Origin of the sequence: Blautia sp. An81 (assembly GCF_002161285.1) — a bacterium.
GTDB classification, from domain to species: Bacteria; Bacillota; Clostridia; order Lachnospirales; family Lachnospiraceae; genus Blautia; species Blautia ornithocaccae.
On sequence record NZ_NFHH01000005.1, the window covers coordinates 1 to 57671 of the forward strand.

Here is a 57671-nt window from a genome sequence, read left to right on the forward strand (position 1 = left end):
AGGTCTTTCCAATGGAAGTGGATAAAACCAATGGAAAAGCCGGAGAATGTAGATAACCCGTTTTTTTAGAAAACTCTCCATCCTAAAGCAGGCAGATATATTTTTACCTTTCAAAACTGCCGAAACAATTCCACAGTTGCATGTTTTTTCCAACTCTGATAAAATGGTTCCAGGCTTATGACGCCTGGGATTTCGTTTTTGCTTTACACTTTCGGGATCCTGAAAACTTTACAGATCAGTGTCAGGAGAAAAAACATGGGTTTTAAAAAAGCAAAGGTTCTCCTGGGGGGCATGGTACTGGGACTCTGTCTTCTGACCGGATGCACCTCCAAAAGCCAACGGGCTGCCAAAGAATCAGTGGAAGAGGAGCTAAAAAAACTGCAAAGCTCTGACATCCAGACAATCCAGAACACCATAGATACTCAGGAACTGCTGCCTTCTTCTCAATACACCGAAGAAGCGGCAGAAGAAATCGGAAATATTTTTTCGCTATTTTATAAAGATTTTTCTTTTAAAGTAAAAAACGTAAAGACAGATGAGGAAAAAGGTACTGGAACGGCAAAGACAGCCATAACTACCATTGATGCCTACAGCCTGGCAAAAGACTACTCTCTTGTTCTTCTGAAAAAGCAGATAGAGCTGGATGCCAGTCCTCAGGAAGTAGAATTTTCACTTAACGACTCCTGCCTGCTTCTGAAAGAGCTTCTTGAAGAAAAAGATTACGATATGGAAACATCTGAAGCTGATATTTCTCTGGAAAAAGAAGGGGATACCTGGAAAGTTGTCCACACTGCAGAGTTGGACAGCCTGCTAACTGGCAACTTTGCCTCTTATATGTCAGATGCTCAGCTCCTCTCTCCCTCTGAAATCGTAGATGCCCATTTTGGTACGATTAAAGACTTTGACAGCGAACAGCTGAAAATTTATCTGTCTCTTGACCATCTGGTAGAAACAGACGATTCCTACAATAATTCTCTGTCCATGGCTATTGCACAACAGATTGATAAGGCTTTCGACTATGAAATTACAGAAGAAGAACAGGAGGGCAGTACCGCTGCTGTTCAGGTCTCTGTCACAAGCCCTGACTTTGAAAGTATTCTGACTTCTTACAAAGAGCGGCTGACCCAATGGCTGAAAACTTCCGAATCCCTCTCTGCTGGAGCTCAGGGAAGGCGGGAGAAAGAAAGGGAACTTCTTCTTTCCTGTATTGAAGATAATGAAACTGTTACTTCCAAAAATATTGCCGTAACTCTTTATAATGATGGCATAAACTGGAAGATTCAGATGGATTCCAATATAGCAGAAGCTGTATTTGGAGATATTCCTTCTGCAATATCTTCCGTTTCAGAAGATATACAGTGAACAATGATAAAAGACCGGGAATATGGCAGCCGCCTCTCCCGGTCTCTTTTATCATTTTACATATCTTTCTTTTCTTCTGTCTCCTGCTCTTTTTTTTCCACTACCGCAATGCCCAGCTCTTCAAGCTGCTTGGGGTCTACCACGTCAGGAGCCTCTGACATCAGACAGGAGGCGTCTTTCACCTTCGGGAAAGCGATAACGTCCCGGATAGAATCCTCCTTTGCCATGAGCATTACCAGACGGTCCAGACCATAGGCCAGTCCTGCGTGAGGAGGCACACCGTATTTGAAAGCATCCAGAAGGAAGCCGAAACGGTTATAAGCCTCTTCCTTAGTGAATCCCAGAACCTCGAACATCTTTTCCTGGATATCATCCTGGAAAATACGGACAGAGCCGCCGCCGATCTCATTTCCGTTTAACACGATATCATAGGCTTTTGCCCGGACTCTTCCCGGATCAGAATCAAGATACTGCAGATCCTCTTCCATAGGCATAGTGAAAGGATGATGCATAGCCGCAAAACGATTCTCCTCCTCAGACCACTCCAGAAGAGGGAACTCTGTGATCCATACAAACTTAAACTCATTCTTGTCCAGAAGCTCCATCTGTTTTGCCAGCTCCAGACGAAGAGCGCCCAGCACATCCCAGACCAGTTTGGTCTTATCTGCCGCAAAGAGCAGAAGGTCACCGTTCTCTCCCTTCATGGCCTGGATAAGAGCGGTCATCTCCTCTTCTTTCATAAACTTAGCGAAAGAAGATTTCACTGTGCCGTCCTGGCCGATGGCAATATAAGCCAGTCCCTTGGCGCCGTAGCCCTTGGCAAACTCTACCAGCTTGTCGATCTTCTTTCTTGGCATAGCTCCCTGTCCCTTGGCATTGATACCACGAACACTGCCGCCATTTTCCAGAGCACCTTTAAATACTGCAAATTCACAGTCCTTCACCACTTCGGACACATCGGTAAGCTCCATGCCAAAGCGGATATCCGGCTTGTCGGAACCGAAGCGGTCCATAGCTTCCTGCCAGGTCATTCTCTGGATAGGAAGAGGAACCTCCACGTTCAGAACTTCCTTAAAGAGGAAGGCCAGCATTCTCTCGTTTACATCAATTACATCATCTACGTCTACAAAGGACAACTCCATGTCGATCTGGGTAAACTCAGGCTGACGGTCTGCTCTTAAGTCCTCGTCTCTGTAGCATCTTGCAAGCTGGAAATACCGGTCATAGCCAGAGCACATCAAGAGCTGCTTGAAAATCTGCGGTGACTGAGGAAGGGCATAAAAACTTCCAGGATGCACACGGCTGGGCACCAGATAATCCCTGGCTCCCTCAGGGGTGCTCTTAATAAGTGTAGGTGTCTCAATCTCCAGAAATCCCTCATTGGCCAGGAACTGACGTACCAGAGTAGAAACTCTGGAACGAAGGATCATATTCTTCTGAAGATCCGGTCTCCTCAGGTCCAGGTAACGATATTTCAGTCTTACTTCCTCTCTGGTCTTACTGTTCTCTTCAATAGGGAAGGGAGGTGTCTGTGCTTCGGAAAGAATACGGAGCTCTCTGGCCCGTACCTCAATCTCTCCTGTAGGAAGGTTGGGATTCACTGCGCCGGAACGGGCCTCTACCCGTCCTACAACGGCAACCACAAACTCGCTTCTCAGCTTTCCTGCCTTTTCAAATACTTCCTGATCAATTTCTCCATTTTCAAAGATCACCTGCATGATACCGGAACGGTCTCTTAAGTCTACAAAGACAATCCCGCCTTTGTTCCTGCTTTTCTGCACCCATCCCATTAAAGTAACGGTGCTGCCGATATCTGCCTTTGTCACCTCTGCACATCTATGGCTTCTTTTCAGCCCCTTCATTGATTCTGCCATGGCATAAAATCTCCTTCTTTGTTCCTTTTAGTCGTTATATACTTCCTCGATCACAGAATAGCCTTCATTGGCAAGCTGCTCTTTCTGGAATTTTTTGTTCTTCTTAGCATATACGATATTTACGCTCTGGCCTTCTTTCCGCTCCTTGGCAGCTTTCTTCATAACTTCCAGAAGTTTTTCCTGGGAAAGTTTTTTGTCCAGAAGATAAGCCTTCTTTTCCTTTGTTCCAGGAACTTTAAAGCCCTTCTCCATAAGAAGCATAACAATACGCTCAAATCCAATAGAGAATCCTGTAGCCGGAGTAGGCGTGCCTGTAAATTTGCCGATCATCTCATCATAACGGCCACCGCCTCCTACGCTTCCGGAAAATCCATCAATAGAAATTTCAAAAATCGGTCCTGTATAGTAAGACATACCTCTTACCAGAGTAGGATCAAATTCCAGTGTAAAGTTCGCAGTTTTTGCCTCCATTACACACTCGATGATCGTAGTCAGGTCATCTGCCACTTTCGGGTCCAGAAATCCCTCCAGTTTTTCTTTGCAGTATTTTACTCCATCTATTCCGGCTCCCATGGTCTTAAAGAGCTCCAGATATTTTTCCACGCTCTCCTTTGCAAAGCCAGACTCTTCCAATTCCGCTGCAACGCCTTCCATACCGTTCTTGTCCATCTTATCCAGGATAATAAACACCTGAGTAAAGGAATCCTCCGGGAATCCGCTGTAGGCAGCCATAGCCTTCAGGATCCTTCTGTCGTTGATGCGGATGGTGAAGCTGTCAAAATCCAGTTTTCCTACAAGAGTAGAAGTTGCCAGGATCACATCGATCTCAGCCAGGAAAGTAGGGTCACCCAGAATATCAATATCACACTGCATAAACTGACGGAACCGGCCTCTCTGGGGGCGGTCTGCACGAAATACATTTCCAATGTGCAGAGCTTTGAAAGGCTGAGGCAGCTCATTGGCATTGTTAGAATAGAAACGGCACAGAGGCACAGTAAGGTCATAGCGAAGTCCGCTGTCTACCAGATCATCCTGGGATTTTGCCTCTTCAATTCTTAATTTTTCTCCTCTTTTCAGGATACGGAAGATGAGCTTTTCGTTATCTCCCCCCTGTTTGCTGGTCAGGTTCTCGATGTGTTCCACACAGGGAGCCTCCATGGAAGTAAATCCAAACTGTTTGTAGGTCTCCTTGATCAATCCGATTACATAGTCACGGATTTCCATCTCCTGAGGCAGGATATCTTTCATGCCTGTTACTGGTTTTTTCTTTAACTGCATTGTTCTATTCTCCTCTCTTTTTCCTGGTCATCTTTGTGGACCGCTTTCATAAACGCAAGAAACACCTGCATATCAAAATTTTTGATCTCATCTATCATCAGCCGTATGGCTGTCTCCGGGTCAAAAGCCTCCCGGTAAGGTCTTTTCTCTGTAAGAGCTGCGTAGGTGTCGCAAACTCTCAGGATCCGGCTTCCCAAAGGAATTTCTTCTCCCCGAAGATTCTGGGGATAGCCGCTGCCGTCATAGTTCTCATGATGATAATAAATACTCTCCAGCACAAAACTGGAATATCCCCGATTCTGAAGAGCCTCGCAGCCAAGCTGAGGGTGACGGCGGACATATTTGATCTCTTCCACCACTAAAGGATCTTCTGTGCCGGACACGTACCTGGAAAGCCTAAGTTTCCCGATATCGTGAAGGATTCCCGCCAGAGCCAGCTCGTAGCACTGGTCCTTGGGAAGCGCCATGGCTTCTCCTACCTCATAAGCCAGATTGCTCACTGTAATGCCATGGCTGATCACCGACATCAGATCATAATCAATCATTTTTATATTTCTTTCAGCCATGTGTCAATCCCGACCTTTTTTCGTTGAATCATCTCGTCGATGCGGTTTATGTAATTAGTAACATCTTTTACATTCTCCGCTCTCTCTATCCGTTCCCCGTTCCGGAACACAAATTTAGTAGAGGCCCCGGCTCCTGCCGCCATGATAGACTGTTTCTCCTCCATCATTAGTATATTGTAAATTCCCGCTTTGTCAACTTTTGCAAAGCCTGTATTTTCCAGATTTCCGCACATATTTTTCTGCCGATAGAGATAATAGGGGCCCATGTCCATCTCATAGGCATATTTCATGGCCATATCCATGATCTCCTGGTTATTTTCAAACTCCATCTCCTGGTACTGGTCCCGGAAAATATTCAGTCTGGCCGCCCTCTTCACGGCAAGGGAATGGACCGTAAGGCTGTCTGGCTGGAGTTTTTTTACTTCTTCCAGGGTGTGTTCCACATCTTCCTTATGTTCTCCCGGCAGTCCCACGATCAGGTCCATGTTGATGTTGTCAAATCCACAGTCCCTGGCCAGTAAAAAGGCTTTTATGGTATCCTCCACACTATGCTTTCTTCCAATAAGCTCCAACGTTTTCTGGTTCATAGTCTGAGGATTTACGGAAATCCTGGTCACAGGAAATTCCCGAATAGCCAAAAGTTTCTCTCTGGTAATGCTGTCCGGTCTTCCCGCCTCAATGGTATATTCTGAAACTTCCTCTACAGGAAATTTCTCCTGTATGTGGCCCAGAAGCCGCCGGAGCTGATCCGGTTCCAGTGTAGTTGGCGTTCCCCCGCCTATATAGATGGTGTTTAAAGGCCTGCCCTTCATAGCCTGGGCGATAAAGTCCAGTTCCTTCAGCAAAGCTGTCAGATAGTCATCTACCCGGTCTCTCCACTTCTCCAGTGGAGAAGAACTGAAAGAGCAGTAAAGACATATACTGGGGCAGAAGGGAATTCCCACATACAGGCTGTATCCTTTCTGATAGTCTATATCCTTCAGGATATCCCTTTCTCTGTTGGCAATGGCGATGGCCAGCGCCGTTTTCTCATTGCTTGTAAAATAAGTGTTCCTCATATAATCTGCGGCCTGGGCATTGGTCATTCCCTCTTCGATCAGTCCCATGGCGATCTTCACAGGACGGATCCCTGTCAGATTTCCCCAGGGGAGGGTATGTCCTGTTTCCTGTACCAGCAGCTTATAAAGAATCTGTTTCAAGATGTTTTTTCTTTTTTTTCTGTCTTCCCCCTCATCATAGGGAGCTGCATCTTCCAGGGTCTGATCCCTGGTATGGACTCCTATGACTACCTGGTCCCCATAAGAAATAGAAACCAGCTTTTCATAATCTTTGGGCTTTTCTTCCTCTAAGGTACAGTACATCTTAACTTCCTCTTTGGGATAAAAGGCCTTTACAAGAGTATAAGCGTCGTATTCAAACTCTTTTTTATTAAAAGAAATTCCTATCATTTCCTACTGTCTCTTCTCATATTTTCTTTCTATAAGTATGGATTATGAGCCTTCTCAAAAGCAGCATCCGTCTCTTCTCCGTGTCCAGGGAAAATCTGGGTTTCCTCTGGAAGGATTTCAAAAAGCCGGTGAAGGCTGTCTCTCATCTGGCTCATACTGCCTGTGGGCAGATCTGTTCTGCCGCAGGAACCGCAGAAAACAGTATCCCCTGACATACACACCCCTTCTTCCTTCAGCCAGTAACAGCAGGAACCGGAAGTGTGACCAGGGGTATGAAGAACTGTGACAGAAAAGCCTGCCAGGATCTCTTCCTGCCCGTCTTCCAGCCACTGATCCGCTTTCACGGTATAAGGCGTTCCTGACCAGGCTCCGGAAAGATTTCCCATAGGATCTTCCATAAGCTTTTCTTCTGCTTTCGGGGCATAGACAGGTATTTTATAATATTCCCGCAGCTCATTAGCTGCACAGATATGATCATAATGGCCATGGGTCAGAAGGATTCCCACGGGCTTTCCTTCTAATTTTGCAAGGGCCGCCTGGATCCGTTCCTCCTGTGCTCCCGGATCTATGATCAGTATCTCTCCTGTTGTTTTGTTCCTGAGAAAATAGCAGTTGGTCTGTACCGGACCAACTACAATTCCTCTCAATATGAGATTTTTCATAATTTCTGTCTCCCTTAGTTATCCTGCAGTACGTTCGATATCTTTCACACTTTCAATCTGGCGGATTTTCTCGATAATACCATTTAATTCCTCTTTGCTGGCTACTTCAAAGGAGATATCAATAGTCGCCACTCCCTGCTTGCTGGTTCTTGTATTCAGGGCAGAGATATCGATCTTTCTTTCTGTGAAGATTTTTGAAATGTCTACAATAAGACCTGTACGGTTGTAGGCATATACATTCAGCTCTGCCATATACCGTTCCCCTGCTGTGCTATCCGGTGCCTGCCACTCAGCATCGATAAGGCGGTGTCTGTCATCTTCAGACATATTGATCACATTGATGCAGTCTGTCCGATGAATGGTCACGCCTCTTCCACGGGTCACATATCCTACGATTTCATCTCCCGGAATCGGATTGCAGCATTTAGAAAATCGCACGGCTACATCATGGATTCCTTTTACTACAATTCCGCCTTTTACTTTGCCAATGTGAAGTTTTTCCTTATTGTCTGCTGCAGCCTCCAGAACCTTCTCGTCTGTAAGCTCTGCTTTATGGTCTTTGTTGTAGGCCTCCTGGAGCTTGTTGATGATCTGCCCTTCCTTCAGACCTCCGTGGCCTAAAGCTGCCAGAACAGAATCCCAGTCCCGGAAACCATATTTTTTCATAACTGCTTCCTGATATTTGGGTTTCAGGATATTGCTCAGAGTAACTGCCTTAATCTTGGCATATTGAACCAGCATTTCCTTCCCCTTCAGGATATTGTCTTCTTTTAATTCCTGTTTGAACCACTGGTTAATCTTATTTTTGGCCTGGGTGCTCTTCACCACTTTCAGCCAGTCGCGGCTGGGGCCTTTGGAGTTCTGGGAAGTAATGATCTCCACCTGATCTCCGTTTTTGATCACATATTCGATGGGTACAAGTTTTCCGTTTACTCTGGCTCCAACCATCTTGTTGCCCACAGCACTGTGTACATTGTAAGCAAAATCAATGGGAGTAGAGCCGTTCGGCAGGGTTTTTACATCTCCCGCCGGTGTGAAACAATACACGCTTTCTGAAAACAGATCCAGATCGCTTTTTAAAAGACTTAAAAATTCTTTGTTATCTGACATGTCTCTCTGCCATTCCAGGATCTGGCGGAGCCAGTTCATTTTTTCCTCTTCTGACTGAGTGACAGTAGCTTTGCCATTATTGGATACTTCTTTGTACTTCCAGTGGGCGGCAATACCATATTCCGCCGTCCTGTGCATTTCAAAGGTACGGATCTGTATTTCAAAAGGCTGCCCGTTAGGACCGATCAGCGTGGTGTGCAATGACTGGTACATATTGGGCTTGGGCATGGCGATGTAATCCTTAAACCGTCCTGGAATAGGCTTATACATTTCATGAATGATTCCCAGCGACGCATAACAGTCTTTCACTGTGTCTACGATAATCCGTACGGCAAACAGATCGTATATCTGATCCAGGGTCTTATCCTGATTCACCATTTTCTTATAGATACTGAAGAAATGTTTGATCCTGCCGTCAATCTGTGCATGGATACCGGCATTGTCGATGTGCTGCCGGACCTCATTTACAATCTGGTCGATAAAGGCCTGACGTTCACTTTTTTTCAGGTTGATTTTATCCACCAGATCATAATAAACTTCCGGCTTCAGATATTTTAAGGAAAGGTCATCCAGCTCGATCTTGACCTTGGAAATACCCAGCCGCTGGGCAATGGGCGCGTAAATGTCCATGGTCTCTCTGGCCTTTTCTTTCTGTTTCGCCGGCGGCATATATTTCAAAGTCCGCATATTGTGGAGCCGGTCTGCCAGCTTGATAAGGATAACCCGGATATCCTTAGCCATAGCCAAAAACATCTTCCTCAAGTTTTCTGCCTGAACTTCTACCTTATCTGCAGAATAGCTTAACTGTCCCAATTTGGTAACACCGTCCACCAGCAGCTCTACCTCGTCTCCGAACTCCTGCCGGATTTCCTCTGAAGTCATCACCGTATCCTCCACTACATCATGGAGGAGCCCGGCCACAATGGTCTCTTTATCCAACTCCAGGTCTGCCAGGATAATACCCACGCAAAGGGGATGTATGATGTAAGGTTCCCCGGATTTTCTCACCTGTCCCTTATGGGCGTTGTTGGCAATGTTAAAAGCCTTCTCGATCATGGTGATATCCGTGGAAGGATGATACTTTTTCACACTGGATATCAATTCATCATATAAGACATCCGGACTGGTGAAGTCCTCCATTGCTTTTACGCTGGCATCTGCCTTTTTAATCTTCTCTATTTCATCTTTCTGCAGTGTTGATTCTCTTCTTTCTTCCATATGATTATCACCTGATTTCTATTTGCCTTCATAACGGATTACAGATGCCACGTCATATTCTGCCAGTCTATCCCTTCCTTTCAGTCCTGCCAGTTCCATGAGGAAAATCATCTTTACCACTTTTCCTCCTAATCTCTCTATCATTTTGGCAGCTGCTTCCACCGTGCCCCCTGTAGCCATAAGATCATCAATGATCACAACCTTCTGTCCCGGCTTAACGGAATCCTTATGCATTTCCAGAACCGCGCTGCCATATTCCAGTTCATAACTCTGTTCTATAGTTTCTCTTGGAAGCTTGCCTTTTTTGCGGATCAATACTAATGGCTTATGTAAATTGTATGCGATAGGCGCTCCAAAAATAAATCCTCTGGACTCCGCCGCAGCGATCACATCTACATCTACTCCCTCCAAAAGTTTCTGAAGAGAATCTATCGCCAGCTTAAACCCCTCCTGGTCCTGAAGAACGCTGGTCACGTCTCTGAAAATAATCCCTTTCTCTGGAAAGTCGGGAATACTGACAATATAGTCTTCAATACTTTTCTTTTCACAACTGCCCATCTTATCTCCATCCTTTTATATCGAATAATGTCTTTTACTAAATTAATATGTAGATTTTAGTATAACATCTTTTTTTCCCATACGCAAATTATTTATCGGATATTCTGTATGATCATCTCTATACTGTCCCTTCCCATATAGGAATTTACAGAAGGATAATAGATCATATCCCATTTTTCTTTCTCCTGAAGCCGCTTTGCAAACTCATCCCCGTCTCCAAACCAGACTCCCTCTGCCCGAAACCCATAATCATCAGAAAGGTTCATCTTTACCACATTCCGGTTTTTACCCAGGATCCGAAAATTCAGCACCTTCATATCCTTCTGAGCAAATACAGGTTTTGTATTTCCTTTTCCAAAGGGCTCCAGAAGGGAAAGCTGCCGGATCAGGGGAATAGTCACATAGGACATAGGCATAGGCACGTCAATGACAATTTTTTCCGTCATGTCTTCCTGGGTCAGGGTACAGTTCTCATTCAGCTTTCTCCGAAAAGCCTCCACATTTGCCTCAGGAAGGGACAGGCCCGCTGCCATGGGATGTCCCCCGAATTTTGTGAGAAGTTCCTTACATTTCACCAGCTCCTGGAACATATGATAAGCCTCTATGGAACGGCCTGAGCCTTTCACCCCTTCCTCGCCTTTTGTAAGAACAAATGTGGGGCGTACATACCGCTCCCTCACCCGGCCTGCAATAATTCCTGCCAGGCTTTCGTGACAGTGAGGAAGATAGATTACTAATACCCGGTCATTTTTCAGGTCCGTATGCTCTACCATCTCTACTGCCTCTTCCACTCCTTTGGCCGTCATATCTTTTCTGCTGTCATTTAAGGATTTCAGGTCTTCTGCTAATGTAGCTGCCTCTTTTGGATCTTCTGCCAAAAGAAGTCTCAAGGCCCGTTTGGCTGTGCTCAGCCTTCCGCTGGCGTTCATACAGGGGCCAATGATAAATCCAATATGGTAGGCGGAAATTTCCCTGTTTTCCAGATTATTGACACGGATCAGGGCTTTTAATCCTTCATTCTCAGGATTCTGCAGCCTTCTCAGTCCTTCTCTTACAATAATCCGGTTCTCATCTGTCAGATCCATCACGTCTCCCACTGTGGCAATGGCAGCAAATGGAATCAACTCCTCTATCTCCTTTTCCGGTATTCCCATTCTCTCATAAAGCCCCTGGATGACCTTGAAAGCTACCATACCGCCGCAGATTCCCTTAAAGGGATAGGTACAGTCCGGCTGCTTGGGATTTACAATGGCATCTGCCGGGGGAAGGATGCTGCGGACAGTTTGGCCCTCCTCTTCCTCATAGGGCACCTCGTGATGGTCTATAACCAGCACTGTCATCCCCAGTTCTTTTGCATAGCCAATCTGCTCTATGGCACTGATGCCGTTGTCACAGGTAATAATAGTATCCACTTCTGCTTCTTCTGACAGATCAATAAGCTCCCGGCTGATCCCGTAACCATCCTTGATCCTGTCTGGAATATCCACATCTGCCAGGGCCCCGGCTCTGGTAAGTCCCTTCAGCAGTATATAGGTGGAGCACACTCCGTCAATGTCGTAATCTCCGATGATCCGTATCTTTTTCTTTTCCCGGATCTTTTCTGTCAGTTTATCCAGGAGTTCTTCCATTCCTTTCAACAGTTTCCAGGAATGGAGACCGGACAGTTTTCCATGAAGGTATGTATCGATTTCCTGATCTGTAATCTGGTCACGGTTCCGGATCAGCCTGGCAATTACCGGGTCAACGCCGAATTTTTTCCCGATTTCCTGAAAATCCGCCTTTTTAGCAGATACAACCCACTTTTCCATAACAAATTCTCCTCTGTCTCTTATTATCCTTTTGTAAATAAGAAGAAGCTGTCCCATAGAACACATATCAGGAATATTCCATGGGGCAGCTCCCGCATTTTATCTATTTTGCTTTTTTGATTTTCGTTTTCATCACATACCACATAGCGCCTGTCAGGCAGACAGAAGAATATCCGCCGCAGACAATGCCTACCATAAGAGGCAGAGCAAATTCCCGGATGGAAGATACTCCCAGCAGGAACAACATAAAGATGCTGATAAAAGTGGTCAGTGAAGTATAGATACTTCTTGTCAGGGTCTGAGTAATGCTGGCATTTACCAGTGTTTCCAGCTCCTTATCATTTTTCACTTTGTTTGTCTTCAGATTCTCCCGGATACGGTCAAAGATAACTATGGTAGCATTGATAGAATATCCCAGAATCGTCAGCATACAGGCGATAAAGGTATTGCCCACAGAGACTCTTGCCAGTACATAAAAAGCAAACACGATCAATACGTCATGAAGCAGGGCAAGGACCGCGCTGCTGGCAAAGCGGATATCTTTAAACCGGAACCAGATATAAAAAAGCATCATAACTGCGGCCACAGCTACAGCCAGGACTGCATCTCTGCGCATTTCACTGCTGACTGTGGAGGAAATGCTTTCTGAAGTAATGGTAGATGCATCTACCCCGAAGTCGTCCACCAGAGCCTGCTCCAGAGCCTCTCTCTGATCCACGTCCAGGGTCACAGTCTTAATGATGACCTGATTGCTGTCTACTACCTTAGTAGCCTGGACATTGGCATCACCTGTGATCTCTTCCACCACCGGCACTACCTGGGAATCAATCTCGTCCATGGAAAGTTCTTCGTTAAAGGTTACGTTTGTAGAAGTACCTCCCTGGAACTCCAGACTGTAATTAAGAGGACTTCCTGTAGCAGCATTGTAGGCGACCATTCCCACAGGTCCTGAAATGATCAGAACAGCAGAGACGATAAAGAAAATCTTTCTCTTCTGAAGGAAGGGAATAGGTTTTCTCTCTTTACGTTTTCCATAGAACTTCTCATTGCGAACACCTACGGCATAAATGGCATTGATCAGCAGTCTGGAAATCACCAGGGCTGTGAACATAGATAAAACAATACCAAGGGCCAGGGTCTGAGCAAAGCCTTTAATGGTACCGGATCCCAGCCAGTTCAATACAAAAGCAGCGATCAGTGTCGTAACGTTTCCGTCAAAAATAGCAGAAAAGGCTTTGCTGAAACCATTCTTCAAAGCAGTCCGGACACTTCTTCCTGCTGCGATCTCCTCCTGGATACGGGCGTAAATAATAACGTTTGCGTCTACGGCCATACCGATAGACAGGATAATACCTGCGATTCCCTGAAGGGTAAGTGTCAGGTCAAAGGCATTTAACGCAATAAGGTCCAGGCATACATAGATGACCAGGGCTATGCCGGCAACAAATCCCGGAATCCTGTAAACAAAGATCATAAATAAAATGATCAGCGCCAGACCGATGGCTGCTGCCAGCAGGCTGGTAGAGATGGCCTCCTGGCCCAGCTGTGCAGCTACCACGCTGGAACGGAGTTCAGAAAGCTCCAGGTTCAGGCCGCCGATACGGATGGTAGATGCCAGCTCTTCTGCCTCCTGGGCATCTTCCATACCCTCGATCATAGCCTGTCCATCTGTAATTTCCGCATTTACACTTGGTACGCTTACAAAATGTCCGTCATAATAAATACCGATGCTCTCATTATTCTCATAAGCTTTTGCTGTAGCATCTGCAAATTTTTTGGTTCCTTCTTCTGTCAGAGACAGGTTGACCACATTTTGTGTATTGTTTCCCAGATCATCCTGACCTACCACAGCTCTGGCGTCGCTAACATCAGTTCCAGTAAGGACGATACTTCCGTCTTCCTGAAGTTCTTCAATAGTTTTGTTCAGCTCAAATTCGCCTGTCTGGCTATTCTGAGTATAATTCTGATTTCCATCTGCATCAGTCTGTGCGATAAAATACAGAGAGCCTGGCTTACCCAGCTCTTCCAAAATAGCGTTAGCATCGGTTACCCCGGGAATCTCCACGACGATACGGTTATTTCCCTCCTGGTAAACCTGAGATTCTGTGCTGTACTGCTCCACTCTTTGCTGGAGCTTATAGATGGTATCTGACATGTCGTCTGCACTTGGATTCTCTTCGGAAGCTTCATAAGTAATACTTACGCCTCCTGCCAGGTCCAGACCTGTGTTAATATTCTTTGCAGCTCCTGTTCCTGTCGGACCCCAGCCCACTGCTGACGTAAAAATCAAAAGTGCTGTAACGATCACTGTCAGCACCAGGACCAGTACGCCTCTGCTTTTCTTCATGATTTTTCCCTTCTTTACTGATTATTTTCTTCTGCATCTTCCGCTTCTGCTGCTTTTAGCATAATGGCGCATTCTACTCTTTTTCTCTGAAGCTCACAGCCAATGTCATAAACATCATTGATAGAGCCATGGAAATTGTAGGAATTAGCAGCACAGCCGCCGCTGCAGTAAAATTTTGCAAAGCACTTCTGACATTTTTCCTTTGCATAGACATTACAGTCTTTGAATTCTTCCCGTATGTCATCCCGTTTCACGCCGTCCCATACATTGCCCATAAGGAACTTTTCTTCCCCTACGAACTGGTGGCAGGGATATAAGTCTCCCCAGGGCGTCACGGCCAGATATTCGGTACCTGAACCGCAGCCGGAAAGCCGCTTATACACACAGGGACCTCCTGTAAGGTCTATCATAAAATGGAAAAAGTTAAAACCTTTTCCTTCTCTCTTTCTCTTGATCATCTCCTGGGCCAGTTTATCATATTCTTCACAGATTCTTGGCACATCTTCCCACCTCAGGGCATACTCTTCTTTCTCATCTGCCACTACAGGCTCTACTGAAATCTGGTCAAAGCCCAAATCTGCCAGATGAAGGACATCCTGTGAAAAATCCAGGTTATGACGGGTAAAGGTTCCTCTGGCATAGTAACTCTTTTCCCCTCTGCTTTTGGCAAATTTCTGGAATTTCGGCACTACCAGATCGTAGCTGCCGGCCCCTTTACGGAAAGGACGCATAAAGTCATGTACTTCTTTTCGCCCGTCAATGCTCAGCACCACATTTGCCATTTCTTTATTGGCAAACTCCATGATCTCGTCATTTAAGAGAACTCCATTGGTGGTAAGTGTAAAACGGAACTTCTTATTATGAAGCTTTTCCTGTTCTCTTCCATATTCTACCAGACGTTTTACCACGTCCCAATTCATGAGAGGCTCACCGCCGAAGAAATCTACTTCCAGATTTACCCGGTTTCCGGAATTGGCGATAAGAAAATCCAGAGCCTGTTTTCCCACCTCATAGGACATCAGAGCTCTTCTGCCGTGGTACTCTCCCTCCTCTGCAAAGCAGTACCGGCAGGCAAGATTACAGTCATGGGCAATGTGAAGACACAATGCTTTTACTACTGTCTCTCTTTCTTTAAAATGGTCGATTGCCTTTCTATAAATATCTTCTGTAAAGAGCATTCCCTGATTTTTCAGCTCCTGGATCTCATTAAGAGCCTGACTGATTTCTTCTCTTTTATAATCTGCCTCCATCGTCTGGCAGATTTCTTCCTGGGCTTTACCCTCATCTAAAAGTCCAATAATGTCATACACCAGTTCATCCACCACATGTACAGAACCGCTGTTTACATCCAGCACAATGTTATAGCCATTATTTTTATAACGATGAATCACCGTGCTTCCCCTTTCTCTTTTCTCTTATGCACTAAAGTATGGGGCTGCTGCATGAAACAGATTTCTCCGTCTCACACAACAGCCCCACTCCTCGTATGCCGTTTTTCTTATTTATTCTCGCAGCTCTGATTTCCTACTGTGCAGGATGTCTTGCAGGCTGACTGGCAGGATGTCTGACATTCACCGCATCCGCCTTTTTTCACTGTATTCTGTAAACTTTTTGTATTCAATGTTTTAATATGTTCCATGATACCTTTCCTCCTTATGTCTTTTAACATCTATGCGGTATTATAGCATAGCTCTTTGTACCAGGCAAGTATTTCTTTTGTCTGGATCTTTCTAAGACAACATTCCTCCCAGGGCTCCTCCCAGAATGCAGATAAAAAACATCAGGATTGTCTCTTTTAAATCCCCTCCAGAATGTTCTGTAAGATAGGTCACCGCCCATAGAAGAGCTGCATATCCTAATCCCAGCCCCATCCCCCACAAAAAACGCCGGTTTTTTCCCTTTCTGCCCATATAAAATCCACCAGCCAGACAGGATATTATGTAGGTTACCATGATTCCCAGATTCACCTGGCTCTCTCCCAGCCCCAGCTTATACAGCAGGAAAGCCAGCCCCAGGAGCAGGATTCCTGTAATGGCGTAGGAAAGGAGCAGAGCTTTCATCATCTGCAGAGGTCTTGAAGCTTTTACCATGATCTGTTCCATTAGAAAACCCTCCCTTATGTAAATATATGGGAGGGTTTCTTTCTGCATGACTGATTTATGATCTTTTTTTCTTACCTATTATAAAAGTTACTGCTGCCAGGATCAAAGCTGCCGCTGCTGTTGCTGCATATAGGATGATCGGTGCATTATCACCGGTCTTTACCACATGGGTTACCTTGGAAGAGCTGCTCTGATTTCCGGTTTTTCTGCTCTGACTGCTGCTGGTGCTTGTCTGGCTGCCGGAATTTCCAGAAGGCTGGATCACACTCTGTCCTGAAGAAGAACTGCCAGTCTGAGAATTTCCAGTAGAGCTTGTTCCTGCGGAAGTACCGGAAGAACTGTTATTTCCAGTATTCTGACTGGAAGAACCGCTCTGGGGAAGCTGTGTTCCCGGACCTACCAGCTGGCTTCCGCCTACGTTAAAGGGACTGAAAGAAGCAGTTTCAAAAGTCAGATACTCAATTCCTTCTATAGTAATGATCGTCAGATTACCCGGGTACTCCTCTGTAGGAAGGGTATAATATTCATACTCACTGTTTCCCAGATAATGGGCAATGGAAAGCTGTGAAAAGCTGTCTGCATTTTCCGGAAGGGGGATCATTACTCTTACTTTGTTTCCTTCGGGAATCTTATATTCCTCATTTTCCTTTAAATCCCAGAGCTTAATCTCGTAGGCCGAAAGAATCTGGCCAATACCTGCATCTGGAAGCTGATCCAGCTCATCATTGTAGCTGACCTGAAGGTCCACATAATATGGAAGGAAGTCTCCTTCCACCCGCACTCCGGTATTCTCATCTATAAGACTTCCCACCGGAATAGCCTGAGGAATTTCCTGGGCAACTTCTCCGGTCTTTCCTTCCTCAGCCTGGACAAAATCTTCTTCTGTTTCCTGGGTATTTTCTTCCTGGGAAGCTTCCTCATCCTTGGAAGTTTCTTTCTCCTGATCGTTGGAAGATTCCTGAGACTCCTGTTCTTCTTCCTTCTGATCATTGGAAGTTCCCTGGTCCTCTTCTGCTGTTCCAGGATCTTTCTCCTCTGTATCAGGATTTTCTGTCTGGTCTTCTATATTATCCTGATCTGATGCATTTTCCTGGTCTGAACCCGTCTGGTCCTGTTTGCCCTGTTCCGTATCTGCATCTTCTTTTGTGTTATCGCCGCTTTCCCCGTTTTCCTTTTCATTATCTTTATCTTTATCTGTGTTATCAGCCGGGGCGTTATCTGTATTGGAATCTTCTTTTAAGGATTCTACCAATACTTTCACTGTACGGATCACCTGATTTTTCTGGGCATCCCAGCCTTCTACCTGAGAATAATCCTTTCCTTCTATATCCGAAGGAGTAAAAACGACTTTTATCTCAGTCTCATAGGCTGTAGGAACAGTCTCCTCTTCCCATGCAAAAGAACCTTCTCCTGCAAATCCGGCCTTTCCAAAATCAAAATTTTTTATATCCTCTGGTTTGGAAAGTGTTATCTCTCCAGGAACTGTTACAGAGCCTGCAGCAGGAACAGTCTCCTCCGGTTCCTGTTCCTCGGGAGTTTCAGGCGCTTCCACAGTTTCTTCCGGAGGCGTCTGTTCCTGGGTATTATTTTCCCCAGTATCCCCTTCCGAAGAGGCAGGCTCAGAAGGTTTCAAAGACTCTACAGTCACTTCTACATTTCTTATCACTGCTCCTTTTGCCGCATCCCAGCCTTCTACCTTGGAATAGTCGTAGTTTTTGGTATCTGCAGGGGTGAAGATCACCTGAACCGTAATCTGATATTCTTCAGGCGCTGTCTGAGAAGCCCAGGCAAAAGAGCCTTCTCCGGAAAAACCTGCTGCAGCAAAATCAAAGGAATTCCATGCTTCTGGCGATGCTATGGTGACCTGAGAATTCATAGTTATCTGACCGGCTTTTTTGGCTTCTGTCTTTGTTCCCTGGACAAAGGCTTCCTTTCCAAGCTCGGCACCTGAGGTATCCACATCTGAAGACTGGAGATTTCCTCCTGTCAGAGTCAGCTTTCCTTTTCCTGTGATCTTCATAATTGCTCCGGTATAACCATCGGCCCTTTTAATCTGTACTCCTTCAGGAATTGTTACAGCTTTCTCGCTGGATATAGTCACCGGACCGCATACCAGAATGGTTCCCTTGCTGCCAGCCAGCTTTAAGGCCTGGTCAATGGAAGACACTGCTTTTTCCTTCGTAGTTCCGTCTCCCTGATTATCTCCTGACAAAGTCCCGTTCAGGTAAACAGAAACACCTGTTCCGGAGTTTTCCGTCTGAGAGCTTTCTGCGGCATAGACAGGCACAGCTGAAACCGCCTCGCCTACAGTGCCGGCTGCCATAACAGAGGCAAGCGTAAGACTTAAAACATTGGCGGTCACTTTATGTAAACCTTTTTTATTTCTATTCATGAATAACATTCCCTTTCCTATTGTTGCAAAAGCTGAATTTTTTATATTCATTATAAACCTATATTTAACTCTGCCTAAGTATATCACAGTTTTCCATTTTTCGACACCCCCTAAAAACAACTTTTTTCAACCGGTTTTGTTGCAATCCCTGCAAAAATCATGTATATTATAGAGATATCAGGGTCTCATCCCTATGGTCATATGACTCTTTGTCATGCCAGTATCTACAAATTCAAAAATTCAAAGGAGTTGAATAAGTTGGATTCCAGTGATGCCATACAGTTTCTGGTCCTGATTATTTTAATTTGTCTTTCGGCATTTTTCTCATCAGCAGAAACTTCTATGACAACCGTTAACAAAATACGCATACAGACCCTTGCCCAGGAGGGTGACAGCCGGGCTTCTACTCTCTTAAAAGTAATAGAAAATCCCGGAAAGCTGCTGAGCACCATACTGGTCGGCAACAATATAGTGAATCTTTCCGCATCCTCCCTGGCTACTACGCTGACCATGCGCCTCTTTGGCAATGCGGCAGTAAGTATCAGCACCGGAATCATTACCCTGCTGGTTCTGATCTTCGGAGAGATTACTCCTAAAACCTTGGCATCCCTAAACGGTGAACGTCTGGCTTTGGCCTATGCCAAACCTATACGGATTCTGATGGTCATTATGACTCCGGTCATCTTCCTTATGAACCGGTTTTCCGGAGGAGTGCTTAAGATTCTTGGGGCAGATGCCCAACCAAAAAGCAATACTATTACAGAAATGGAGCTTCGTACACTGGTCAACGTTGGGCATGAAGAGGGCGTCATAAAAACAGAAGAACGGCAGATGATCTACAATGTCTTTGATTTTGACGATTCCAGAGCGGAAGATGTTATGGTTCCCCGGATAGATGTAACATTTGCCGATATCAATAGTTCCTATGAAGATCTGATTCAGCTGTTCCGGGAGGAAAAGCATACCCGCTTTCCTGTATACAAAGACAGCACAGACCACATTGTAGGAATTGCCAACATCAAGGATCTTCTTTTGTGTGATAAGGAAAATTTCTCTCTGGAGAAAATCCTTCGGGAGCCTTATTTCACCTATGAATCGAAAAAGACTTCTGAACTTCTCATGGATATGAAAGAAAATTCCGTATCCTTTGCCATTGTCCTGGATGAATACGGAGCGACTTCCGGTATCATCACTCTGGAGAATCTGGTGGAAGAGATTGTGGGGGATATCCATGATGAATATGAAGATCAGGAAGAAGAAGAGGTAAAAGAAATCCTGCCTGAGAGAGAATACATTGTTCTGGGTTCTTCCCGTTTGGATGACTTGGATGAACTTCTTTCCCTGAACATTGAGTCTCAGGATTATGATTCTATCGGCGGCTATATCATTGAACAGCTGGACCGTTTCCCGGAAGAGGGTGAGTCTGTTACAACGGAATCTGGTATACGTCTTGTGGTAGATAAGGCAGATCGGACCCGTATCGAAAAAGTCCACATTTACCTTCCTCCAAGAGAAAAAGAAGAAGCAGAATAAAAATAAAAAAGAAAAAACGTATTAGGAAAGGACATTTTATTATTATGAGCAGTTTTTTTAATATGGACAGCCCCATCATGCGTTTTCTGTCCAGAGTTTGCGATCTGATCATTTTGAACCTTCTGGCAATTGCCTGCTGTATTCCCATTGTAACAGCAGGGGCTTCTATTACCGCCCTCTTTTCTGTTACACTGAAAATGGTCAAAGGGGAAGAGTCTTATATTTTCAAAGGGTTTTTCAAAGGGTTTAAGGAAAACTTTAAACAGTCTACCATTATCTGGCTGATCCTGCTGGTCCTGGGACTTTTCCTTTTCATTGATTACCGGGCAGCAACCATTCTGCCAGGAAATATGAAAAGTATTTTTCAGGTATTGATTGGCGCTATTGTTGTTATTTATTCAATGGTATTTACTTATATTTTTCCCTACACAGCAAGATTCCGCAATGATATCAAGAATATTTTCAAAAACTCCCTGCTGATTGCAGTGCTGAATCTCCCCTGGACTCTTGTAATGATCATTTGTCCTCTGGCTTTATTCATTGTTACCTTCCTTACTACCACAACACTGGTATACGGAAGTATGATCTGGATTCTGCTGGGCTTTGCAACCGTCGCTTATTTTAACTCTATCATCTTCCGCAAGGTTTTCGCCAAATACGAGCCTAAAGAAGAGGAGGAAGATCAGGGCATTCCGGATTCTTACGAACTTCCTGAAGACATTCCGGAGCAGCTGCCAGACCAGGATAATACTGCTGCCAAATAGCAGGGTCTGCAAAAATTAAAATCAGAAAATAAAACAGGAATATTTATACGGTATTTTTGTAATGATACCAGGTATAGATGTTCCTGTTTTTTTGTTTTTGATTCTGTACATCTTATAATCTTGACTTTTTTAATCTGGTACTATACAATCCACATATAGATTTAGTTACTTGTAACTAACTACCAAATCTAGAAATTTTTACCAAAGGAGGCAATACACATGTATAAAGAATGGGAGTCTTTTCACAGCGGCATCTGGGAAAAGGAAATCAATGTCCGAGACTTTATCCAAAAAAACTATACCCCCTATGATGGAAAGGAAAATTTCCTTCAGGGACCTACCCAGAGGACCAAAGACCTGTGGGAACAGGTTCTGGAGCTTACAAAAGAAGAGCAGGCCAAGGGAGGTGTTCTGGATATGGATACAAAAATCATATCTACGATTACCTCCCATGGCCCTGGTTATCTGAATAAAGAAAAAGAAACCATTGTAGGCTTCCAGACAGATAAACCTTTTAAACGTTCTCTCCAGCCTTACGGGGGTATCCGTATGGCCATAAAAGCCTGTGAGGACAACGGCTACCATGTAGACCCTCAGGTAGTAGAATTCTTCACCAAGCACAGAAAAACCCACAACGACGGGGTTTTTGACGCTTATACCCCGGAAATGCGGGCCTGCCGTTCCAGCCATATTATCACCGGCCTTCCAGACGCTTACGGACGGGGCCGTATCATCGGTGACTACCGGAGAGTAGCTCTCTATGGAGTGGACCGGCTTATTGAAGACAAGCAGCATCAGAAGGATACCACCAGAACTATTATGTACTCTGACGTTACCAGAGAAAGAGAAGAGCTTTCCGAGCAGATCAAGGCATTAAAAGAGCTGAAAGAGCTTGGAAATATCTATGGTTTCGATATCTCCAGACCGGCTGCCAATGTTCAGGAGGCCATTCAGTGGCTGTATTTCGGCTATCTGGCCGCAATCAAGGAGCAGAACGGCGCTGCCATGTCTCTTGGAAGAACCTCCACTTTCCTGGATATCTACGCCCAGCGGGATCTCCAGAATGGCACCTTTACAGAAGAAGAAATCCAGGAGTTTGTGGACCATTTCATTATGAAGCTGCGCCTTGTAAAATTTGCCAGAACTCCGGAATACAACGCTCTGTTCTCCGGAGACCCTACCTGGGTCACAGAATCTATCGGGGGCATGGGTATAGATGGCCGTCACATGGTAACAAAAATGTCCTACCGCTATCTTCACACCCTGGAAAACCTGGGAACAGCTCCGGAACCAAACCTTACCGTACTTTGGTCCACAAAGCTTCCCATGAACTTTAAACGTTTTTGTGCCAAGACCTCAATTATGTCCTCTTCAATCCAGTATGAGAATGATGACCTTATGCGGGTAACCCATGGAGATGACTACGCCATTGCCTGCTGCGTGTCTTCGATGCGTGTAGGAAAAGAAATGCAGTTCTTCGGAGCCAGAGCCAATCTGGCTAAGTGCCTACTCTATGCTATTAATGGAGGAGTGGATGAAATTTCCAAGAAACAGGTAGGTCCTAAGTACCGTCCTATTACTTCTGAATATCTGGATTATGAAGAGGTTATAGAACGTTTCCGGGATATGATGAAGTGGCTGGCCCAGGTCTATGTAAACACCTTGAACATCATCCACTATATGCACGACAAATATTCCTATGAGAGGCTGCAGATGGCCCTTCATGACAAGAAAGTGACACGCTGGTTTGCCACTGGGATCGCAGGACTTTCTGTAGTGGCCGATTCCCTCTCCGCCATTAAATATGCCAAAGTAAAAGCCATCAGAGATGAAGACGGAATCGCTGTAGATTATGAGATTCAGGGAGACTTTCCTAAATACGGAAATGATGATGACCGGGCAGACAGTATTGCCTATGATATTGTTCACGAATTTATGTCCTATATAAAAGGAAATCACACTTACCGGGGCGGCATCCCCACAACATCTATCCTTACCATTACCTCAAATGTGGTATATGGCAAGGCTACTGGCTCCACCCCTGACGGCAGAAAGGCCGGAGAAGCCTTTGCACCGGGAGCAAATCCTATGCATCACAGAGACAGCCACGGTGCCGTTGCTTCTTTAAGCTCTGTATCCAAGCTGCCCTTTATGGACGCCCAGGATGGTATTTCCAATACTTTCTCCATTATTCCCGGCGCTTTGGGCAAAGATGACGCCATTTTCTTCGACGATATTACTTTTGAACTGGGAAAAGACTGCGCCTGCTGCGAACCTGGCTCAGAATTAGAAATCGAATAATCAAAACACACAAATTCAAGGAGGAATCTTTTTATGAAAATAAGTGACGCACAGATCGATAACCTGGTAGGGCTGCTGGACGGCTATGCAGAAAAAGGAGGACACCACTTAAACGTAAATGTCTTCACAAAAGAAACCCTTCTGGATGCCCAGAAGCATCCGGAAAAATATCCTCAGCTTACGGTACGCGTATCCGGATATGCGGTAAATTTCCATAAGCTGACAAAAGAACAGCAGGACGAAGTAATCTCCCGTACCTTCCATGAAGGAATGTAAAGACAGAGGATTTATCCACTCCATAGAGAGCTTCGGTACAGTTGACGGCCCTGGAATACGCCTGACGGTGTTCTTCCAGGGCTGTCCCATGCGGTGTCTGTACTGCCACAATCCGGATACCTGGGCCCCTGGCAGGGGGACTCCTATGACAGTGGAAGAAATTCTGGAAATCTATAGAAAAAACAAAAGTTTTTATCAGAAAGGCGGCATTACCGCCACTGGAGGAGAACCTCTTATGCAGCTTTCCTTTCTCACGGAGCTGTTTGAAAAGGCCAGGGCCGAAGATATCCACACCTGCCTGGACACTTCAGGAATCCTCTTTAGACGGAGCCGCAAAGAGGAGTACCAAAGGCTTCTGAAATCTACCCGGCTGATCCTTCTGGATATCAAACATGCTTTCCCGGAGGAGCACAAAAAACTCACCGGACAGCCTCAGGCCCCGGTGCTGGATTTTCTGGATCTTACTGCAGAGGAAAAAGTACCAGTGATCATCCGCCATGTGATTGTAAAAGGGTTCACCGATTCTCCCAAAGAACTGGAGGAAGTGGGGAAGCTCCTTGCCAGGTATCCAAATATAAAGGGCCTGGAGGTCCTTCCCTACCACAACATGGGGGAACAGAAATATGAAAGCCTGAATCTTCCTTATCCTTTAAAAGGCATGGAAAATCTTTCTCAGGATGAGGCGGCCAAAGCCAGAAAGATCATTCTGGAGAGTTTTCAGCGGCATCGTTCTCCCTCATCTCTCTCATAATATCATGAAACTGAATACCGATCCTTTCAATCTCGCCCAGGACAATCTTGGTTCCTTTTTCTGTAAGGAACCAGTTTTCTCTGGTCACATCACTTTCTCTCACCGGACACACCAGAAATCTGGTGTCCGGGAAGAGAAGCTGATAATAAAGAAGACTCCTTCTGGCATGATAAGGCTTGCAGCAAAGGATGGCCCTGTGGATTTCCATGCCCAGGCTGTCTGTGACCTTTCTGGAATAAATAGCGTTTTCATAAGTGTAAGTGGCCTGATCTTCTTTTAATACAGCCTTTTCCGGCACCTGCTGCTTTATGAGAACTTCCTTTAAAAACTCCCATTCTGTCTCATAATCTCCGGGATACATCCAGGCCTTTTCCTGAACGCCTCCGAAATGCCCGGTCAAAATGCTGTACCGCCCGGAAGGCAGGATATAAGGGGCATATCCTCTGTGGTAAAGACCTGCCGCCTCCTCTGCAAGCTGGGGAAAGCCGCTGCCGGGAATAAAAATGATGTCCGCCTTCTCCGGCAGATCCTCTACAAAAATAAACTCTGTAAGCTGCTCTAAAAATTTCTGGTTCATATATCTTCTCCCGTTCTTTTATCACTTTATCTCCATGTAACTTCTGCCTTCCCGGCAGGGCAGCACTAAAGGCCCTCTTCTTATTTCAGAATGTCTTTATATTCCTCATGGCTGTCAAACCACTTTATCGCATAGGAACAGCTAAGGACTGCCTTTTTCCCTTCTTTCCGGATTTGTCTGGCAGCTGCCTCCATAAGCTTTCCTGCCATTCCCATTCCTCTGAGGGAAGAATCCACAAACGTATGATTAATGTTCACGGTATCTTCATCAATAGGAGGAAAGGTTACTTCTCCCTTTTTTTCCTGATTCTCGTCAAAATACTCTACCTTGTAATCTCCTGTTATGATTCCCATAGCTTTCTCCTTTTTCGTTTTCTATATTCTACCATGAATCCCTTTCTGCAACAACCGTATACTGCCATGGCATTTATCCAGGAATACCTGCACATTTATAGAAGAATCCGTACCTGATATTTTTCCAGCCAGTAATTGACCTGGAGCATGTAAGCCAGCATCTGAGGCCCTGCCATAAGCTGGCCGTACCAGGGCTTTCCATAATCAGAGGGACTCTTCACAAATTTTTCGGCCTTTTCTCTGTCTACAAGCTGCCTTACAGGCGCTGCCGAATCTGCCAAAACATCCAGAAGTCTTTCTCCCAGCATAGCTTCATAATCCGGATGATAAGTTTTGGGATAAGGACTTTTTCTTCTCCAAAGGACTTCTTTGGGAAGTTTTCCTTCCCCGCTTCTCCTGAGAAGGGCTTTTACCACCCCGTCCCGGCATTTCATGGACCAGGGCACATTCCACACATATTCTATGATCCGATGGTCTGCAAAAGGCACTCTGGCCTCCAATCCGGAATACATAGCTGTCCGGTCCATCCGGTCCAGAAGGGTGGCCATAAACCATTTCAGGTTCAGATAAGAAATTTCCCGACGCCTTTTTTCCTGTGGACCTTCTTCTGGAAGTACCGGCGTCTCCCCAATAGTCTTTTCATAGGCGGCTCTGGCATAGTCTTCCATAGGGAGAACATGGAGCAGTTCCTCAGACAGAAGTGTCTGTCTCACCTTCATATCCGGGGACCAGGGAAAGGCATGGGTATCAAAGGCCTCCTGCTTATGGAACCAGGGATAGCCTCCAAAGATTTCGTCCGCACATTCTCCTGTTAAAGTAACCTTATTATGCTCTGCCACCAGAGAACAGAAATAAAGCATAGAAGATTCTACATCTGCCATACAGGGAAGGTCTCTGGCGTCTACAGCTTTATAGAGACAGTCGATCATCTCCTGATTTCCACAGGTAAGGAAATGGTGGCTGGTACCGGAAAATTCTACCATTTTTTCTACCCAGGGCCGGTCCTGAGACGGCTGGAAGGCATTGGCCTTAAAGTACTTTTCATTTCCCTGAAAATCAAAGGAGAATGTGTGCAGTACCTTTCCCTGCTTCTTCAGTTCTCTGGCACAGATAGCTGTAACCAGAGAACTGTCTATGCCTCCGGAAAGAAAGGTGCAGATCGGGATATCAGAAAGCATCTGAAGCTTTACTGCGTCTTCCACCAGCCAGGAAGTTTTTTCTACTGTCTCTTCAAAGCTGTCTTCATGGGGAAGGCTCTGAAGCTGCCAGTATTTCCGCTCCTTCAGTCTTCCCTCCTTCCAGAGGAGACGGCTGCCACCTTCTACCTCCAGTATATTCCGAAAAACTCCTTTTCCGTAAGATTTCGCCGGTCCCAGAGCAAAAATTTCGCAAAGGCTCTCTCGATCTGCTACAGCCTCCACTCCAGGATACTGGAACAGACCTTTCATCTCTGAAGCGAATACCAGGGTATCTCCCTGGATAGTGTAAAACAGAGGCTTTACTCCAGCCCGGTCCCGAAAAAGATACAGGGCCTCCTCTTTCTGGTCCCAGAGAGCTATGGCAAATATACCGTTCAGCTTCTCTATAAACTCTTCTCCCTCTGTGAGATATCCCTGAAGGATCACCTCCGTATCACTGTTGGTAGTGAAAAGGACGCCTTTTCTCTCCAGTTCCTTCCGGAGGGTTTTCATATTATATATTTCCCCATTATAAGCTATGGTACAGCTCTTTTCTCCTGCCCTTCTTGTCATAGGCTGTGTGCCTCGCTCCAGGTCAATGATCGAGAGCCTCACATGGGCCAGACCGCATTTTTTCTCTAGGAAAATCCCTTCCTCATCAGGACCCCTTCTCTTTTGCGCACGGTTCATACTCTCCAGTATCCTGGGCCACTTTCCTGACTCTTGGGTATAAGCCGCCCGGCTGCTGGAAAATCCTCCTATTCCACACATATGCCCTCCTTTTTCATAATGGAGATTTTCTCATTTTTTCCCTGTCTCCTCTGTGTATACAAAATCTTCTTTCAGCCTTTCACCCTCCCATGATCAAAGGCTGGTACTGCTTTCCTTCAAGAGCCGCCTGGGCCGCCGGAATCAGCAGTTCCGTGTGAGCGATCATGGAATTCGGCTTTTTCTGGGGATTATCCTGACCAAAGGGGATAAAGTAGATGTGCTTCGCATTTAACAGCAGTCCGATGTTCTTCATATTCATGCCTAAGGCGTCGTTGGTGGAAATAGATAAAAGAAGTGGTTTTTCATTTCTCAGATGTGCTTTGGCAGCCATAAGAGCCGGCGTATCCGTAATGCCGTTCGCCAGTTTTGCAATGGTATTTCCCGTACAGGGAAGAAGGATCAGCAGATCCAGAAGGCTTCCTGGGCCGATAGGCTCTGCCTCAGAAATGGTAAGCATAGGCTTTATCCCAGTAATCCGTTCTGCTTCTTTTACAAAATCTTCCGCCTTTCCAAAGCGGCTGTCAATACTCTGAGCCGCATCAGAAAAAATCGTCTGTATCTGGGCTCCTTCCTCTGCCAGTTTTTCCAGTTCCTGAAAAACTTTTTTATAGGTGCAGAATGACCCGGTAAGGGCCACTCCGATTTTCTTTCCTTTTAAATTCATAGTGCGCCCTCCTGCTGCACAGATTCTGATAACTTTCCAAGGGCAGCCAAAGCCAGAATTTTTCCTGAAGCTTTCGGAGCATACTTTCCTGGTATGCCAAGAAGATGCAAAGGAGAAAGTCCCAGCTCTTGGGCAGCCGGATAATCCAAACCTCCCGGTAAGGAGGCAATGTCTATGATACATGTATCCTTCCTTATATATTTCAGCTTTTCTTTTTCCAGGACAACACAGGGAGCAGTCTGAAAAATAAAAGCTGCCAAAGACAGGGCATGGGGAAGTTCTCCCTCTTCCAGCGCCTGAAGTCCTGCGGCTTTTGCCTGGGCAGCCTTTTCCCTGTCCTTCTCCCAGACCATTGTCCGGCAGAACATATTCTGAAGGTACCCTGCCAGTGTCCTGCCGCATCTGCCGTACCCGATCACCAGGCATAAACTGCCTCTCAGGTTTTCCGGGCTTCGGATAATTGCCTGGGCAACGGCCCCTTCTGCGGTGGCTATGGTGTTCTCCATAGCTGTAAAGGAATCCTCCAGAAAATCAAAACATCGGATTCCTCTTTCCCCTACTTTCTTATGAAAGCTCTCCGGTATGCCTCCGGCGCAGAAGAGACTGCCCTTTTTCAAATATTTTAGAAAATTTTCCTCGGTTAAATCTATATAGAAATCCTGCCCCTGTATTCTCCCTTCTTTCCGAAAAGGAACAGGAGCAATGACCAGATCTGCATTTTCCAGTGCATCCTTCAGAGAGGACGCCTTCTTCACTTGTTCCTGCTCCGGGTCTTTTGGAAGACCGTAAACCATAACGGAAAATCCCTTCTCCCCCAGAGCTTCCGCCACATAGACCTGACGCATATCCCCGCCGGTCACTGCAGCTTTCCAGGAATGTCTGTTCAAATCTTTCAAATCCTTTTTTCTTTTATTCTATGCACAGCAGGTGTAAAATGCCAGCTGTCTTTTGGGCTCCATGCTGCAGCCAGCATCTCAAAGAAAAGACCTGACAGAGCCAGAAGAACCGTTTCCAGGGTTCCCCCCAGAATATAACTGTCTGCCTGACAGAGACTGCTTTCCGTAAGCTCCCGGAAGCCTTTTATTTTCTCTTCTATCAGCTGGGGATAAAAGGACAGCTCCGACCACATGGAGGGGAAATAGTCCGGAGAAAGGCGGACACTTCTTCCCAGTCCCCAGAAAAACAGCAGCCAAAAGATACCTGCCAGAAGGTACCAGAAAAGTTTTCTCCTTTTCTCCCTTTGCTTCCCGGCTGTTCTGAAACTGCAGACTCCCCCCAGAAAGCTGCCGGCCAGGATCGGAAGGAAAAGAAAAAATCTGGACAGAGCGCCGTAAAGGTTTCCTTCGAAAGTTCTGTCAGGCTCTGCTCCAGTCATCTGATAAAGAAATTCTTCTGCCTGTGAAACCGGTTCTAAATCCGAATCATAAGAAAGCCGAAAATTTTCCAGCTCCTGGTCTTCCTCTGCCCACACAGCCAGCAGGTTTTCCTCTCCCTTCAGGATTCCACGAACCAGATAGCTCTCCCCTTCAACCTGGATCTCATTTCCAATTCCCTTATCTGTTCCAAACAGCTCCTGGCTCAGTCTCCGGGAGATCACACAGCCCTGATAGTCTTCTTTCCAGGGGAAATTTCCCTGGATAAGCTGACGGGAAAAAAGTGTTTTCATTTCTCCTCTTACTTCCAGGAAGCTCCCCTGTCGGACAAGGTCTGTGTTTCCTGTAAAGTTCTCCTTATCTGTCTCCTTCCAGGCTGCCACAGAAGGCAGGTCCTCCTCTTTTCTTTCCTGTATAAAAAATTCCATCTCTTTTCCTGTAAGGACCGGGCTGTCGTAATAGAGGGTAAATTCCTGATTTCCCCGGCGGTTTCCCAAAAAGCCTGTCAGAGCCAGGCCCCAGCAGGCCAGAGCCAGAAATCCCCAGAGGATAAAAGCGCCATATCTGTTTTTATTCATCTCTCAGCCTCACCTTATCCCTTTCTGCGATGTCTTTGGTACTGCCGGAAATGATCAGGTCGTCTTTTCCCAGATTTCCGGTTACTGCCGCCTGGGTGCTGTCCTTATCCTCAACTGTAATGTTTACCCGTGCCGCCCGATATTCTGTTCCCAGAACAGTTTCCCTGGATTCTGCGATCAGGCAGTAAGTACCCTGAGCATCTTCTCTCACTGCCCCAAGAGGGATCAGCATTTCATAGGAAGAACCACTCTGCTTATCAATGGAATAGGAAACCTGGGTCCCCCAGGAAGCTGCCCTTTCTTCTATGTCTGCATAAAAATACCCTGCCATATCCTGGCTTTCCTCAGAAGTGCCAGAACTGCTGCCAGCTTCTGCCTGCTGGCCGTCACCGCCGGCGCCTACCTGGGTAACTTTTCCCTGGATTTTTTTCCCCTGGCCGGAGACAGATATTTCTACGGTATCCTCTGCCTCCACTTTCTCCAGATCCTGAGTCTGAAGACTTCCTTTTATCTGTAATCCTCCAGTTCCCAGAAGAAGATAGCTGCTGTCGTCTGTAATGCCTCCGGTCTGCACATTCATGCCAGTGACCACCCCTGCCTTGGAAGCCGTTACCTGTCCATTGGACTGCTGAAGCTTTTCCAGATCTGAAAGTTCCTTTTTAGCCAGATCCAGATCTACCTGTATAGACTGCTGGTTATAACTGCTCTCTGCCTGGGTTTTCTGGTCATTTGCCGCCGCTGCTGCATCTTCCTCCTGGGCAGAGGTATATGCATTCTGAGCCTGAGCCTGAGATTGGGTCTGGGCATTTAGGGAAGCCTCTGCCTCCTCCAGAGAAGCCTGAGCCTGGGAAACTGCCGCCTCATACTCTGACTGGGCCTGGGAAGCCGCCGCCTCATAGGTCTGGTCAGCCTCCTGACGGAGACTCTCTGCTTCTGCATACAGAGACTGGGCATTTTCCGTCTCCCCTTGGGCCTCCAGCTCCTGGGCCTGGGTTTCCAGCTCCTGAGCCTGATTATATGACTCCTCCTTGGCCTGAGCCGCTGCTGCCAGTCCATTGTCATAATTACTCTGGGCCTGAGACTGGGCATTCTGACTGTCACTGAAAGCCTGATCATAATCGCTCTGGGCCTGGGCCAGACTCTGGTTAGCCAGATCCAGGTCCCTGGCCGCACTGTCTGCAGCAGCCACCCGCTCCTGGGGTTCTCCCTGGAGTCTGGCCTGCTCCAGAGATAATTCCAGCTTTTTTACCTCTGCCTGCTTCTCCTCTATAGCTTTCTGAAGATACTGGGTATCATACTGAAGCAGTACATCTCCTTGCTCCACCTGGGTTCCAATCCTGACTGTGCTGAGGATTCTCTGTTCCTTTACAAGAGATACCAGATTCTCCTCTTTGGTCTCCACCACTGCAGTTCCGGTCAGATTCAGGTTCAGCCGCCCGGACTGATACTTCTGGGTATCTGCTATAGGAACAGTCATAGACGCTGCAGCTCTGGACAGCCCTCCTGCAGCAGCCATCAGTATGAAAAAGGCTGCGAAAGCCTTTGCCGCCATTCTTTTTTTATCTTCTAGTTTCATACACGGTTACTCCTTTAGTCCTGAAGCAATGATCCCCTGTTCCAGATAGCTCTGGCCCCAGGCAAAAAGAAACACCGAAGGAGCCATGATCAGTACCGAGGCAGCAAAGGATGTTCCCACATCGTTTAAGGTAATGCTGCTCAGATACAGGGAAACAGGAAATTTGCTTTTTGTTTTCAAAAAAGTCATTGGAGGCTCAATGGCATTCCAATATTCCAGAAAGTTCAGGATCAGGGAAGAAATGATCCCCGGAAGTCCCAGAGGCAGCCCTACATAGAAAAAGGCCTGGATTTCTCCTGCCCCGTCTACCTTTGCCGCCTCCAGAAGGGAGTCTGGTATCCCCTGAAAAAACTTGGTCATAAGGAAAACGGGAAGAGCAGAAAAAACTCCGGGAAGGATCACCGCCCAGTGTGTGTCCAGAATATTGAAAAAGGAAAGGACACTGTAACTGGACACCATGGTCACCTGAAAAGGAAGGATCATCAGGATCATATACAGATAGACCAGGATTCTCCGTCCTCTGAAGGAATACCTGCCCAGGGCCCAGGCTGCGGGAATTCCGAAAAGAAGCTGTCCGAAAAGGATGGGAAATACCTGCCTTACGGAATTCCAGAACATAACGAAAAAGTCCGGACTATCCAGCAAAAGCTGAATATAAGCTCTCAGTGTGGGATACAGAGGAAACAGCTTCCATTCCAGATTTCCCTTATTCCCATAAAGGATACTTCCATAACTGGCGGTCAGCTCTTCCTGGCCCATAAGAGAATTTACCCCCAGGAGTATCACCGGAAACAGAAACACAAGAACCGCTGCTGTGAGAAAGATCCAGATCAGTATTCTCTTTTTTCGCATATCACTGTTTCCACCTCTCTTCTGCTTTCTGGCAGAGAATCAGAAAGATTCCCAGCACAGCCGCCAGCATCACCGCTCCTGCGGTCATCTTCTGCATGTCTAACTTCGTAAACCAGTTATTAAAAAGATTCTGCAGCATGTATATGCTGTCATGGGGATAATTCCCGGCGATCATCCAGGCCTCCCGGAAAACCTTGAAAGCATTGACCAGGGACAGAGTTCCTGTAAGGAATGCGGTCTGGACCAGCAGGGGCCTGGTAATAAACCAGAAACACTGAACTTCTCCGGCTCCGTCTATCCTGGCCGCTTCATAAAGACTCTCCGGGATCCCCAGAAGGCCGGAGAGCCACAGGATCATGTCGTAGCCCAGATTTTTCCAGATATAGACTGCCACCAGCACTCCGAAAGCCCCGGAACTGTTCATATAATCCGGTCCCTGTATGTGGAAAATTTCCAGGATATGGTTCAGAATTCCTTCCCGGTCAAAGAAAAGCTGCCAGAAAAGCACCACAGAAGCCGCCGGCACCGCCATGGGAAGGAGAAAGCCGCTTTTTAAAAGATTTCCTTTTCTCCCCAGTCTTTCAAGAAGAAGGGCAACGAAAAGGGAAAGGCCCAGAAGGAGGGGAAGACAGACGAAAAGGAATCTTCCTGTGTTCCCTGCTGCCAGCTGAAAGGCCTGATTGTCCAGCACTGTCCGGTAATTTCCTAGCCCCACAAATCCAGTTCCCACTGCTTTCTGAAAAGACCGGCGGAATACGTCTGCAAAGGGAATCAGTGTAAAGATTCCAACCCCCAGAAGACTGGGGGCCAGTAGAAGCCAGGGCAGCAGATTCTTTTTCTTATTTTGTTTCTTTATACAGTTTTTCCTGCTGCCCTGCTTTCTCCTATTCCGCCAGGTACAGTTCCATTTTGTCCACCATATCCTGTGCCGCATCCTGCGCACTGACATCGCCTCCTGCATAATTTTCCACACATTCCAGGAAGGTATTTCTCACCGTCAGCTCCAGCATAAGAGGTGTGTCAACTGCTTTAGCTATATCCACAATCTGCTGTACCTGGTCAGCCTTAGGCATGCCATATTCCCTGGCAGCGCCTCCGTCATAGCTGCTGCTGATGGTCATATCCGAAGCGTCTGAAATCTGTGGCAGTTTCTCCAGGCTTTCTGTTCTTATGGGAAGACCTTCCAGGTAATCTCCTGTCTGGATTTCGTCAGAAAGTACCGTTTCTATAAAATCTTCAGCTAAAGTCTTATTCTGAGAGGAGCTGTTGATCCCCATCCGGTTTGCCGGAATGTACATATTATTTATATTTTCCACTGTCATTTCCGGATGTTTCGAAAGAATGTCAAACATCATGGCCATACTGCTGATTCCTGTTATATCCTGCACACCTGTAATGTCAGTTTCGTCATAAAGTTCATCCATTCCAATAGAGCCAAAAACTGAAATTCCCTTTCCTGATTTTATCTGACTGCTGAAACCAGTTACCCAGGCCTCTTCCATAGCGTCAGAGGGATTGGCATCCCAGACAGCCTTTGCGGTCTCTAAAATCTTCACCAAGGCTTCCTGAGAAAACACTTCTTTTTCCTGAATATCCTGATAGTTGGCTGCAAACAGCAGATAGGCTACCTGCTGAAGAGAAGCCGCTCCCAGCACCTTGCTGTCAGGATTTTTATCCATATAGTCTGAAATACTGTCCAGACTGTCAAGTCGGTCTATGGTTTCCTGAACACCGTAAAATACCGGAAGAGAAAAGGCTGCCGGCAACTCGTAGTTTTTCCCGTCAGAAGCTGTACCTTCCACAATATTCTCCAGTATGGTCCCATCTGAAATAAGCTGCTGGACAAAATCAGTCATATCTGCCAGTACCCCTCTTTCTATATAAGAGTCTACCGGCAAGTCATCCAGGAGAAGCACATCTGGCCCTTCTTTGTTTAAAAGCTGGGTATTCAAAGTGTCGATAGCATCTTCCGGATTTCCTGAACCGTCACTTTCCACCGCATATTCATAGGTAATCTCTGTTTCTGGGTGTTCCCGCTGGTATTTCCGCACTGCATCCTCGATCATTGCGCTTTCATAGAGACTGTAAACAGACAGCTCATTTTCTACCTGGCTGGTAACAGAGCCGTTGTAATAGTAATAGCAGATACTCAGCTTCTGGGTCTCGTAGTCCGTATACAGGGCATAAAAATCATCATCTTCTCCTTCCAGGAAATTGTTCATAATAAGATTTCCTGCCATTTCTCCCATGATTCCCCGGCTTGCGTCATAAATCTGCTCCACGATGCTTCCATCTTCCTTGTAAACAAAGATCCCCTTGGAATTTGCAAGATAAAAAGTACCATCTCCGGCGGCACAGAGATGCCCCCGGTCCTGATCTCCAAAATCAATGGTTCCTGTTTCTTCTCCTGTCTGGGTATCATAAAGAATCAGTTCCTTATCTTCATTTCCCAGGACTGCCAGGGTATTGCCGCTGATATCCGCCATTTTGTCAGAAGTATTCATCAGCATATAGGCAGGAAAAGTGTACTGTTCTTTCCCTGTTTCTGCATTATATAGGATAATATCAGACCCCATTCCCATGAAGGCCGGATTTCCATCCTGGTTTACACCGAAATAATATGGAAAAAATCCTCCTGCTTCTCTCTGTCCTTCCTCTGTAAGACACTCCGGTATAAGCTCCTGGGGTTCTCCCTCTCCGGTATATCGGTAGAGATGCCAGTCCTGGATCAGGTCTTCTATATCCACCTCCCCGGATTCTGCTGCCTGCTCCTCTTCCTGCTCAGTGCTTTCTTCCTGGGTATTTCCTAAAGTCATCAGATAAAGATTCTGGTCTTCTCCCTGTATCATGGAATAGATGCTTTTATCTGTTCCCAGAAGGTTTTCTGTCCAGGTTTCTTCCTGCTGTTCCCAGTTTCCTCCTCCTGTGTAGGTATAGGAGAAAATCTGACTGGATCCGCTGTCGGAAGAAAGCTCTGTATATACCTCCAGGTTTCCCTCCTGATCATAAAAGCTTCCCAGATAGTATTCTCCCTCCTGCCAGGGAGCCTCCATCTCTTCCTCTATGTACCCGCCTTTGGCACTGGCTGTATCTTCTGTATTATCTTCCTGACTGCATCCTCCCAGAGTCCCTAATCCAAGGGTTCCTGCCAGAAGAAGGCAGATTCCTTTCTTCAGATTCATGATTGTCTCTCCTTTCTCGTTTCTGCAGCGTCGGTATACAAGGGGCCAAGCGCCTCCCTTGTATGTCGACGCTATCATCATAACAGGAAATTCTCTAAAAATCTTGAAAAATACAGAGGGATTTTTCGAGAATTTTTAGAGAATTCTGTGATAGAATGGAATTGTCACATGAAACAAAATCGAGAATATTTATACATTTTATTGCTCAGTCTGCGCTGCTTTGAGCCTATGGTCTCAAAGCTGTGCTCGACAAATTCGCATAAAATGTATAAATATTCCTGATATATGTTTTGCTATGCTCCATATTATATAGGAAAAGGTAGGTTTTTATGAGGATATTATTCGTAGAAGATGATAAAGATCTATGCCAGGCTCTGCTGATTCACTTTAAGAGCCAGGGTTATGATACAGATATATGTAATAACGGGACCGACGGGCTGTTTTATGCCCTCCAGAATGTCTATGATCTTATGATCCTGGACCGTATGCTTCCCGAGCTGGACGGCCTGACACTGCTGAATACCATAAGAAAGCGAGGCATCCAGACCCCTGTGATATTGGCTACAGCTATGGACACTCTGGATGACAAGATCCATGGGCTGGATGAAGGGGCTGATGATTACATTACCAAACCCTTTGCTCCAGAAGAGCTTCTGGCACGTATCCGGGCCCTTACCAGAAGACCCCGGCAGCTTCAGGCTCCCGGACAGCTTGTCTGGAAAGACCTCTCCTTTGATCCTCAGAAACTGGAGCTTTCCTGTGGGGAAAATACTCTTTCCCTGTCCAAAAAGGAATCCGGTCTTATGGAATATTTCATGAAAAATCCAGAGCAGTGCCTGAAAAGAGCCATGCTCCTCTCCTATGTATGGGGAGCTGACGCAGAAGTGGAAGACGGAAATCTGGACAACTATATCTATTTTCTCCGAAGACGGCTCAGAGCTTTAAAAACAAAAGTAAAAATCACCACAGTCCATGGTGTGGGCTACAAAATGGAAGCAGGGGAGGAAAAGTAACATGTTCCGGAAGCTCCAGAAACGACTGACTTTTTTCTATTCTCTTACCTGTGGGATTATTCTGGCTGGAATCCTTCTGGTCTGCTTCTTTTACATGAAAGGAGCTGTAGAGTCCAGGAACCAGGCCCTATTTTCCAGCCTGTTTCTGAATATTTCCAATCAGTTTCAGTCTCAGTCCTTCTTCTCTGACCAATGGCTGGCTCAAATGGAAACAGATAACCGTCTGATCATCCATGTAGAAGAAAATGGGGATTCCCTATTCTTTCCCGGAGCATGGGAGCCTGCCACAGACCGTAAAGTGCTGATTGATAAGGCTATGGAACAGGCCTCTTTAGAAGGCCTTTCTGATAATAATCTTTCTCCGGGAAGTACCCGGCAGAGCGCTCTTTTTTATCTTTCGGGAAATTCCGGGGATTCCTACTGTGGTATGGCTCTCCAGTCAGCTACAGACGCCGGTAAAAAGACTCTTCTGGTCCTTCAGGATATTACCTTATCTGAAAGACAGGCATTTTTTCAGGGCCTGTTCTTTGCAGCAGCAGGAATTCTGGGATTTCTTCTGCTGGGAGGAGTAAGCTGGAAATTTGTAGGAAAAACCCTGGCTCCGCTAAAAGAAAGCAAGCAGAAACAGGCGGAATTTATCGCCGCCGCTTCCCATGAGCTGCGCTCTCCCCTTGCCGTGATCCAAGCCAGCGCCTCTGCCATAAAGACTTCTCCTCAAGACACTCCAGCCATGATAGAAAATATCGAAAAAGAGTGTTCCCGCATGAATACGCTGATAAAAGACCTGTTAATCCTGGCTTCTGCAGACTCCCAAAAGTGGAATCTTACTCTGGAACTCTGTGACGGGGATACCCTGCTTTTAGATGTCTATGAAATTTACCAGCCTCTGTGCAGGCAAAATCAGATTCCTTTGGAGCTGAAGCTGCCGGATATGGAACTTCCTAAAATCCGCTGTGACAGAAACCGGATCATCCAGATCCTGTCTGTTCTTATGGACAACGCCATGTCTTACACCGGTCAGGGGAAATCCATAGAGCTGGAAATCTTTCTTGAGAAAAAATATCTCTGCTTTTCCGTAGCAGACCATGGCAAAGGTATTCCCGATTCTGAAAAAGAAGCTGTTTTTGACCGATTTTACCAGCAGGATAAATCCCGAAATCAAAAAGGCCACTTCGGCCTGGGCCTTCCTGTTGGAAAAGAGCTGGCAAAGCTCCACAAAGGAGACCTTGTTTTAAAAGATACGCCTGGAGGAGGCTGTACTTTTCTATTAAAGATTCCTTTCAGCGAGCAGCCGTAAGTTTCACTGATTTTCAGAAGTTCAACAGCCGGAGAACACTGTTATAAACTCTTTGCAATGTTCACCGGCTGTTTTTCTGTTTAGATTCACAATTATAACAAAAGGATATTATCTCTGGTCTTCTTTTATTTTTTCTTCATATTCCTCCCATTTTCCTTCCGGGATTCCCAGAGCTTTCATAGCCTCCCTCTCGCTCCAGCCCATATTCCGTAATACACTCTGTCACTGCTCTCTCCACAGCCTCCTCTAAAATCATGGTCTTCGCATACTTTCTTACCCGCTCCACAAACTCTGCATATTCCCTCAGGGTCCTGCTGGCCTCCATCAGACTTTCATTATGTCCTAGTCGGATATTCAGCATGACTGTTTCCAGCTCCAGCTTTGGCTTCTCCTCTTTTACTGTATAAAGACTGGAAAGCCGCATAATCTCCCGGTCCGGCACTTCCTTCTCTCCATTGTAAAAGATCACAAACTGGGGAGATGGTATGGAAAGAGGCGTACTTCCGTAAATATCTTTATGCAAAGTCATTTTGGAATAGGTGTCTGCCACGTAAAGCAGATATCGCAAAGGAAGATTCGGGTTATAAGTCGATTGATGTTCATACAAAGACAGACTGGAATCAATGATAAAGGACAGATCATTTTTTATAGACATATAAATAGCATTTTCCAGTGTATTGATTTCCAGTTCTTCCGGATCCTCATAGTGTTTGCCGCTGACTGCATTATATAGTTCCAGCAATTCTTTCTTTTCCTGAAATACCATGACGAATACCGAAGATTTATAGGTGCGGTTTGCAGTTACGTTCTTGTCTTGTTCCATAGACAGACCTCCTTATGATAGATTACATGGGCAGAAGGTCTCTCCTTTATCGTCTCCTGAGAAAACTCTCTGCCGGTTTACTGGGGTTTTTAAAGCATTGAGATTTCTCAGACTGGTTTTCAGAAATGTTGACTGGACAAAAGTCCCATAGATAAGAACATAAGAAATATAATGCTTTGCTTGTATTGTAACACGGGGGCGTAGAACAGGCAATGCCGTTCTCTGATTTCTTACTCCCCGTTCAGTTTCTGGAATACAGATACTGCGTCTAAGATATGATAAGGCTGGGTATCATGGCTGCCGTCTGCCTTGGCGGTGATCAGTGCATAGGTCTTATCTCCGACAGTTCCCACACTGGCCAGACACAAACCTGCCTCAGAGGTATAGCCGGTCTTTCCCCCTAAAATATAATCACTGGCAACACCGGACTGATCCATTTCCTGAAACATCAGGCTGTAAAAGGAAAAGCCCTCCGGATGGCCGTCTGTAGGAGGCACGGTGTAAGACCTTGTTGTAAAGATTGCACGGAAGTCCCCGTTTTCCCAGGCATACTCCAAAAGCCGGGCCAGATCTCTGGTGGTGGTATAATGCTTTTTATCCGGAAGGCCTGTAGAATTCGTAAAATGCGTATCCCTCATTTTCAGTTCCTGAGCTTTATCATTCATAAGTTCAGCAAACTTTTCCTCTGAGCCTGCCACTTCTTCTGCCAGGGCCTTACAGCATTCTCCTCCGGAAGGAAGCATAGCTCCATAAAGCAGATCTCTTACGGAAGCATGCTCTCCCGGCACAAATCCTGCCATAGAAGCCCCCTCTTCATAAAGTTCTGGAAAAATGTCCTCAGAAAGCCTCACCTGCTGCTCTAAATCTTCTGTATTCTCCAAAACCACAAGCACAGTCATCATCTTCGTCAGCGAAGCCGGATAGATTCTTTCCCTCCCTTTCTTCTGAGCAGCAATTTTTCCTGTATCCAAATCCAGGAGCACTGCGCTTTCACTATATAAGGAAGACAAGTCCACCTGATTTCCTGCAGGATTCCCGGTTTCCTCTATCCTCTTTCCCAGTTCCTTCAGATCTCCTGTACTGTATATCACTGCTGCTGCAAGAATAAGCCCATAAACAGCTCCTATCAAAAGAATGAATTTTCCTAAAAAATGGTTTCTTCTTTTTCTTCTTCTGCTCATAAAAATCCCGTCCTTTATCTGAATTTTCTCCTGCCTGTCTGATACTGACATATCCTCTCAAAATACCTGCGAAAGGATTATCAGTATACTGGCTGATTTAAAAATATCAAATAAAGAGCGGGATTGTTTTAATATTTCCTTGCTAAATTCCTAAGAAAAAATGAAGATGAAAGTATGCTCAGTTCACCGGCAGCTCCACCGTAAATATAACCCTCTCATTTTCGCTTTTTGCTGAGATACTTCCTCCATGGAGCTCTACGATTTCCTTTGCAATGGCCAGTCCCAGCCCTGCCCCTCCGGTATTACTTCTCCTGGAACTGTCCAGACGGAAGAACTTCTCAAAGATCATGTCCAGTTTTTCCTTAGGAATATTCTTTCCCTGATTTTCAAAGGAAATCAAAACTCTTTCTTTTTTCTGAAATGCCTGGACCTTAATAGGCGTATCCGGATAACTGTAAGCTACTGCGTTTTTCAGGATATTATTAAATACCCTGGCCATTCTGTCCGGGTCAGCATCTATATGAAGATTTTCTTCTGTCTCCAGTTTTATCTCATTTCCATGGGCAGACAAAATAGGGTAAAACTCTTCTGTCATCTGCATGAGCATATAAGATAAGTCCAAGTTTTCTTTTTCCAGATAGATATTCTGGAAATTATACTGAGTAATCTCAAAGAATTCCTCAATCAGGTCTTCCAACCGTTCCGCCTTTTCCAGAGCGATATGGGTATATTTCGCCTTCTGGGCTGTCGGCATATCCGGAGCCTCGTCAAGAAGATGGAGATATCCCAGAACGGAAGTCAGGGGCGTTTTCAGGTCGTGAGCAAGATACGTGATCAGGTCGTTCTTTCTCTGGGCCTCTCGCTTCAGGGTTTCCTCCTTTTGAATCATGCCGGATTTCAACTGCAGCATCTGAGCTCCCACTTCCGTATAGGGGGCCGGAAAGACTTCATCCATGTCCAGGTCTTTCGTCATATATCTGTGGATTTTTTCATTAAGGTCCTCCACGTTTTTCCTGGTCTTTCTTTTTCCATAAAAATGAAGAATGGCAGTTACTGCCAAAACAAGGGCAAATACAAAGACAGTAAAAAATATCATAAGAAAAGCTTTCAGGCTATACCAGTCGATTACCTTCTGCACATACTCTCCTCCGAATTCATCACTATATGCCGACTGTGTATAGGTAAACTGGCTTTCAAACCAGTCTACAAAGCTTCCGTTCATAATATAATCCACTTGAAAGAAGATCAGATAGCATACTCCCCCTGTTATGAATAAAATCAGTAAAAGCTTTAAGATCTGTTTTGTTCTATCCTTCAATTTTATATCCGCACCCCCAGACTGTCTTAATGTACTTGGGCTTTTCAAAGGAGTCTCCCATTTTCTCTCTTAAATGCCGGATATGGACTGTAATAGTATTATTATTTTTCTGGTAGTATTCATCCTTCCAAACTTCGTGGAAAAGCTCCTCAGCACTGACTACGGTTCCTTTCCGTCTGCAGAGTACAGACAAAATCGTAAATTCTGTAGGTGTAAGAGATAAAGGCTTTTCATTCAGTGTACACTCATGGGTTCTGAGATTCAAAACCAGCCCCTTATGGAAAAATACTTCTTCCTGTTTGGCACTGCTTTTGTCGTACTGTTTATATCTTCTCAGCTGGGCTTTTACTCTCGCCACCAACTCCAAGGGAAGAAAAGGCTTTGTCACATAATCATCTGCTCCCAGGGTAAGGCCGTTGATCTTGTCAATTTCCGCTCCTTTAGCCGTGAGCATGATAATGGGGTAGGTATATCTTTCCCGTATAAATCTACACAATTCCAGGCCGTCTATCCCCGGCATCATAATATCCAGTACAGCCAAGTCCATCTCTTCTTTTTCTGCATAGTTCATAGCCTTCCGGGAGTCATAGAATTTAAAAACCTGGAAGCCTTCATTTTCCAGATACAGAGTCACTAAATCTGTAATCTCCTTCTCGTCATCCACCACTAAAATTTTTCCTTCCATCACTGCCTCCTTAATCCTGGGTCAAAAATCGTTTTTTTTATCTTACCATAGAATAAGGTCCTGGACAATTTCAAAAGCAAAGTGGGCAAGCCCACCTCAGCTTCCCCTCCCATCAATCTTGAGGAGCTTGAACACTTTGTGCGCCGCCGCAATACCGCAAGAGGACTTTCCTATTATGCGGAATAGCCGCACCTATCCTAGGCGCTATAAAAATGTTTGACTATCTGTTAAATCTACGGATTCCGTTTATCCAGAATATGCAGATCGCTTTTTATGGTATTATAAACTTAAACCCTGTAGCAGAATTTTTCTGTTCTGGGATTACTGGCATTCTTCTGTTTTTCCTGGGCCGGGGCGCATGGAAGCTCCTGCTCCTGTATCTTGGAAAAATAAGCTGTGCAAAAAAGAGTTTATTATAGTGTACGGTATCAAAATTATATTTTCAGAAAATATTTAAGGGGATATCACAGCACCGAAGACCGGTGTCCTGCAATATCCCCTGTCTAAAAATTCTGTTTTATTCGTGTCCCCCATACGTGGCAGAACGTTTACATAGAGTCAGTTTGTAAATGAAGCTGTTCCAGTGCATTTTTTACTCCGGCCTTGTTTTTTATATAATAGTATCTGTCATCTATTCCAAAGTATCCGCCGCCAAAGAACAGCCTATATTCTTTTCCTTCTTTTGTAGTCACTCTATAGTTCACAAATTCTCGGTAGGAAATAATCTGGCTGCTTTTAGTAAAGAAGCTTCTTCTGGAAAGTCTCCTCTTGTTGGAAACTCTTCCTTCAAGTCTGACCTTTCGGAGAAGCTGAATAAATTCATCAAATTTTTCTTCTGGCAGATACTGCCCATAATTTATCTGGACAGTATCTGCCATTCCTGTATAATAAACCGTACTTATCTGTTCCTTCTCCAGTATGGAGATTACCCTTCTAAGTCCCGGCTGATAGTAGAGGGCAATCGCTCCGAAAACAAGCACCCACAATACAATAAAAGCCTGCACAAATCCTTTCCTCTTCCAAAATTTTTCCAACTTCATCCTCCTGTCACCTCACAGGATTCCCAGAGCCTTCTGTATAAGAGACCTGGTTCCTTACCGCTGCACCACACAGAACGGATTGCCATCCGGGTCCTGCAAAACCACGTAATCTGCTCCCTCCTCATAATTCCATGGTTTCCTTGTCGCCCCTAAAGCCAGCAGTCTTTCTACTTCCCTTTGCTGATCATCTGTAAATAAGTCCAGATGATGTCTTCTGGCTTTCGGAGAAGACACCTTATTCAAAGAAAGCTGAATGCCGCTGCCCTGAACAGGAACTAATATCGCCCACCCTTCTGAGGCCGGGTATTTTAATCTATAATTTAATGCTTTACTCCAAAAAGCCACACTGCCTGAAACATCCTGTACGCCCCAGACTACAGCACCTATTTCTAACATCGTCTCTTACGCCTCCTATAAATCGTTATTCTTTACGAAATATCAGCAGCTTCTCTTTGTTGTACTAAGACAATCTCCCCTTAAAGTCCTCATACCCGAACTTCTTCACCAGCACTTTCTCCCCGTCCGCCTTTTCCCAGACAATGTCCGGAAGGGGCATTCCGTTGAAAGTATTGGTCTTCACCATGGTATAAAGAGCCATATCTTCCAGAATAATCTGATCCCCCGGCTTTAAAGGCTCATCAAAAGAGTAATCCCCGATCACATCTCCAGCCAGACAGGTAGGTCCTGCAAGGCGGAAAGTATAGACCTTTTCCCCCGGCTCTCCGCTGTTTTCCACCGGAGGGCGGTAGGGCATTTCCAGCACATCGGGCATATGGCAGGCTGCAGAAGTATCCAGTATGGCAATATCCATATCATTGTGGACCACTTCCAGCACAGAAGAAACCAGCAGTCCTGCATTTAAGACCACTGCCTCCCCAGGCTCCAGGTAGACCTCTAAATCATAGGTCTCTTTCAGCCGCTTTACCATTGCAATGAGCTTTTCTATATCATATCCCTCTTTTGTAATATGATGTCCCCCTCCCAGGTTCAGCCAATTCATCTGATACAGATATTTTCCAAACTTTTCCTCCACAGCCTGAAGGGTGATCTCCAAGTCCTCAGCTCCCTGTTCACAGAGAGTGTGGAAGTGCAGTCCGTCCAAAAATGGCAGAAGGCTCTCATCAAAATTCTCCAGAGTGGTTCCCAGCCTGGATCCCGGTGCACAGGGATCATAAATAGCATGTCCCTCCTGGGTGGAACACTGAGGATTGACCCGCAGACCTATGGATTTTCCCGCTTTTTTTGCCCGTTCTCCAAAGAGTCTTACCTGTCTGGGAGAGTTGAATACCAGATCATCTGCGTACTGTAAGATTTCCTCAAACTCCTCTTCCCGGTAGGCAGGAGAAAACACATGGGTTTCTCCTCCAAAACATTCATGACCCAGCCGGGCCTCATATACTCCGCTGGCCGTGGTTCCTGCCAGATATTTCCGGATCAGAGGGTAAGCATAAAACATGGAAAAAGCCTTCTGAGCCAGAAGGATTTTACAGCCTGCCCGTTCCTGTACATCTTTTAAAATTTCCAGATTGTGGAGCAGGCTTTTCTCCTCCACCAGAAAATAGGGGGTAGAAAAGCCTGCCTGTGTATTCCCGCTCATTAATCCACCAGAACCGGATCGTGGCTTTCTCTCCATGGCAGTCCCCATTTATTCAGGGCTTCCATAAATGGATCCGGATCAAATTCTTCAATGTTATGGACTCCCGGTTTGTTCCACTTTCCTGTCATGATCATCATAGCGCCGATCATAGCAGGAACGCCTGTGGTATAGGCAACTGCCTGGGAGCCTACCTCTGCATAGCACTTCTCATGGTCGCAGATGTTGTACAGATAATAGTTCTTGTCCTTTCCGTCTTTCTTTCCCTGGAAAATACAGCCGATATTGGTCTTTCCTTTGGTTCTTGGTCCCAGAGAAGCCGGATCAGGAAGAACTGCCTTTAAGAACTGGAGAGGCACGATTTCTTTTCCCTCAAACATAATAGGCTCAATAGAGGTCATTCCTACATTCTCCAGACATTTTAAGTGGGTAAGATAGCTCTGTCCAAAGGTCATGAAGAAACGGATTCTCTTGATCCCTGGAATATTCAGAGCCAGGCTTTCGATTTCCTCATGGTGGAGCAGATACATATCCTTCTCTCCTACTTCTTCAAAATTATAAACTCTCTTGATCTCCATAGGTTTGGTCTCCACCCAGTGTCCGTCTTCCCAGTAAGAGCCGTTAGCAGAAACCTCCCGGATATTGATCTCCGGGTTAAAGTTGGTGGCAAAAGGATAGCCGTGATCGCCGCCGTTGCAGTCCAGGATATCAATATAGTTAATCTCATCAAATTCATGTTTCAGAGCATAGGCAGAGAATACTCCTGTAACTCCCGGATCGAAACCGCTTCCCAAAAGGGCGGTGATCCCGGCTTTTTCAAACCTTTCTCTGTAAGCCCACTGCCAGCTGTATTCAAATTTTGCCGTGTCTTCCGGCTCATAATTGGCAGTATCCACATAGTGGGTCTTTGTAGCCAGACAGGCGTCCATAATAGTCAGATCCTGATATGGCAGAGCCAGATTCAGCACCACATCTGGTTTTTCCCTGTTGATCAGATTGATCAGTTCCTCCACATTGTCTGCATTTACCTGTGCAGTGGTGATCTTTGTCTTGGTGGTTCCCTGAAGTTTTTCCTTCAGAGCGTCGCACTTGGACACTGTCCTGCTGGCAATGCAGATCTCCTCAAATACTTCACTGTTCTGGCAGCATTTGTGAATAGCTACAGAAGCTACGCCGCCGCATCCGATGATCAATGCTTTTCCCATGATTTTTCCTCCGATTTCTTTTTTGCCTTCAACTTTCGGCTATTGTATTTATAATGTTACTATCTTTTTACCTTTTTCGTGTTTCCATGCATTCGTATGCTTACTTCTATTTACCCAGCGCCAGAAGCATCTCCCGGACGATCTTGCAGGCCACGGCAGTGGAAGCCCCGCTCTGGTCGTAGTGAGGGCTCAGCTCATTTACGTCGCAGGCAACCACATTGCCCTTTTGGCAGACTAGGGTGGCTGCTTTGCGAAGCTCCTCAAAGGAGACCCCGCCAGGTTCTGGCGTACCTGTTCCCGGAAATACGGAAGGATCCAGCACATCCAGATCCAGAGTAAAGTAAACAGGAACATCCTTCAGTTGTTCCAGGATTTCCTCAAGGCCCTCAAAATCAAATTTTCTGGTTTTTACATGGTCTTTTCCCCAGTAAAATTCTTCCCGGTCTCCAGAGCGGATACCAAACTGATAGATACGTCCGTCTCCTGCCAGCTCCCAGCATCTTCTCAGCACACAGGCGTGGGAAAGTTCTGCTCCCAGATAGTCCTGGCGCAGATCTGCATGGGCGTCAAAATGAATCACATGGATGTCCGGAAATTTTTTAATCGCTGCCCGGAAAGCACCCAGGGTCACCAGATGTTCTCCTCCCAGCATAAAAGGTATCTTCCCGTCATTCAGTATGGTCTGTGCCCGTTCTTCAATATCTGCCAGGGCCAGCTTGGTATTTCCGAAACTCAGCTCCAGATCTCCCGAATCCATGATCCGGTAATCTCTCAGATCCCGGTCCTGATAAGGACTGTAGCTTTCCAGCCCAAAAGACTCATGGCGGATAGTGCTGCTCCCGAATCTGGTTCCCGGTCTGAAGGAAGTGCTGGAATCAAAAGGCGCTCCGAAAAGCACGATATCCGCTTCCTCATAGTCTCTGTCACATTCCAGATAAGTCTCAACGTTTGTTCTCAACATCTTTTAATAGCTCCTCTACATATGCCGGGAGGTAAAAAGCTCCCTTGTGCAGTGTGGTGGTATAATACCTGGTAGTAATTCCCCTGTCATTCCACTCCTTTTCCCTCAGGTCCCGGAGAGGATGATATTTCTTGGAGGCAAAGCCAAAAAGCCAGTGGCCCGATGGATAAGTTGGAATATGGGCCTGATATACCCGGCTTATGGGGAAAGATTCTGTTATATTTCTATGGGCCCGCTGGCAGGCCAGGGCGTCCTCCTCATAAAAAGGACTTTCATGCTGGTTTACCATGATCCCGTCTTCCTTCAGGGCTTTATAGCAGTTCCCATAAAACTCTCTGGTAAAAAGCCCCTCTCCCGGGCCAAAGGGATCTGTAGAATCCACAATGATCAGATCATATTCTTCCTTACATCTGCGGATAAACTTCAGGCCGTCCTCATAATGGATCTCTACCCGTTCATCATCCAGACGGCAGGCAGTCTGGGGCAGGTATTTCTTACACACCTCCACCACCATCTCGTCAATTTCCACCAGGTCGATCCGCTGGATCTCCGGGTACCTGACCAGCTCCCGGATAACTCCACCGTCTCCTGCTCCAATGACCAGCACCTTCTCCACATGGGGGTGTACTGCCATAGGAATATGGGTGATCATCTCATGGTAGATAAACTCATCCTTTTCCGTCAGCATCATATAACCGTCCAGAGTCAGAAAACGGCCAAACTCCGGTGACTCAAACACATCGATCCGCTGGAAATCACTGTGGCCGCTGTAAAGCTGCCGGTCAACCCGGATGGAAAGCTTCACATTCTTTGTCTGTTTTTCAGAAAACCAAAAATCCATGTCTATACTCCTTTCAGCACATTGAGATGGCGGATTTCAAGATCCTCCGCTCCTGTTAAAGTACAGCCTTTTTCTCTGGCATATTCAATATGTTCCCGGATTTCCTGAGTCACCCGCTCTCCCGGTGCCAGAATAGGGATTCCCGGAGGATAGCACATGACAAATTCACCGGAAATCCGTCCCGGCGCATCCTTCAGCTCCACCTTTTCTTTATCTGCGTAAAAAGCATCCTGGGGAGACACCGCTACCTGAGGATCCACATATTCCTGGGTCATAAGATTCACTTTTTCTTTCCCGAATCTCCTGGAAATCTCCGCAAGAGCAGATACCAGACGCTCAATATCCTGCTTTCTGTCTCCAATAGACAGATAAGCCAGAAAGTTTCCAAAGTCCCCGAATTCTATCTGAATATCATACTCGTCTCTCAGAAGATCATAGACCTCGATTCCCGCCAGCCCTACATCCAGGGTATGGACCGCCAGCTTGGTCACATCAAAGTCATAGACGCTGTTTCCATTGATCAGCTCTCTGCAGAAAGCGTAATACCCTCCAATATCGTTAATCTCTGCTCTGGCGTATTTTGCATAGCTTCTTACCTTTTCAAAGGTCTCCTTGCCTCTGAGAGCCAGATTCCTCCTGGAAATATCCAGACTGGAGAGAAGAAGATACGAGCCGCTGGTAGTCTGGGTCAGGTTTATGATCTGGCGGACATACCCCTCGGACATATTGGGTCCCAGAAGGAGAAGGGAACTCTGTGTGAGACTTCCCCCTGATTTGTGCATAGACACTGCAGCCATATCTGCTCCTGCTTCCATAGCAGATACCGGAAGCTGGTCGGAAAAATAAAAATGAGTTCCATGGGCCTCGTCTGCCAGACAATACATGCCATGGTCATGGGCCATCTTCACAATGGTTTTTATGTCAGAACAAATTCCATAATAAGTAGGATTGTTCACCAGCACCGCTTTGGCATCCGGATTTTCTTCAATGGCCCTCTTAACATCCTCCACCGTCATTCCCAGGGGAATTCCCAGCCGGTCATTGCACTGAGGATTTACATATACCGGCACTGCTCCGCAGAGTACCATAGCTCCGATCACGCTTCTGTGGACGTTTCTGGGAAGAATGATCTTCTCCCCTCTCTTTGCCACAGAAAGGACCATAGCCTGAACTGCGGAAGTGGTCCCTCCTACCATCAGAAATGCATTGGCTGCTCCAAAAGCCTCTGCTGCCAGCTCTTCCGCCTGACGGATCACCGACACGGGATGGCAGAGATTATCCAGGGGCTTCATAGAATTTACATCCATACTCATGCATTTCTCTCCCAGAAGCCTGGCAAGCTCCGGATTTCCTCTTCCTCTTTTATGTCCGGGTACGTCAAAAGGTACCACCCTCATCTTTCTCAGTCTTTCCAATGCCTCGTAAATCGGGGCGTTTTCCTGGGATATTTCACCCATATGCCCACCTCCTGCTCATACAATATGCTCTCTTTTGAAAGCATGCTTAACTGCTAAAATCAGTAAATATTCCGTCCGCTGAAGATTTCAATCATTTCTCTTCGCAGACTGTTCATAATATCCAGCCGCTTTTTCGGCGGAAGCTCATAGATGTCCGTATTAAACAGATAGTTCTGGAGATCGATCTCCTTCACCATCATCTTCGTATGAAAAATATTTGCCTCATATACATTAATATCCACTGCGTCATACCTTTCCAGAGTACGGCTGTCGATATAGTCCTGGATAGATGTGACCTTGTGGTCCATAAATAATTTTTCCCCGTTTACGCTTCTGGTAAATCCCCTGACCCGGTAATCCATGGTAATGATATCCGAATCAAAAGAACCGATGAGATAATCCAGGGTGGAAAGAGGGGTGATCTCCCCGCAGGTAGCTACATCAATATCCACCCGGAAGGTAGCCAGGCAAGTCTCCGGATGATACTCCGGATAAGTATGGACCGTCACATGGCTTTTATCCAGATGGGCTACCTGAGTGCTTCCCGCCGGGATCATGGATCCCTCTGCGATAAGCAGAGTAACCGAAGCTCCCTGAGGCTCGTAATCCTGCTGGGCGATATTCAGCACCTGAGCCCCGATCATATCTGTAAGAGTTGTCAGTATGGTCCTGAGTCTGTCAGAATTATACTGCTCGTCAATATAGGCAATATAATCCTTCTGCTCTCTGGCCGTCTTGGCGTAACAGACGTCGTAAATGTTAAAGCTCAGCGCCTTCGTTAAATTATTAAATCCATATAACCTTAGTTTTTCGCCCATATCAGGAACTCCTTTTAACTTATAGAATCAATACAAGTGCAATCCCTTTTTTATTCTTTCTTACTTAAACCAAGATAGGCAGGCCCGCTTTAACTCCCCCTCTCCTCCGTCTTGAGGGGACAGTCCGAAGGACTTTTCTATAGAATAAAAAAACGCAGGCAATCTGCATTTCGGCACATTACTTGCGTGATCCTTCCACATTCTTCTCATTCTTCTGAAAGTTCCCTTTTCAGGAACTTACCGTCAAAAAAATATGGAACCCAAAAGTTCAGAGTCTATATAGCAAATATCTCACTTTTACTACTCTTATTGACCGTTTCACAAGTTGATGTGCACCTTTCTCATGCACTGGTTGTAAAGTTACCAACTTATAAAATTTGAGCTTCTAACTCAATCAATAATGCAGCCCTTGCTGCTGTCGGCAGTTGACCCGGCTGTCCGTATGGCCTTAACCCAAAGGGTGGTCAAAAAATATTTGCATGGAACCTCTGTCGAACTTTGTATCCCATAGCACTTCTACTATAAATGATTTTTCTTTCTTTGTCAATTCCCAGTTATCAAAACTCTCCTCTTTTTCTGCATGGTCAAAAACCCCGCATCTCCAGCAGAACTGCATCACCGGATATACGGGGTTTTAAGGTTTTCAGAAACTTTTTTCCTTCTGTTTCAGGGGTTATGAATTTTTCATTACAACACTTTCTACTGTATCCGCCACATGCTCGCAGGCATCTGCACATCTCTCCAGATAGATGTAAATCTCTCTCCAGACAATGATGTGAAGAGGATCGCTGCACTCTGTGTGGAGCTTTCTCATACTCTTCATAAACAGCCGGTCTGAGGTTTCCTCCAGATCATTAATCTCAATGATCCGATTCTTCATCTCCTTAGAATGGCGGAAATCAGAAAAGGTTTTCAAAAGGTCCCGGACTTTCTCACAGCACTGGATCACTACGTCTGTCATCTCCAGAGCATCCGGCTCAATTTCCTGAACATTGCCCATATAAATCCGCATCAATACATCTTCCACCTGATCGGTCATCGTATCAATATTCTGGCTTAACTCTACAATATCCTCCCGCTCAATAGGAGGAATAAATTCCTTTGCCAGCCTGTCCAGCATTTCATGCTTTTTCCCATCTGCCCTGTGTTCAATTTCATGAATCTCTTCCAGATATTTTTCCAGCTCCTGGGGTTTGAAATCTCCCAGAACCTTCCGCAGAAGGCTGGCTGCCTGGCAGGATTCTTCTGCACACGCTATAAAATTATCGAAGTAATATGCATCCTGTTTTCTTGCCATTTTTTATCCTCCTAAAAAATCATCATAAATATTTTTGCCATAATGAAACTGATCAGTCCGCAGCCCGGAAACGTAAAAATCCAGGTCAGCATCATATCCTTTACCACGCCGAAATTAATGGCAGACAGACGTTTCACTGCCCCAACGCCCATGATGGCGCTGGTCTTTGTATGGGTGGTAGACACCGGGATACCGGAAACGCTGGCCAGCAGCAAACAGAAGGCTCCTGCCAGGTCCGCGGAAAATCCCTGGAATTTTTCCAGCTTTACCATGTCCATTCCCACTGACTTGATGATCTTCTCACCGCCCACACTGGTTCCTACACCCATAACAATGGAGCAGAGCATCATCAGCCACACTGGGATCACCATTCCCTCTACACTGTTCTGTCCATTGCAGAAAGCCATGCCCAGGAATAAAACGCCGATAAACTTCTGTCCGTCCTGAGCTCCATGCATGAAACTCATAAAAGCAGCTCCGAAAATCTGTCCGTTTCGGAAAAAGGTATTTGTCCTTCTCCGGTCCATCCTTCCGCAGATAATGGTGATTCCCTTACAGATAACCCAACCCACGAAAAATCCCAGAGCCAGGCTCAGTACCAGACCATAAAGCACCTTTACCCATTCATTAAAATTGATGCCTCCGATGCCGCCCTGGACAGCAATGGCTGCTCCTGAAAGACCTGCGATCAGGCTGTGGCTTTCACTTGTAGGAATCCCGAATATAGAAGCCGCCACACTGTACACCACAATAGAAAATAATGCAGCACACAAAGCTACCAGAGCCTGGTCAGTCCTGCCTCCGAAATCAACCATATTGCTGATGGTAGAAGCCACAGAACTGTTGATGTGTGTCATGACCAGAACGCCCAGAAAGTTAAACACCGCACTCATCCAGATGGCGTGGCGTACATTCATACTGCGAGTACCGATACAAGTGGCAATGGCATTTGGCGCATCTGTCCATCCATTTACAAAGATAACTCCCAGAGTCAAGGCTACAGTAACAAGCATCACCGGATTCGAAATAACTGCCTGGCAAAAATAAGAAAATGATAAATCCATATATGCCTCTCCTTCTTCTTTTGTCTTATATTTTTCTTTTTTCCAGCAAAAAATGACAGAGGGAAGACTAATCATGCATAGCCATAAAGGCTTAGGCATCCTCATACTTTCTTTTTTTGTCTTCCTCCTGTCATTATATTTTACACAGATTTAATCCAAATATAACATTCAATCTTTTCATTGTCAACAGGACACATTATACAAAAAACCTGTTCCGTTTTCCCCCATCTTAGACGGTTTTCACGGAACAGGTTTTTCTTGAATTTTTTCTTGAATATCAGATAACTACGATAACGCCGCCGTCATTGGCATACATAGTGCTGACCCCTGCAGTATCCAGAAGCACTACATCTTTTACAGGAATCCTCTTTAATATGGCGTCTTTCACGATTTCTGCCCTGGCCGGACAATTGCAGTGGGTAATGCCCAATACTTTATTCTTGCTGTCCACAGCTCCCTTAGCCACGTAGTCTACCATCTTCACCAGGGCTTTGTTGATTCCTCTGGCCTGGTCAAGCTGGTCAATGGTTCCTTCAGGAGTAGAGCCCATTACTGGTTTGATCTTCAGGGCGCTGGCAACAAAAGCTTTTAAATTGCTGAGCCTTCCGTTCTTTCTCAGGGTCTCCAGATTTTCCAGAACAAAATAGGTGTTCTGAGACTCTATATATTTATTTACGGTCTCCACAGTTTCCTCAAACTCCATGCCTGCCTGCTCACATTCTTCAATCTTCAAAGCGATTAAAGTCTCTCCTACAGAAGCTGAACAGGAATCGAATACATGAATTTTTTTCTCCGGTTTATTCTCCAGGAGCAGGTTTCTTCCCAGTACAGCGCTGTTGTAAGAACCGCTGAGATTAGAGGAAAGAGTCACTGCATAAACATGTTCTGCATCACAGTCAAAGGCATCCATATATTTTTCCGGGGATGGACAGGAAGACTTTGGACAGTTGGGGCTGTCTGCAATCTTTTTCAGGAAATATGCCTGGTCAAAAGTTTCATCATCCACAATGTCCTCTCCGTCTACTGTCAGTGTAAGGGGAGCGCTTTCAATGTGCTCATCTGTTTTCCATCTCTCTAAAAGCTCTCCGCAGCTATCTATAATAATTTTATAACTCATTTTTCACAACCTCTTTATGTAGTTTTTAATACCATGTCTTATGATAACACACCTGATTCTATTTGAAAAGGTTTTTTCCGGGAAAACTCTAGGATTTTTTTCTCTTTTCGTTTATACTGTTATTGGTTCTGTTCAAAAAGGCTGTTCCTCTTTGAACAGTTCCAGAACTTATCAGAAATGAGGCCTGTATTTAAATGATTGCTGTAAAAATTCAGGATATTAAAGATTTCATGTCAAAGCTTTTGATCGGTAATGCCTTTGACTCCTTCTGGCTCAGCGAAGCATCTATTACCACTTCTGTGACTTACTCCATTGAAGGAAATCTCCATGAAGAGTTCTTTGACACAGAAGAGAACCAGCAGCTTCAGGAAGAACGGCGGAATTACGCTTTATGGAAAGATATCAAGCCTTTCTGCTTTTCTATAATAAGGGGAAAAAAGACTCCTCTTCATTTTAAGATCATATTCCGTCTTTCCAGCAAAAATACAGAAAAGCTGCTTCAGGGAAGCGGGCTTTCTTACACAACTGAAGAAATTTTTGGTCTGTTTTTAAATTTTCAGTATGACGGAGCCCATCTTACCTGTACCACAGGTACTTCTCTGAAGACCTTTACTCTGGACAAGTCCCTGGACCACGCCTGGGACGAGCTTGTCCTGAAATATTTTAAACAACAGCAGATTCTCTGGGAATCTGTATAGAAAACGGAGGTTATATCTATGATCCAGGATCTTGGCAGTCACTGCTATCATAACGAATACCGTCCGGTGCCTCCAAAGGGCGGGGACTGTATTCTTTTCTTTCAGGAGCGGAAAGTACTGGTAAAAATCACAGAAGATACTTTTTCCTTTCCTGATTTCCAGTATACTGGGGAATATTATCCCCGGATTTATAAATCTTATACCTATCTATTCTCCATTGATGGAAGGAATTATTATCTTACCCAAGAAGAATCTTTAGAAGCCCTTCCTGGTTATACTATGGAGGACATTATCATCTTCCGGAATCTGGGACCCCAGGTAAACGGCTTCGCCCTGATTACCGGTTATCAGCTTTACAACTGGTACTCCACCAGAAAATTCTGCGGAAAATGCGGACATTCTCTGATCCACGACACTAGAGAAAGGATGATGTACTGTCCTCACTGCAAAAACACCGAGTATCCCAAAATTTCTCCTGCTGTAATCGTAGCTGTGCGGAACGGAAACCGGCTTCTCATGTCTAAATATGCAGGAGGAACTGCCCGGCGCTACGCTCTTATCGCAGGTTTTGCAGAAATCGGGGAAACTTTAGAAGAAACGGTAAAGAGGGAAGTTATGGAGGAAGTGGGACTAAAGGTCAAAAATATCCGCTATTATAAAAGCCAGCCCTGGTCTCTGTCCAGCAGTCTCCTGATGGGATTCTACTGCGACCTGGACGGCAGCGACCACATCACTCTGGAGGAAGACGAGCTGTCTGAAGCAGAGTGGTTTGAAAGAGAGGATATTCCCTATGACGAATATGATGTGAGCCTGACACGGGAGATGATGATCCAGTTTAAGAAAGGGCTGGATTGATCTTAGCCAAATGGAGGAATTGCTATGCAGTACGATATTATCATTATAGGAGCCGGGCCAGGAGGAATCTATTCTGCCTATGAGCTCACAAAAGAACAACGGAATCTGTCTGCCGGCAGCTCTCCATCCCCACCCTTTCCAACCGGGTAGATCTGGGAGTCCGGGTAGAACTTCCGGCAGTAATCTTCTCTCATCTCACCGATGAGCTCTACGAAAGCAAGATTGTATACAGAACGGAAAAGTTTGAGGACAATGTCCGTACCTTCTGTATGAATCCCTATGGCATTGTAGTAAACGAAAATACTAACGGCATTATTACAGCCAACGGCCACAGTTATGAAGATGTCAATATGCGGACGGAAAACACTAACTTTGCCTTGCTGGTTTCCAAGCACTTTTCTGAGCCTTTCCGTGACAGCAACGGCTATGGAGAGAGTATTGCCCGGTTGTCCAACATGCTGGGAGGAGGAGTTATTGTCCAGCGCTTCGGAGATCTGATGCGAGGCCGGCGCAGTACTGCCCGCCGTATTGATGAAGGACTGGTGCGTCCTACCCTCAAAGCCACACCTGGAGACCTAAGCCTGGTACTGCCTAAACGAATTCTGGACGGTATCATCGAAATGATCCAGGCTCTGGATAAAATTGCTCCCGGCACTGCCAATGACGATACGCTCCTCTACGGCGTAGAAGTGAAATTTTATAATATGGAAGTCAAGATTGGTGAAAACCTGGAAAGTCCTTATAAAGGCCTTTATATCATTGGAGACGGCAGCGGCGTTACCCATTCCCTTTCCCACGCTTCTGCCTCAGGAGTCTATGTAGCCAGACATATATTAGAACATTTATAAATTTTTGCTTTCCAGATATAAGTACCCTCAGTGTACAAGGGACCAAACGGCCCCTTGCACACTGAGGGTAAACAGAAATTTCCACAAAAAACGCTCTGAGATTCTTCTCCTACACGAAATTTTCGCGTTTAGAAAAACTCTCAGAGCATTCTTTTTCTCTGTCAGGCATTTTATAGCCTGTTTTATGAATTTATTGAGCCAGCTTCAGCATGATCTCATTGCTTCTGGCAACAAATTTTGTCATTTCTTCAGGAGTGAGCTGTCTGTGGCTGAGCAGAGCCAGGTCATAGAGCTGCTCACAGAACATCTGGATATTCTCTCCATCCTTGTGCTCCAGTACATACTGTACCAGCTTGTTTTTGGCATTTAATACCAGTGTCTCCTGTCCGCCGAACATAGATGGGTCCATGCCATACATGTTGTACATTTTCATCATTTCCTGCATACGGCGGCTTTCTTCGGAAATCGTCATCATAGAAGATACATTCTCATTTTTCAGATTTTCTACCTTTACTGTCAGGTTTTCCTTATTCAGGGCCTTCTTGAAGATTTCTGACAGTTCTTTGGTCTCCTCTTCCAGATTCTTTCCATCCTCTTCCTTTACCGCTTCAGATACATCGGCATCAATACGAAGGAATCTTACATTCTCCTTTGACTGCTCAACGTGAGAGATAAAAGGGGAGTCAATGTTGTGTTTCAGGATTACTGCATCCAGCCCCTGTTCCTTAAACATGTTAATATACTGGCTCTGCTGCACTTCATCTGTCACATAATAGATGTTTATCTTTTCAGGCTCTTTTTTAGCTTCTTCCACAGCTTCTTTCGCTGTCTCCTCTTTATTCTCTTCAGTTACCTGTTCCTGCTCTTCCTTTACCTCTTCTTCTGTTTTCTCAGGCGTATTTTCTTTGATGCAATCCTCCAGTGTAAGGTATTTTCCATCCAGGTTCTTATAGAGGATATAATCCATCATTCTCTCAGAGAATTTGCTGTCTTTAATGCAGCCAAACTTGATAAACGGGCTGATATCGTCCCAGTATTTCTCATAATTTTCTCTGTCAGTCTTGCACATTCCAGTAAGCTTATCTGCTACCTTCTTGCTGATATAGTCAGAAATCTTCTTCACAAATCCATCATTCTGAAGCGCGCTTCTGGATACGTTCAAAGGCAGATCCGGACAGTCGATAACACCCTTTAACAGCATAAGGAACTCCGGGATCACCTCTTTAATATTATCAGCTATGAATACCTGGTTGTTATACAGTTTAATAGTTCCCTCAATAGATTCATACTCCATATTGATCTTCGGGAAATACAGAATACCCTTTAAGTTAAAAGGATAATCCATATTCAGATGGATCCAGAACAGAGGCTCTTTATAGTCCATAAAGACTTTCCGGTAAAACTCTTTGTATTCCTCTTCTGTACACTCATTGGGATGCTTCATCCACAGAGGATGGGTGTCGCTTAAAGAAACCGGGCGCTTGTTGATCTTCACCATATCTCTGGCAGGAGAAACTTCTACCGTCTCTTTTTCACCTTTGTCATTCTCTTTTTCTTCTGTCTTGGCATCTTCGTGGATATGTTCTACAACCACGTCATCTTCTCTCAGTTCAGACTCTTCAATGGTCTCATATTCCTGAGGGGCATTGGCTTTGGAAAGGAAGATTTCCACAGGCATGAAAGAACAGTATTTTTCAATGATTTCTCTCATTCTATACTCATTGGCAAACTCCAGGCTGTCCTCATTTAAGAACAGGGTAATCTCTGTACCTACCTGAGTACGGTTTCCTTCTCCCATTTCATATTCGGTGCCGCCGTCACATTCCCAGTGAACAGGGGCAGCCCCTTCTTTATAAGAAAGAGTATCAATATGCACCTCATCAGCAACCATAAATGCAGAATAGAATCCCAGTCCAAAATGGCCGATGATCTGATCGTCATTGGTCTTGTCTTTGTATTTTTCCAGAAACTCTGTAGCACCTGAGAAGGCGATCTGGGTAATATATTCTTCTACCTCATCAGCAGTCATACCAAGACCCGTATCAATAAACTTCAGAGTTTTCTCTTCCGGATTTACGATAACTTCGATTTTATTCTTATGACCT

Annotated in this window: 48 protein-coding genes and 2 pseudogenes (1 of these 50 running past the window's edge); 11 read left to right on the plus strand and 39 right to left on the minus strand. The window is 45.5% G+C overall.

What is annotated here, in order from left to right:
- Window positions 1-255: 255 nt before the first annotated feature.
- Window positions 256-1362 (plus strand): hypothetical protein, encoded by a 1107-nt coding sequence (locus tag B5G33_RS05960; RefSeq protein WP_087273105.1) that lies wholly within the window; start codon window positions 256-258, stop codon window positions 1360-1362.
- A gap of 56 nt (window positions 1363-1418) precedes the next feature.
- Here B5G33_RS05960 and aspS read toward each other — a convergent pair whose 3' ends face one another.
- The 13 genes from aspS to B5G33_RS06025 form a co-directional block, all read right to left on the minus strand.
- Window positions 1419-3236, minus strand: coding sequence for an aspartate--tRNA ligase (gene aspS, locus B5G33_RS05965; protein ID WP_087273108.1), 1818 nt, complete (start codon window positions 3234-3236; stop codon window positions 1419-1421).
- Window positions 3237-3263: 27 nt separating this feature from the next.
- Complete coding sequence (gene hisS, locus B5G33_RS05970; RefSeq protein ID WP_087417032.1) at window positions 3264-4514, minus strand: histidine--tRNA ligase; 1251 nt, start codon at window positions 4512-4514, stop codon at window positions 3264-3266.
- Window positions 4505-5080, minus strand: a complete 576-nt coding sequence (locus B5G33_RS05975; protein WP_087273114.1) for an HD-GYP domain-containing protein — start codon at window positions 5078-5080, stop codon at window positions 4505-4507. Before B5G33_RS05975 ends, hisS begins: the two co-directional genes overlap by 10 nt.
- Window positions 5062-6528, minus strand: coding sequence for a coproporphyrinogen dehydrogenase HemZ (hemZ, locus tag B5G33_RS05980; RefSeq protein ID WP_087273117.1), 1467 nt, complete (start codon window positions 6526-6528; stop codon window positions 5062-5064). Before hemZ ends, B5G33_RS05975 begins: the two co-directional genes overlap by 19 nt.
- A gap of 29 nt (window positions 6529-6557) precedes the next feature.
- Window positions 6558-7190, minus strand: a complete 633-nt coding sequence (locus B5G33_RS05985; protein WP_087417033.1) for an MBL fold metallo-hydrolase — start codon at window positions 7188-7190, stop codon at window positions 6558-6560.
- Between the two features lie 18 nt (window positions 7191-7208).
- Window positions 7209-9518 (minus strand): RelA/SpoT family protein, encoded by a 2310-nt coding sequence (locus B5G33_RS05990; RefSeq protein WP_087273123.1) that lies wholly within the window; start codon window positions 9516-9518, stop codon window positions 7209-7211.
- A gap of 18 nt (window positions 9519-9536) precedes the next feature.
- Complete coding sequence (locus tag B5G33_RS05995; RefSeq protein WP_087273126.1) at window positions 9537-10076, minus strand: adenine phosphoribosyltransferase; 540 nt, start codon at window positions 10074-10076, stop codon at window positions 9537-9539.
- A 92-nt stretch (window positions 10077-10168) separates the two neighbouring features.
- Entirely contained in the window at window positions 10169-11884 is a 1716-nt protein-coding gene (gene recJ / locus B5G33_RS06000; RefSeq protein ID WP_087417138.1) for a single-stranded-DNA-specific exonuclease RecJ, read from the minus strand.
- Window positions 11885-11987: 103 nt separating this feature from the next.
- Window positions 11988-14231, minus strand: coding sequence for a protein translocase subunit SecD (gene secD / locus B5G33_RS06005; protein ID WP_087417034.1), 2244 nt, complete (start codon window positions 14229-14231; stop codon window positions 11988-11990).
- Window positions 14232-14245: 14 nt separating this feature from the next.
- Window positions 14246-15622 carry a thioether cross-link-forming SCIFF peptide maturase gene (gene scfB, locus B5G33_RS06010; protein ID WP_087273132.1) on the minus strand — a complete coding sequence of 459 codons (1377 nt, stop codon included), beginning with the start codon at window positions 15620-15622 and terminating at the stop codon, window positions 14246-14248.
- 107 nt (window positions 15623-15729) lie between these two features.
- Complete coding sequence (scfA, locus tag B5G33_RS06015) at window positions 15730-15870, minus strand: six-cysteine ranthipeptide SCIFF (RefSeq protein WP_018594935.1); 141 nt, start codon at window positions 15868-15870, stop codon at window positions 15730-15732.
- A gap of 91 nt (window positions 15871-15961) precedes the next feature.
- On the minus strand, window positions 15962-16333 hold the full coding sequence (locus B5G33_RS06020; RefSeq protein ID WP_087417035.1) for a TIGR04086 family membrane protein: 372 nt from the start codon (window positions 16331-16333) through the stop codon (window positions 15962-15964).
- 55 nt (window positions 16334-16388) lie between these two features.
- Window positions 16389-18725, minus strand: coding sequence for a cell wall anchor protein (locus B5G33_RS06025; protein ID WP_143276500.1), 2337 nt, complete (start codon window positions 18723-18725; stop codon window positions 16389-16391).
- Window positions 18726-18983: 258 nt separating this feature from the next.
- Between B5G33_RS06025 and B5G33_RS06030 the strand changes: the two genes are divergently transcribed.
- The 4 genes and pseudogenes from B5G33_RS06030 (at window position 18984) to pflA (ending at window position 24350) form a co-directional block, all read left to right on the plus strand.
- Window positions 18984-20258: an HlyC/CorC family transporter gene (locus tag B5G33_RS06030; protein ID WP_087417037.1), complete on the plus strand. Its 1275-nt coding sequence runs from the start codon at window positions 18984-18986 to the stop codon at window positions 20256-20258.
- A gap of 44 nt (window positions 20259-20302) precedes the next feature.
- The gene (locus B5G33_RS06035; RefSeq protein WP_087273144.1) at window positions 20303-21022 is read left to right on the plus strand and encodes a YesL family protein; all 720 of its coding nucleotides are present in this window, start codon (window positions 20303-20305) and stop codon (window positions 21020-21022) included.
- 219 nt (window positions 21023-21241) lie between these two features.
- Window positions 21242-23587: pseudogene (grcA3, locus tag B5G33_RS06040) on the plus strand (autonomous glycyl radical cofactor GrcA3); the annotation flags it as partial.
- On the plus strand, window positions 23586-24350 hold the full coding sequence (gene pflA, locus B5G33_RS06050; protein ID WP_087417039.1) for a pyruvate formate-lyase-activating protein: 765 nt from the start codon (window positions 23586-23588) through the stop codon (window positions 24348-24350). The pseudogene grcA3 and the gene pflA, both read left to right, overlap by 2 nt.
- Here pflA and B5G33_RS06055 read toward each other — a convergent pair.
- The 10 genes from B5G33_RS06055 to B5G33_RS06100 all read right to left on the minus strand — a co-directional run bounded on the left by B5G33_RS06055 (window position 24301) and on the right by B5G33_RS06100 (window position 35454).
- A complete protein-coding gene (locus B5G33_RS06055) occupies window positions 24301-24927 on the minus strand; it encodes a YdcF family protein (protein ID WP_087417040.1) in 627 nt (208 codons plus the stop codon). The genes pflA and B5G33_RS06055 overlap by 50 nt on opposite strands.
- An 80-nt stretch (window positions 24928-25007) precedes the next feature.
- Complete coding sequence (locus tag B5G33_RS06060) at window positions 25008-25280, minus strand: GNAT family N-acetyltransferase (RefSeq protein WP_087417041.1); 273 nt, start codon at window positions 25278-25280, stop codon at window positions 25008-25010.
- A 95-nt stretch (window positions 25281-25375) separates the two neighbouring features.
- Window positions 25376-27229 (minus strand): asparagine synthase (glutamine-hydrolyzing), encoded by a 1854-nt coding sequence (gene asnB / locus B5G33_RS06065; protein ID WP_087417042.1) that lies wholly within the window; start codon window positions 27227-27229, stop codon window positions 25376-25378.
- Window positions 27230-27308: 79 nt separating this feature from the next.
- Window positions 27309-27893, minus strand: coding sequence for a dipicolinate synthase subunit B (locus B5G33_RS06070; RefSeq protein WP_087273166.1), 585 nt, complete (start codon window positions 27891-27893; stop codon window positions 27309-27311).
- Window positions 27890-28789 (minus strand): dipicolinate synthase subunit DpsA, encoded by a 900-nt coding sequence (locus tag B5G33_RS06075; RefSeq protein ID WP_087417043.1) that lies wholly within the window; start codon window positions 28787-28789, stop codon window positions 27890-27892. Before B5G33_RS06075 ends, B5G33_RS06070 begins: the two co-directional genes overlap by 4 nt.
- A complete protein-coding gene (locus tag B5G33_RS06080) occupies window positions 28786-29844 on the minus strand; it encodes an ABC transporter permease (RefSeq protein ID WP_087417044.1) in 1059 nt (352 codons plus the stop codon). Before B5G33_RS06080 ends, B5G33_RS06075 begins: the two co-directional genes overlap by 4 nt.
- Window positions 29837-31420, minus strand: coding sequence for a hypothetical protein (locus B5G33_RS06085; RefSeq protein ID WP_087417045.1), 1584 nt, complete (start codon window positions 31418-31420; stop codon window positions 29837-29839). Before B5G33_RS06085 ends, B5G33_RS06080 begins: the two co-directional genes overlap by 8 nt.
- A gap of 6 nt (window positions 31421-31426) precedes the next feature.
- Window positions 31427-32272, minus strand: coding sequence for a carbohydrate ABC transporter permease (locus B5G33_RS06090; RefSeq protein WP_087417046.1), 846 nt, complete (start codon window positions 32270-32272; stop codon window positions 31427-31429).
- A 1-nt stretch (window position 32273) separates the two neighbouring features.
- Window positions 32274-33206, minus strand: a complete 933-nt coding sequence (locus B5G33_RS06095; RefSeq protein ID WP_330396654.1) for a sugar ABC transporter permease — start codon at window positions 33204-33206, stop codon at window positions 32274-32276.
- A complete protein-coding gene (locus B5G33_RS06100) occupies window positions 33157-35454 on the minus strand; it encodes an extracellular solute-binding protein (protein ID WP_087417048.1) in 2298 nt (765 codons plus the stop codon). Before B5G33_RS06100 ends, B5G33_RS06095 begins: the two co-directional genes overlap by 50 nt.
- Window positions 35455-35783: 329 nt before the next feature.
- Between B5G33_RS06100 and B5G33_RS06105 the strand changes: the two genes are divergently transcribed.
- Together B5G33_RS06105 and B5G33_RS06110 are read left to right on the plus strand one after the other, a co-directional pair.
- Complete coding sequence (locus B5G33_RS06105; RefSeq protein WP_087417049.1) at window positions 35784-36467, plus strand: response regulator transcription factor; 684 nt, start codon at window positions 35784-35786, stop codon at window positions 36465-36467.
- A gap of 1 nt (window position 36468) precedes the next feature.
- Window positions 36469-37764: a sensor histidine kinase gene (locus B5G33_RS06110; protein ID WP_087417050.1), complete on the plus strand. Its 1296-nt coding sequence runs from the start codon at window positions 36469-36471 to the stop codon at window positions 37762-37764.
- A gap of 136 nt (window positions 37765-37900) precedes the next feature.
- Here the strand turns inward: B5G33_RS06110 and B5G33_RS06115 are convergent, their stop codons facing one another.
- The 15 genes from B5G33_RS06115 to B5G33_RS06190 form a co-directional block, all read right to left on the minus strand.
- Window positions 37901-38587, minus strand: coding sequence for a hypothetical protein (locus B5G33_RS06115; protein ID WP_087417051.1), 687 nt, complete (start codon window positions 38585-38587; stop codon window positions 37901-37903).
- 230 nt (window positions 38588-38817) lie between these two features.
- Window positions 38818-39768, minus strand: a complete 951-nt coding sequence (locus B5G33_RS06120) for a D-alanyl-D-alanine carboxypeptidase family protein (RefSeq protein WP_087417139.1) — start codon at window positions 39766-39768, stop codon at window positions 38818-38820.
- A 178-nt stretch (window positions 39769-39946) separates the two neighbouring features.
- Window positions 39947-41086: a sensor histidine kinase gene (locus B5G33_RS06125; protein WP_242974538.1), complete on the minus strand. Its 1140-nt coding sequence runs from the start codon at window positions 41084-41086 to the stop codon at window positions 39947-39949.
- Window positions 41076-41771 (minus strand): VanR-ABDEGLN family response regulator transcription factor, encoded by a 696-nt coding sequence (gene vanR / locus B5G33_RS06130; protein ID WP_087417052.1) that lies wholly within the window; start codon window positions 41769-41771, stop codon window positions 41076-41078. The genes B5G33_RS06125 and vanR overlap by 11 nt, the downstream gene beginning before the upstream one ends.
- Before the next feature lie 548 nt (window positions 41772-42319).
- Window positions 42320-42805 carry a hypothetical protein gene (locus tag B5G33_RS06140; protein WP_087417054.1) on the minus strand — a complete coding sequence of 162 codons (486 nt, stop codon included), beginning with the start codon at window positions 42803-42805 and terminating at the stop codon, window positions 42320-42322.
- 60 nt (window positions 42806-42865) lie between these two features.
- A complete protein-coding gene (locus tag B5G33_RS06145; protein ID WP_087417055.1) occupies window positions 42866-43207 on the minus strand; it encodes a VOC family protein in 342 nt (113 codons plus the stop codon).
- Between the two features lie 64 nt (window positions 43208-43271).
- Window positions 43272-44408 (minus strand): carboxynorspermidine decarboxylase, encoded by a 1137-nt coding sequence (gene nspC, locus B5G33_RS06150; RefSeq protein ID WP_087417056.1) that lies wholly within the window; start codon window positions 44406-44408, stop codon window positions 43272-43274.
- Window positions 44408-45610, minus strand: a complete 1203-nt coding sequence (locus B5G33_RS06155) for a saccharopine dehydrogenase family protein (RefSeq protein WP_087417057.1) — start codon at window positions 45608-45610, stop codon at window positions 44408-44410. The genes nspC and B5G33_RS06155 overlap by 1 nt, the downstream gene beginning before the upstream one ends.
- Before the next feature lie 106 nt (window positions 45611-45716).
- Entirely contained in the window at window positions 45717-46571 is an 855-nt protein-coding gene (speB, locus tag B5G33_RS06160) for an agmatinase (protein ID WP_087417058.1), read from the minus strand.
- Window positions 46552-47412 (minus strand): polyamine aminopropyltransferase, encoded by an 861-nt coding sequence (gene speE / locus B5G33_RS06165; RefSeq protein ID WP_087417059.1) that lies wholly within the window; start codon window positions 47410-47412, stop codon window positions 46552-46554. Before speE ends, speB begins: the two co-directional genes overlap by 20 nt.
- 2 nt (window positions 47413-47414) lie before the next feature.
- The gene (locus B5G33_RS06170; RefSeq protein WP_087417060.1) at window positions 47415-48869 is read right to left on the minus strand and encodes an aminotransferase class I/II-fold pyridoxal phosphate-dependent enzyme; all 1455 of its coding nucleotides are present in this window, start codon (window positions 48867-48869) and stop codon (window positions 47415-47417) included.
- A 59-nt stretch (window positions 48870-48928) separates the two neighbouring features.
- A complete protein-coding gene (gene speD, locus B5G33_RS06175; protein WP_087273827.1) occupies window positions 48929-49687 on the minus strand; it encodes an adenosylmethionine decarboxylase in 759 nt (252 codons plus the stop codon).
- A gap of 673 nt (window positions 49688-50360) precedes the next feature.
- Window positions 50361-50984 (minus strand): DUF47 domain-containing protein, encoded by a 624-nt coding sequence (locus B5G33_RS06180; protein WP_087417061.1) that lies wholly within the window; start codon window positions 50982-50984, stop codon window positions 50361-50363.
- 11 nt (window positions 50985-50995) lie between these two features.
- Window positions 50996-52048: an inorganic phosphate transporter gene (locus B5G33_RS06185; protein ID WP_087417141.1), complete on the minus strand. Its 1053-nt coding sequence runs from the start codon at window positions 52046-52048 to the stop codon at window positions 50996-50998.
- Window positions 52049-52325: 277 nt separating this feature from the next.
- Window positions 52326-53165, minus strand: a complete 840-nt coding sequence (locus tag B5G33_RS06190) for a DegV family protein (RefSeq protein ID WP_087417062.1) — start codon at window positions 53163-53165, stop codon at window positions 52326-52328.
- A 194-nt stretch (window positions 53166-53359) separates the two neighbouring features.
- Between B5G33_RS06190 and B5G33_RS06195 the strand changes: the two genes are divergently transcribed.
- The 4 genes and pseudogenes from B5G33_RS06195 to B5G33_RS06205 form a co-directional block, all read left to right on the plus strand.
- Entirely contained in the window at window positions 53360-53863 is a 504-nt protein-coding gene (locus B5G33_RS06195; protein ID WP_087273821.1) for a DUF5721 family protein, read from the plus strand.
- 18 nt (window positions 53864-53881) lie between these two features.
- Window positions 53882-54718, plus strand: coding sequence for an NAD(+) diphosphatase (gene nudC / locus B5G33_RS06200; RefSeq protein ID WP_087417063.1), 837 nt, complete (start codon window positions 53882-53884; stop codon window positions 54716-54718).
- 24 nt (window positions 54719-54742) lie between these two features.
- On the plus strand, window positions 54743-54868 hold the full coding sequence (locus B5G33_RS22205) for a hypothetical protein (RefSeq protein WP_275532788.1): 126 nt from the start codon (window positions 54743-54745) through the stop codon (window positions 54866-54868).
- Window positions 54820-55566, plus strand: a pseudogene (locus B5G33_RS06205) (NAD(P)/FAD-dependent oxidoreductase); the annotation flags it as partial. The gene B5G33_RS22205 and the pseudogene B5G33_RS06205, both read left to right, overlap by 49 nt.
- A gap of 190 nt (window positions 55567-55756) precedes the next feature.
- Here the strand turns inward: B5G33_RS06205 and htpG are convergent.
- Window positions 55757-57671, minus strand: partial view of a molecular chaperone HtpG gene (gene htpG / locus B5G33_RS06210; RefSeq protein WP_087417142.1) — the 3' portion only. It continues 173 nt past the right edge of the window; the window shows 1915 of its 2088 coding nt (coding positions 174-2088); the start codon falls outside the window, past its right edge; its stop codon occupies window positions 55757-55759.

Coding starts and splice junctions, on each gene's coding strand:
- secD (WP_087417034.1), bottom strand. CDS start 14,231: ATGAAGAAAAGCAGAGGCGTACTGGTCCTGGTGCTGACAGTGATCGTT.
- B5G33_RS06020 (WP_087417035.1), bottom strand. CDS start 16,333: ATGGAACAGATCATGGTAAAAGCTTCAAGACCTCTGCAGATGATGAAA.
- B5G33_RS06155 (WP_087417057.1), bottom strand. CDS start 45,610: ATGGGAAAAGCATTGATCATCGGATGCGGCGGCGTAGCTTCTGTAGCT.
- B5G33_RS06105 (WP_087417049.1), top strand. CDS start 35,784: ATGAGGATATTATTCGTAGAAGATGATAAAGATCTATGCCAGGCTCTG.
- B5G33_RS06025 (WP_143276500.1), bottom strand. CDS start 18,725: ATGAATAGAAATAAAAAAGGTTTACATAAAGTGACCGCCAATGTTTTA.
- nudC (WP_087417063.1), top strand. CDS start 53,882: ATGATCCAGGATCTTGGCAGTCACTGCTATCATAACGAATACCGTCCG.
- B5G33_RS06170 (WP_087417060.1), bottom strand. CDS start 48,869: ATGGGTGAAATATCCCAGGAAAACGCCCCGATTTACGAGGCATTGGAA.
- hisS (WP_087417032.1), bottom strand. CDS start 4,514: ATGCAGTTAAAGAAAAAACCAGTAACAGGCATGAAAGATATCCTGCCT.
- B5G33_RS05990 (WP_087273123.1), bottom strand. CDS start 9,518: ATGGAAGAAAGAAGAGAATCAACACTGCAGAAAGATGAAATAGAGAAG.
- B5G33_RS06195 (WP_087273821.1), top strand. CDS start 53,360: ATGATTGCTGTAAAAATTCAGGATATTAAAGATTTCATGTCAAAGCTT.
- B5G33_RS06110 (WP_087417050.1), top strand. CDS start 36,469: ATGTTCCGGAAGCTCCAGAAACGACTGACTTTTTTCTATTCTCTTACC.
- vanR (WP_087417052.1), bottom strand. CDS start 41,771: ATGGAAGGAAAAATTTTAGTGGTGGATGACGAGAAGGAGATTACAGAT.
- B5G33_RS05995 (WP_087273126.1), bottom strand. CDS start 10,076: ATGGGCAGTTGTGAAAAGAAAAGTATTGAAGACTATATTGTCAGTATT.
- pflA (WP_087417039.1), top strand. CDS start 23,586: ATGAAGGAATGTAAAGACAGAGGATTTATCCACTCCATAGAGAGCTTC.
- scfA (WP_018594935.1), bottom strand. CDS start 15,870: ATGGAACATATTAAAACATTGAATACAAAAAGTTTACAGAATACAGTG.
- B5G33_RS06185 (WP_087417141.1), bottom strand. CDS start 52,048: ATGGATTTATCATTTTCTTATTTTTGCCAGGCAGTTATTTCGAATCCG.
- nspC (WP_087417056.1), bottom strand. CDS start 44,408: ATGAGCGGGAATACACAGGCAGGCTTTTCTACCCCCTATTTTCTGGTG.
- B5G33_RS06090 (WP_087417046.1), bottom strand. CDS start 32,272: ATGCGAAAAAAGAGAATACTGATCTGGATCTTTCTCACAGCAGCGGTT.
- B5G33_RS06085 (WP_087417045.1), bottom strand. CDS start 31,420: ATGAAACTAGAAGATAAAAAAAGAATGGCGGCAAAGGCTTTCGCAGCC.
- B5G33_RS06035 (WP_087273144.1), top strand. CDS start 20,303: ATGAGCAGTTTTTTTAATATGGACAGCCCCATCATGCGTTTTCTGTCC.
- B5G33_RS06190 (WP_087417062.1), bottom strand. CDS start 53,165: ATGAGTTATAAAATTATTATAGATAGCTGCGGAGAGCTTTTAGAGAGA.
- aspS (WP_087273108.1), bottom strand. CDS start 3,236: ATGGCAGAATCAATGAAGGGGCTGAAAAGAAGCCATAGATGTGCAGAG.
- B5G33_RS06080 (WP_087417044.1), bottom strand. CDS start 29,844: ATGAATAAAAACAGATATGGCGCTTTTATCCTCTGGGGATTTCTGGCT.
- B5G33_RS06115 (WP_087417051.1), bottom strand. CDS start 38,587: ATGGAACAAGACAAGAACGTAACTGCAAACCGCACCTATAAATCTTCG.
- B5G33_RS06120 (WP_087417139.1), bottom strand. CDS start 39,768: ATGAGCAGAAGAAGAAAAAGAAGAAACCATTTTTTAGGAAAATTCATT.
- B5G33_RS06070 (WP_087273166.1), bottom strand. CDS start 27,893: ATGAATTTAAAAGGAAAGAAAATCGGAGTGGCCCTTACCGGGTCATTC.
- B5G33_RS05975 (WP_087273114.1), bottom strand. CDS start 5,080: ATGGCTGAAAGAAATATAAAAATGATTGATTATGATCTGATGTCGGTG.
- B5G33_RS05960 (WP_087273105.1), top strand. CDS start 256: ATGGGTTTTAAAAAAGCAAAGGTTCTCCTGGGGGGCATGGTACTGGGA.
- speD (WP_087273827.1), bottom strand. CDS start 49,687: ATGGGCGAAAAACTAAGGTTATATGGATTTAATAATTTAACGAAGGCG.
- hemZ (WP_087273117.1), bottom strand. CDS start 6,528: ATGATAGGAATTTCTTTTAATAAAAAAGAGTTTGAATACGACGCTTAT.
- speE (WP_087417059.1), bottom strand. CDS start 47,412: ATGGATTTTTGGTTTTCTGAAAAACAGACAAAGAATGTGAAGCTTTCC.
- speB (WP_087417058.1), bottom strand. CDS start 46,571: ATGTTGAGAACAAACGTTGAGACTTATCTGGAATGTGACAGAGACTAT.
- B5G33_RS06180 (WP_087417061.1), bottom strand. CDS start 50,984: ATGGCAAGAAAACAGGATGCATATTACTTCGATAATTTTATAGCGTGT.
- recJ (WP_087417138.1), bottom strand. CDS start 11,884: ATGGAAAAGTGGGTTGTATCTGCTAAAAAGGCGGATTTTCAGGAAATC.
- B5G33_RS05985 (WP_087417033.1), bottom strand. CDS start 7,190: ATGAAAAATCTCATATTGAGAGGAATTGTAGTTGGTCCGGTACAGACC.
- B5G33_RS06095 (WP_330396654.1), bottom strand. CDS start 33,206: ATGCGGCACAGGATATGGTGGACAAAATGGAACTGTACCTGGCGGAAT.
- B5G33_RS06100 (WP_087417048.1), bottom strand. CDS start 35,454: ATGAATCTGAAGAAAGGAATCTGCCTTCTTCTGGCAGGAACCCTTGGA.
- B5G33_RS22205 (WP_275532788.1), top strand. CDS start 54,743: ATGCAGTACGATATTATCATTATAGGAGCCGGGCCAGGAGGAATCTAT.
- asnB (WP_087417042.1), bottom strand. CDS start 27,229: ATGTGTGGAATAGGAGGATTTTCCAGCAGCCGGGCGGCTTATACCCAA.
- B5G33_RS06145 (WP_087417055.1), bottom strand. CDS start 43,207: ATGTTAGAAATAGGTGCTGTAGTCTGGGGCGTACAGGATGTTTCAGGC.
- B5G33_RS06055 (WP_087417040.1), bottom strand. CDS start 24,927: ATGAACCAGAAATTTTTAGAGCAGCTTACAGAGTTTATTTTTGTAGAG.
- B5G33_RS06060 (WP_087417041.1), bottom strand. CDS start 25,280: ATGGGAATCATAACAGGAGATTACAAGGTAGAGTATTTTGACGAGAAT.